Source organism: uncultured Allofournierella sp., assembly GCA_944382705.1.
In the GTDB taxonomy this organism is placed as follows: domain Bacteria; phylum Bacillota; class Clostridia; order Oscillospirales; family Ruminococcaceae; genus Allofournierella.
In genome coordinates, this window is the sequence record CALWNE010000007.1 from 1 (window position 1) to 55586 (window position 55586).

A 55586-nucleotide genomic window follows, 5' to 3' on the forward strand; every position below is an offset into this window, starting at 1 on the left:
GAAAGCAAGAAAGCTTTCATGTACAACGGCCGGTGCCGATGACGCAGAGGTCCCACCTGTTCCCATTCCGAACACAGTAGTTAAGCTCTGTTGTGCCGAAAATACTTGGTTGGAAACGACCTGGGAAAATAGGTAGGTGCCGGCTTTTCTCTTTCTAATAAGCACTTCTAGCTCAGTTGGTAGAGCAGCTGACTCTTAATCAGCGGGCCCAGGGTTCGAGTCCCTGGAAGTGCACCACGAAAGAGCACCCAATCGGGTGCTCTTTTTTCTTTGCCGCTATGATTTTGAAAGATTCAGACTTTTTATAAGAAAACTGATGCGGATTTTGGGTGATTCAACGGATTCTGGGTGCCCTGAAGGTGAGCGCCGCCAGTGGCGGATACAGCGAACTGGAGCGGACTGGGCAGCAGCGCAGAGCAATGGGAGCACACTGTGTGTGCGAAGTGGGTGCGACACGCTGCAACCGGGACAGCGGCTCAGATGCTGAGACCAGAAGCGGCTGAGCTGTAGCTGTAATGGTTTTGCAAAACCAAGATTAAATAATAAACACTTTCAGCTCAGATGAAAACATTGATGCGTTTCCAGAATCTATCAAGGTTATCGAGGAAAGGAAAGCTGCCAGATTTGATGAAAAATCGAAGCAGTAGAAGCGATGCAAAACTAGCTGAATCTACCCTTAAAAGTGGATTAATGAAAGCGAACACCCATTTGGTGTTCGCTTTTTTATATGAAGAAAACCATGCAATGGTTGGGCGGATGAAAAAAGACTTGTGCCGATGATGCAAACATGCAGGGATTTGCGGTTGCTGTTTTGAAAACTTCAGAAACAATGCAACAGTCAGACAGAAAAAGATATTTCCTGTGCTAGGGCTAGAAAATGTAATGGCTGAGAAAATAATAAAGGCAATGAAGAAATCAATAAAGGTGGAGGTAACTGAAGGGAAAGAGAAGTTTGATATGCTTAGGTTTTTTTCACATCTGGGACTGCTTGCTGGGTGACAATCAATTAGAAAATCCGGCAGGATTTATGGCAGTTGAATTTTGTGACAGCTCAAAAATGAATAGAACGCCGCTGAAATAAGAATCACAGCACAGAGGATGTTATACCTATATTACAGGGAGGGAACGCTAAGCTATCAGGAACAAGCAAGAATTTTTTGGGAGCAAAGTAGAGATTCACTTTATGATTTAAAAGATAAAATTGATTTGTTTAAAGAATTGAATCACTGAATGGAAAGGAACACAAGGTCTTCGCTGCTTACCCATAAAGTTGCGGCCAAGACGAGGTGGGTTATTGATTTTTACAGCGGGATTCTTGCTTGCAAACTCTCCAGGATTTTTACAGGAGCATAGACCATAGGCATACAGCCCTTAAAAATAGCCTGTATTACGAATGAACCAGCATTCTAAGGGTAGGAGTCTATTGGCATTAAAAAACCTCACAAAGGGCCACAGAGCCTTTGCAAAGGGGCTGAGTGGTTTCTTGTGGGGGAAGAATGAAAAAAACTCCCCGCTGCCTTTGGCACTTTGGCAGCGGGGAGTTAGAATTTAAAACGGCTAAAATAGTGTTTCGGTGTAAGAGAGGAAAGAAAATAGGCCAAACCCTATAACAAGGGGATGGCCCAAAGGGGAAAACACCTGCACATTTTGCCGGGAGTGCAATGCGCAATCAAACTCTCTGGGGTACCTGGAAGCTGTGCACTGGCTGGCAAAGCAAGGTGGGGCTTCTACACTGGCTAGTTTTGGGAAAGGTTATAGAAACTCCACCAAGCCCAAAATCCAGGGTGTGAGAGTGACTGCCCAGCAGATTAATAGTTTCGACTGGTATACTCGATTTCTGGCGTGCCGCTTTCCTGGTTCAGGACGAGGGCCAGGGCAAAGAAAAATCCGGAAAGGAGATTTGCAAAGTCCATCAATTCATTGGGAACCGAATGGCCCTGCTGGGCATGGCGGTACAAAAGGCGCACAAGGCTTTTGCTTTGTACCCGGAGAATGTGGGCTTCGCAAGCGGCAGTACAGCCCTGAGTAAGAACAAACCGGCGGCAGCGGCCTGCGGCCTGCTGCTCAAGCTGATGGGTGAGGTGAACAAACCAGTCCATCTCCTGGGAGGTGATGGTAAAGCGGGTGCGCAGAGTGGGGTTGGCGTGGTAAATCAGTTCACACACACGCAGCAAAGATTCTTGATAAGGGCTGCCGGGAATCAGGGAGTGGAGCAACCCGGTACGGCTTGCCAGTTCATCGGTAAGCAGCTCAAAATCACAGCGCAGGTCGTTTGTGTCATCGGATAAAAAGGGATAAGCCTCGTAAGGGCTTCTGTACAGGGCAGACATGGGCGTTACCTCCATCGCTGGCTTACGGTTTGCATATAATTGTGTACATCCATTCCGTAAACCTGGTTGAGCAGGGTTAAATCCAGCTGCTGAACGGGGCTTTGGCAAAGTGCCTTTCCTTGTTCCATCAGCAGCAGAGAATCGGCAAAATGCAGGGCTAAATTCAAATCGTGGAGTACACCCACCACACAGCGGTCCGGGCCCTCCAGCCAGCGGCGCAGATGCTGCATTAAATCCAGCTGGTATTTTAAATCCAGGTGGTTTGTGGGTTCATCCAAAAGAATGATGCGGGGGTCCTGGGCAAAAACACGGGCCAGAAATACCCGCTGAAGCTGGCCGCCGGAAAGCTGTGTGATGGTGCGGTGACGCAGTTCCCACAGACCGGTTTGCTCCAGTGCCTGCTTTACCAGAGCGGCGTCCTGGGCGGTTTGGCCCTGAAAAAGCCCCTTGGGGCGGTGTGCGTACCGGCCCATGGCAACGGTTTGCTCCACGGTATAACCGAAGGCAGGGCTGCTTTGCTGGCTGAGGAAGGCAAGGGTACGGGCAGCCTGCCGACGCTCCAGGGATAAGAAATCCTGGCCCAGGGCCAGAACCTGCCCAGAGCAGGGCAACAAACCCGCCGCCGCTTTCAGCAAGGTGCTTTTGCCGCAACCGTTTGAACCCAGAATGCACAGCATTTCACCGGGCTGGACGGAAAAGGAAACATCCTGCACCACCGGCTGGGTGCCATACCCGCAGGTAATGTGATTGGCTTGAAACAGGGGATTGGACACGGGCATTACACCTTCTTTCGGCTGGCAAAATAGATATACAAAAAGAATGGAGCGCCCAGCAGGGCGGTGATGGAACCAATGGGAATTTCGGAGGGAGAAATCAGCGTTCTTGCGGCAAGGTCGCAAAGAACCATAAAGGCTCCGCCAAACAGGGCACATCCGGGAATTAGGAAGCGATGCGCCGGCCCAAACAGCCTTCGCACAATGTGAGGCACCACCAAATCCACAAAGCCGATGATGCCCACAAAGGCCACAGCGGTGCCGGTAAGCATGGCAACCAGCACCACCGACAGCCATTTAATGCGCCGGTGTTCCAGCCCCAGAGCAGCGGCTTGATGGTCGCCAAAGCTGAGCAGGTCCAGTTCGTGGGAATAACGCCACAAAACCAGACAGCAGGCCACCGTAATGGGAACCACTGGGGCCAGCTGGGCCCAGGTTTTCATGGAAAAGCTGCCCAGCTGCCAGGACATAATACGCTGGGTATACTCCGGCGCAGCATTTGCCAGGGTGGACATAAGGGCAGAAAGAAACAGCGATATCACCATACCAATGAGCACAATGGTTTGGTTGGAAAAACCCTGGTCCACACTTTGGGAGATGCTGAGAACCAGCACCATGGTGCCAAGACCGGCAGCCAGGCAGATCAGCGGGAGAAGAAACCAGGAGGAGGTGGTGCTTTCGGTAAGGCCCACCACCATGCAGACGGCCACGGCCAGACCGGCACCAGCGGATACACCCAGACCGTAAGAGGAGGCCAGCGGATTTTGCAGCAGGGACTGCATCACGGTACCGCTCACAGAAAGGGCTGCTCCCACGAAAAAGGCCAGCAGCACCCGGGGCAGGCGGATGTTCCACACAAGGCCAGGGAGCACAGCAGGCATTTCCTGAGGCAGCGGAGTGCCCCACAGTTTGTTGCAGAGTACCGCAATCAGCTGGTCGGGAGCCACTGCCACGCTGCCAATACCGATACCAATAACAAGAGCTGCCAGGGCAATAAGCCCCAGCAGCATCAGTTTACAAGTTTGTTTGCTCATTACTTCACGAACACATCAGGGTAGAGAGCCTGGCCCATCTCCCACAGAGCAATGACGATGTTCTCGTTGGGCAGAGAGGATGCGTTGTTGTCGATCAGGTAGATATCGCCGTTCTTTACAGCAGTTACCTCATTCCAACCGTCACGGTTCTTGATTTCGTCCACAACGCCCTCACCGGGAACATTGGTGAAGATTACATCGGGGTTTGCGTCCACAACAATCTCGGGGTCAACGCTCATCCAGCCGCCTTCACCGTCGGCAGTGGCCAGGATGTTAATGCCGCCTACCAGCTGAATCATCTCGTCCAGGTAGGTGCCGGTGCCAGTGCTGTAAGCGTAGGGAGCGGGAGAGATTTCAAAGTATACGGTTTTCTTTTCGGGTACGCTGGCGGCCAGCTGAGCAATTTCTTCCAGCTGGCTGCGCAGGTTGGCATTCACAGCGTCAGCCTCCTGGGTGCGGCCCATTACTTGGCCAATAAAGGAAATATCCTCGTAAATATCGTCGATGGTAGCGCTGGTGGGAATGCATACAACGCTGATGCCCAGGTCGATGAGGGGCTGGAAGGGATTGGTGCCGTCACGAGAGCTGATGGAGGATACAAATACTACATCGGGGTTGAGGGCGGCCATCTGCTCGGCATCGGGGGTCATCATCTCAAAAGCGGGCAGACCTTCGGTTACACCCTCCAGCTTGGCACTGTGAACATCGGTGGCAATGATGGCGTCACCACAGCCCAGGTCCAGCAGGGTCTGGGTGATGGAGGGAGCCATGGAGATGATGGTGCCTACAGAATCCGGCAGGGTGATGGAAGCACCGCTGCGGTCGGTGGTGGGCTTGGCCTGAACAGCATCCTGCTGGGAAGAGCTGGAAACGCTGGCGGAAGCAGAGGAGGAATCGCCAGCAGAAGTGCTGCCAGAAGCGGGGGAAGAACAGGCTGCAAGACTGAACGCCAAGGTCAGACTCAGCAGAAAAGAAACTACTTTTTTCATAAAAAACAATACTCCTTACAATAAAAATTCTGCGTTTATACCAAACGGGAAACCCGTTTTGGACATAAAAAAACTGCTTTGCCCGGCCGGACAAAACAGCAATACGCAAAGAGCAAACGCCCACAAAAACAGCACCGAATGCCTGAAAATGGCCTCAGTGTGTGGGTGTGCCCTTGCTGCGTTTGGTCCGTCCGCTGCCAGGGGTGCCGATGAAAGACCGGCATACAAGGTTAGGCAGGTCTTCCGGCTTGGGGTACGATTGCGCAGCGGCCGCCTTCCCACACATGGCAGTGCAGTGGCATCTGGCCGGGCGCTTCCCCCTTACGGCGGCGGTCCCGCACGGGTGTTGCACCCGTTTCCCTTTTCACCGGGTGCAGCGCACCCGACACCTGAACCTCGATTTGTTACAAGCAGACTGCGCCAAGCCTGAACATGGCACAGATACCCTAAAAGTATAGCACATAACACAGGATTTAACAAGAAGGGATAAAAAACAAGGATTTTGTTACAGGTTGACGATAAATTCAGTTGAAAATTCTGCAAATAGAAATCCTCCGGGGGTATTATAAATAGGTAAATAAATATAGTGTGGTTTTGCGGGGGGTATATTGTGCAAATACCACAATATATTGTTGTTGCGTCGCTTGCGCAGGGCAGGGTGATTTGTTATAATAAAATCAAAATGTTTTAAAATACAGTGCCATAAATCAGAGCTTTGCTGCCGGGAAAGGGGTTTTGAAATGACACATTGGATGAAAACCTTGCAGAATGCAGCCTGGCTTACCCAGCTGGGAATATCGCTGACGGCGCCGCCTATTTTGTGTGCACTGGGCTGGAACTGGATGGTGGAACACTGGCAGGCACCCGCCTGGGGCATGGTAATTGCCCTGCTAGTGGGGCTGGGGGCTTCGGCCGCTTCGGCCCTGGGTTTTTGGCAGATGATGCAGCGCCGGGCCCGCAAGGAGCAGGCACAGGCGCCCACTGCCTTTAACCGGCACACATGAAAAAACGAAAGGAGAGAAAACAAGAATGAAGCTTTCGCCTGCTGTAAAACAGGAGACCCTGCACATTGCAGAGGGCACCGCTGTGGGTGTGGTTCTTATGCTGGCTGTGTTTGCTTTGCTGCATAAACTTAGCCTTTGGGTGGTGTTCAGCGGTGTGCTGGGCGGCATTTTGGCGGTGCTGAACTTCTTTTTGCTGGGCCTTACTGTCCAAAAGGTGGCCCAGGGTGAAGATGAGGAGCGGGGCCGCAAATGGATGCAGTTTTCGTACAATGTGCGGATGCTGCTGCTGGTGGTGTGGCTGATTGTGGCCATTTCGGTGCCGGCGCTGAACTGGGTAGCAGCCCTGATTCCGCTGCTGATGCCCCGTGTGACCATTGCCCTGATGCAGCTTACCGGGCACTATAAAGCCCAGCAGAGGGAAGATACCCCGCAGCAGTAACAACCTGGATTTTGCAAAACAATTTCATTCAAAAAGGGGGAAGGAACCTACCATGGAAATCAGCATCAATGGTGCTCAAATTTATGGCACCATACCTATCTTTGGGGGGATACCCATCAGTGCCAGCCTGGTGAACGCCTGGGTGGTGATGGCCATTATTACCGGCCTGTGCATCTGGCTGACCCGTGGCCTGAAGGTAGAAAACATTGGCAAACGCCAGGCGGTGGCGGAGCTTTTGGTAACTACCTGCCAAAATTTTGTGAACACCAACATGGGTGAGCACTACCGCCATTTTGCGCCGTTTATTGGCGCACTGTTCAGCCTTTCGGCTTTTTGCAGCCTTACCAGCCTGGTGGGAGCCTTTCCGGCTACGGCGGATCTTTCCACCGAGCTGTCCTGGGCGGTGCTGGTGTTCTGCATGATTACCTACACCAAAATCAAAACCAACGGTGTGGGCGGTTATCTCAAGGGATTTACCACCCCCATTCCCGTGTTTACACCCTTTAACATCATCAGCGAACTGGCAACCCCCATTTCCATGGCGTTCCGTCATTTTGGCAATATTGTGTCCGGCAGTGTAATCAGCACACTGCTGTATGCAGGCCTTTCGGTGCTGAGCCAGGCGGTGTTCGGGTTGCTGCCCGGCGTGCTGGGCGATGTTCTGAGCCAGATTCCGCTGTTTCAGCTGGGTATCCCGGCGGTGCTGTCCGTCTACTTTGATTTGTTCGGCAGCTTTATGCAGGCGTTCATCTTTTGTATGCTTACCATGCTGTATATTGCAAATGCAGCCCAGGCAGACGAAGCCTGACCTTTCTTTTGCCAACACTGGCGGCGTTTTGCAGCTGGTTTGAATCTTCCCGGCTGATCTGGCTGGGAACAACATTTTGATTAAAACAACTAGCAGGAGGATTTAAGTTATGTTGGATAAAGCGATTGTTTTGGCCGGTTGTGCCATTGGTGCAGGTCTTGCTCTGATTTCTGGTGTGGGCCCTGGTATCGGTGAAGGTTATGCAGTTGGCCAGGCCTGTGCTGCCATTGGCCGCCAGCCCGAGTGCAAGGGCGATGTAACCAGCACCATGCTGCTGGGCTGTGCCATTGCCGAGACCACCGGTATCTACGGCTTTGTAACCGGTCTGCTGCTGATCTTTGCAGCACCCCGTATGTTCATTGGCATGCTGTAAGCGGCCCGGAACCCGGAAAGGGGGAGCAAACCGTGGAACAGTTTAAGGATTTGGTGAGCCTGGCACCCTGGGACTTTGTGTTTCAGCTGGGCAACCTGCTGATTTTGACCCTTTTGGTAAAGCACTTTTTGTTTGTGCCGGTGCAGAAGGTGATTGAGCAGCGCCAGCAGCAGAGCAATCAGCTGTTGGAGCAGGCCCGTGAAAGCCAGCAGAAGGCAGACCAGGCCAAGGCAGACTGCGAAAGCCGGCTGGCTGGCGCAGACCGCCGTGCCCAGGAAATTGTGGAGCAGGCCCAGCGTACCGCCCAGGCCCAGGCTCAGGAGCTTGTGCAGAATGCCCGGCAGGAGGCCGTGCGCATGAAGCAGCAGGCCAGCAGCGAGATTGAGCGCCAGCGGATTCAGGCACTCACCAGTGCAAAACAGGAAATCGGCGGCATGGCGGTGGAAATCGCCGGCAAGGTGGTGGAAAAGGAGCTGGATGCCAGCGTTCACCAGCAGCTGATTGACGAATTTATCGAAAAGGTGGGGGATGCCTCATGAGCCGCCAGGCGAAGGCATACGGCGCTGCTTTGTATCAGCTGGCCGCCGAGGAAGGGCTGACCCATCTGCTGTTGGAGCAGCTGGAAGGCGTTGATAAGGTTCTGGCAGAAAACCCGGCCTACATCCGGCTGCTGAACCTGCCCAGCCTGCCCAAAAAGGAGCGCATGGAGCTGGTGCAGCAGGCCTTTGGCCAGCAGGTACACGGCTACCTGCTGAATGTATTGAAGTTAATGACCCAGGCGGCAGCCGTGGACAGCCTGCATGGCTGCTGGCTGGAGTACCGCCGATTGTATGACCAGGAGCAGGGGATTTTGCGGGCAGTGGCTGTTAGCGCTGTACCCATGACCCAGCAGCAGCAACAGGCTTTGACCCAAAAGCTGGAGCAGATGACCGGCAAAACCGTGTATCTGACCAACCGGGTGGAGGAGGACTGCCTGGGCGGTGTGCGGCTGGATTTGGATGGCCGTCAGCTGGATGGCACGGTGCAGGCCCGGCTTGCCCAGCTGCGCAGTTTGCTGGCCCAGCCTGCTTCGTTTTGAGTGAGAAGGTGAAACAATGCAGTTTAAACCGGAAGAATTGACCAAGGTAATTAAAGCCCAGATCAAACACTACGAAAATGCCATTGAACAAAGCGAAACCGGCACCGTAATTCTGGTGGGTGACGGCATCGCCCGGGCTACCGGACTGGACCATTGCATGAGCGGTGAGCTGGTGGAGTTTGAAAACGGCCAGTACGGCATGGCACAGAACCTGGAAGAAAACGCCGTATCCATCGTTATGCTGGGCACGGATGTGGGCATCCGGGAAGGCAGCCTGGTAAAGCGTACCGGCAAGATGGTGAGCGTGCCGGTGGGCGAGCAGCTCATTGGCCGTGTGGTAAACGCAATGGGCCAGCCCATTGATGGCAACGGGCCTATTCAGGCCCAGGAGTGGCGGCCTATCGAAGCCCCTGCTCCCGGCATTTTGCAGCGCAAGAGCGTTTCCGTGCCCTTGCAGACCGGCATTAAGGCCATCGATAGCATGATTCCCATCGGTCGTGGTCAGCGTGAGCTGATTATTGGTGACCGCCAGACCGGCAAAACCACCATCGCCACCGATACCATCCTGAACCAGAAGGGTACCGGGGTGATCTGCATCTATGTGGCCATTGGCCAGAAGCAGAGCACCGTAGCCCATCTGGTGAACACCCTGACCCAGCACGGGGCCATGGACTACACCATCGTGGTGAGTGCCGGCGCCAGCGAGCTGGCTCCCCTCCAGTACATTGCCCCCTATGCGGGCTGCGCCATGGGCGAATACTTTATGGCCCAGGGTAAGGATGTACTGGTGGTGTACGACGATCTTTCCAAGCACGCAGTGGCCTACCGTGCCCTGAGCTTGCTGATTCGCCGTCCGCCGGGACGCGAAGCTTACCCCGGCGATGTATTCTATCTCCACAGCCGTTTGCTGGAGCGTGCAGCCCGTCTGTCCGAAGCACAGGGCGGCGGCAGCCTGACCGCTCTGCCCATTATTGAAACCCAGGCAGGCGATGTTTCGGCTTACATTCCCACCAATGTGATTTCCATCACCGATGGACAAATCTTTTTGGAGAGCGAGCTGTTCCATTCCGGCATTATGCCCGCCGTAAACCCGGGTATCTCGGTAAGCCGTGTAGGCGGTGCAGCCCAGACCAAGGCCATGAAGAAGGTAGCCGGTACCCTCAAGCTGGTTTACAGCCAGTACCGGGAGCTCCAGAGCTTTGCCCAGTTTGGCAGTGACCTGGACGCCGACACCAAGGCCCGCCTTGCACTGGGTGAGCGCATTGTGGCGGTGCTGTGCCAGGATGCAGGCTGCCCTGTTTCCATGGAGCAGCAGGTGTGCATTTTGTATGCAGTAACCAAGGGCTACCTGAATGAGGTGGAGGTCCACCAGGTAAAACGCTACGAGAGCGGTTTGTACCGGTATATGGAGGCCAGCGCTGCTCCGGTTCTGGAGGCTTTGCGCACCACCAAAACCCTGGATGCAGAGACTGAGGAGGCCCTCAAGCAGGCCCTGACCCAGTATACTAAACAATTTTTGAACCAGTAAAAGGAGGGAGCACAGGATGGCAGGTGCATCCATGAAGGACATCAAGCTGCGCATCAAAAGCGTGGAAAGTACCATGCAGATCACCAAAGCCATGGAACTGGTGGCTTCTTCCAAGCTGCGCAGAGCCAGGGAGCGGGTGGAACAGAGCCGTCCCTATTTTTCGGTGCTGTACCAGGCGCTGAGCGATATTTCCGCCTCCAACCTGGAGCTGGCTTCTCCCTACCTGCGGCCCAACGCCAGCCAGCGGGTGTGCTATGTGGTGATTGCAGGTGACCGTGGCCTTGCAGGCGGCTACAATGCCAATGTGTTCCGCTGCCTGGAGGAGGACAGCCAGGGACGGGATATCTGCCTGCTGCCCGTGGGCAAAAAGGCCCTGGAATACGCCCAGCGCACCGGCAAGCCGCTGGTAAGCCAGGCATACGAGCTGGCGGGCTCCATGCAGATGAGCGGCTGCTTTGCGGTGGCCCGGCGGCTGGCCGAGGGTTTTTGCGCCGGCGAGTTTGGGCAGGTGCGGTTGGTGTACACCAACTTTGTTTCCATGCTCAGCCAGCAGCCTGCTGTGCTGGAATTGCTGCCCCTAAAGGCGCAGCGGCCCCAGCCCGGCGGCAAAGCCCGTTCCCTCACCCTGTATGAGCCGGACTGCGAAAGCGTCTACAACGCCATTGTGCCGGAGTATCTGGCAGGGCTGGTGTATGGTGCATTGTGCGAGAGTGTGGCCAGCGAGCTGGGCGCACGCCGTACCACCATGGATGCTGCCAGCAAGAATGCCCAGGAGATGATTGAGGATTTGAGCCTGCATTACAACCGGGCACGACAGGCGGCCATTACTCAGGAAATCACCGAAATCGTGGCAGGTGCCGAGGAATAACCCGGCCCTGTGTAGCTTGATAAAAGGAGAACCATCCATGTCTAAAAACCATGTGGGCACCGTGAGCCAGGTCATCGGCCCGGTGCTGGACATTCAATTTGCCGAAGGGCAGCTGCCGGATTTGCTGAATGCGGTGGAAGTGGGCGAAGGAGAGCACAAGCTGGTGGTGGAAGTGGCCCAGCACATTGGCGACAATGTGGCCCGCTGCATTGCCATGAGCAGCACCGATGGTCTGGTGCGCGGCACCCGTGCAGTGGATACCGGCCGCCCCATTACCGTGCCGGTGGGCGAGGAGTGCCTGGGCCGCATCTTTAACCTGCTGGGTGAGCCGGTGGACGAACAGCCTGCCCCCCAGACGGCGGAGCGCTGGCCCATCCACCGCAACGCCCCTGCCTACGATGAGCAGCAGAACACCACCGAAATTCTGGAAACCGGCATTAAGGTGGTAGACCTGCTGTGCCCCTACGCCAAGGGCGGTAAAATCGGCCTGTTTGGCGGCGCCGGCGTGGGCAAAACCGTGCTGATTATGGAGCTGATTAACAATGTGGCAAAACAGCACGGCGGCCTTTCGGTGTTTACCGGTGTAGGTGAACGCACCCGTGAAGGCAACGACCTGTACAACGAAATGAAGGAGAGCGGCGTTCTGAACAAGACCGCCCTTGTCTATGGTCAGATGAACGAGCCGCCGGGAGCCCGTATGCGGGTTGCCCTGAGTGGTTTGACCATGGCGGAATACTTCCGGGATCAGCAGCATCAGGATGTGCTGCTGTTCATTGACAACATCTTCCGGTTTACCCAGGCAGGCAGCGAGGTATCGGCTCTGCTGGGCCGTATGCCCAGCGCCGTAGGCTACCAGCCCACCCTGGCCACCGAGATGGGTGCTTTGCAGGAGCGTATTACCTCCACCTCCCACGGTTCCATCACCAGCGTGCAGGCTGTGTATGTGCCCGCCGACGACCTGACCGACCCGGCACCGGCCACCACCTTTGCCCACCTGGATGCAACCACGGTTCTGAGCCGTAACATTGCGTCGCTGGGCATCTACCCTGCAGTGGACCCGCTGGATTCCACCAGCCGTATCCTGTCTCCCGAAGTAGTGGGCCAGGAGCATTACCAGGTGGCCCGTCAGGTGCAGCAGGTATTGCAGCGCTACAAGGAATTGCAGGACATCATTGCCATCATGGGTATGGATGAGTTGAGCGAGGAGGACAAGGTGACCGTAAGCCGGGCCCGTAAGATTCAGCGTTTCCTCAGCCAGCCCTTTACCGTGGCCGAGCAGTTCACCGGCATGGAAGGCCGCTATGTGCCCCTGCAGGAGACCATCCGAGGCTTTAAAGAAATTTTGGAAGGCCGCCACGACCAGCTGCCGGAATCTGCGTTTCTGTTTGCCGGCACCATTGACGAGGTGGTGGAAAAGGCAAAACAGGGAGGCGCAGTATGAGTACCTTCCCGCTGCAAATCGTGACCCCAGAGGGGGCTGTGTACGATGGCCAGGCCCAGCGTGTGCTGTGCCGCACCATTGCGGGGGATGTGTGCATTCTGCCCCGCCACTGCGACTATATCACCGCATTGGGCATGGGCGAGGCCCGTGTGACCACAGCCGACGGCACGGTGCGCCGGGCTGCCTGCATTGGCGGTTTGCTCACGGTACGGCAGGGCCAGGTGCGCCTGGTGGCCACCACCTTTGAATGGGCGGAGGACATTGACCGGGAGCGGGCAGAGCGTTCCAGCCAGCGAGCCCACCAGGTGCTGGAGGATGCCCAGGCTTCAGCCCATGACATCGAGCTGGCTCAGGCTCGCCTCAAGCGTGCGCTGGTGCGCAGTTCTGTTGCAAATCGATTGTAATTTCATTGCATCCCCCGGCCCGGCGGCTTGCTGCCAGGGCTGGGGGATGTACTATATCAGAACACGGCTCTTGACAGAGGATAAAATCCGTGGTACAATCAGACGATTTAAGTTGAAATTGCAGGAACAGGAGGACAGGCCCCCATGATGAAGCATAGCATTTGCAACTCCATCCCCGCACTGGCGGGTCTGTTTCCCATTCTTTTTTTACAAGGGCTCATTGTTTGACTTTTCCCGTTGGGGAGAGTCATTTTTTTTGAGTTTTTTTCAGAAAAGGAGGCAGGACTTATGCTTATCAAAAACGCAAAACTCAGCGACGGCACCCAGGTGGATGTGCTGGTTGAGGGAGGCAAGATTGCAGGCATTTTGCAGGATATGCCCGCTCATGGTCACGAGGTGATTGATGCGGCAGGCCGCACGCTGCTGCCCGGCTTCATCGACCTGCATTGCCACTGGCGCACCCCCGGTTTTGAGTACAAGGAGGATATTGCCAGCGGCAGCGCATCCGCAGCGGCAGGCGGCTACACCTTTGTAACCCTGATGCCCAACACCAAGCCGGTGTGCTCCACCGCTCAGCAGGCACACCAGGTAATGGACGAGGCCGAGCGTTTGGGCGTGTGCGGCGCCTTGCAGACTGTTTCCATCACCGAGGGCTTTGACGGAAAAAGCCTGGACCATCTCAAGACCCTGCCGGAGGACCTGCGGTTTATTACCGAGGACGGCAAGGGCGTGCAGAACAACGAGGTGATGGCCAAGGCGTTTGCCATCTGCGCCCAGCGGAATCTGGTACTTATGAGCCATGCAGAGGACATGGAAATCTCCAAGTGGGATTATCGCCTGGCCGAAAATCTGGAAACGGTGCGCAACCTGCACCTGTGCGAGTACTACGGCGCACGGCTGCACCTGTGCCATGTGAGCACCAAGGAGGCTGTGGCCGCCATTGGAGCAGCCAAGCGCCGGGGCGTGCCGGTAACCTGTGAGGTAACCCCCCATCATCTGTGGTTTTCGGATTTGGATTATCGGGTTAACCCGCCCATCCGCAGCCAGGCGGATGTACAGGCCCTGATTGCCGCCATCCAGGACGGCACAGTGGATGCCATCGCCACCGACCACGCACCCCATACCCAAGAGGAAAAGGCAGCCGGTGCTGCTGGCATGATTGGCCTGGAAACCGCTTTTGGCGTGTGCTACACCAAGCTGTGCCGGGAGAATGGGCTGGAGCTGTACTACCTGGAAGCTTTGATGAGCCGGTTCCCTGCGGCCATTCTGGGCCTGGATAACAAGGGAGCCATCCGAGTGGGTGCTGATGCCGACCTGACCTTGGTGGATCTGGACACCCCCTATGTGGTGGACAAGAACGCCATGCACTCCAAGTGCTGCAATACCCCCTTTGATGGAGCTACCCTGTACGGCAGGGTGGACATGACCATCCGGGGCGGCCGTGTAACCTACCGGCGGTAAATCAATCGAATGTTCAATTATGTTGAGATAAAAAGGAGAGCCAAACAATGACTAACATGGATAAACTGTATCACGCCGTTGCCCAGCGGGGCCCTGTATGCGTAGGCCTGGACACCGATTTTTCTTACCTGCCCGAAGGTTTTGCAAAATCCGAACTGACCGCTGGTGAAAATATCCTGCGCTTCAACCAGACCATCGTGGACGCCACCAAGGAAGTGGCTGGCTGCTTTAAGGTACAGATTGCTTACTACGAGACCCTGGGCCTGGATGGCATGATGGCTTACAAAAAGACCCTGGATTACATCAAGGCTGCCGGTATCCCTGTGATTGCCGACATCAAGCGGGGCGACATTGCCAAGACCGCCGAGATGTACGCCAAGGCACACTTCAGCGGCGACTTTGAGGCCGACTACATTACTCTGGCTCCCTACATGGGTCTGGACTCCATCCAGCCCTATATGCCCTTTGTGGAGCAGCAGGGCAAGGGCCTGTTTGTGCTGGTGCGTACCTCCAACCCCGGCGCAAAGGACTTTGAGTACGAAAAGCTGGCCGATGGCCGTCATGTATACGACATGGTGGGCGACAAGCTGAACCAGATGGGCAAGAGCTGCATGGGCGAAACCGGCTACTCCAGCCTGGGCCTGGTAATCGGCGGCACCCACATTGAGGAAGCTGCCGAGATTCGTGCCCGCTACAAAGACAGCTTCTTCCTGATTCCCGGTTACGGTGCACAGGGCGGCACTGCACAGGATATTGCCCAGTACCTGAACCAGGGCAACGGCGGTGTTGTAAACTCCAGCCGCGGCATTCTGCTGGCTTACAAAAAGCAGCCCGGCACCCAGGTGGGCGAAGCTGCTTACAACGAATGTGTAACCATGAAGGAGGCCATCAAACATGCCTGCGATCTGCTGTGATGTAACGGTGCTGGAGCACCTGGCCCTGAACGATACCATCCGCCTGATGACCGTGGGCTGGCCCCACCGGCATCAGGCCCCTAAGGCAGGCCAGTTTTTTATGCTGCGCTGCTGGCCCGCAGACCAGGCTCCCGTTTTGAGCCGCCCCATCAGCGTGCACCGGTACGACGCCACCGCCGGCACCCTGCAATTTTTGTACGAGGTGCGGGGCACCGGCACCAAAAAGCTGGCAGCACTGAACGCTGGCGATACCCTGCAGCTGGTTGGCCCCAGCGGCAATGGGTTTGATGTGGCTGCTGCCCAGGGCAAGCGTGTGGCCCTGGTGGGCGGCGGCATTGGTACTGCCCCCCTGTACCAGCTGGCACTGGAACTGGTTCAGGCCGGTGTAACCCCGGACTACTTCTGTGGTTTCAGGGATGAGCCCTACGGCCTGGAAAAACTGAACGCCGTGTGCGGCAAGGTACAGCTGGCCACCGACAGCGGCCGTTTTGGTTTCCATGGTCTGGTAACCCAGCTGCTGAAGCCCCAGGACTATGACCTGGTGCTCTGCTGCGGCCCCGAACCCATGATGCGGGCGGTGGCTGCCCTGTGTGCGGAGCATGGCGTGCAGTGCATTGTGAGCCTGGAGCGCAAAATGGCCTGCGGCATTGGCGCCTGCCTGGGCTGCACCTGCCACACCACCACCGGCGGCCGCTGCGTATGCAAGGAAGGCCCCGTATTTGACGCACAGGAGGTATTTGCACAATGAGCCAGGTAAGTTTGAAGGTGCCCTTTTTGGGCAAGGAACTGGCAGGCCCGGTGATTGGTGCTTCCGGCACCTTTGGCTTTGGCGCCGAATACCAGAACATTGTGGATTTAAAGATGCTGGGCGGCGTGTCCAGCAAGGGCATTACCCTGGTGCCCAAGTACGGCAACGAGGGCGAGCGTCTGCTGGAAACCCCCAGCGGCCTGATTAACTCCATTGGATTGCAGAATCCCGGCGTGCAGCATTTCATCGACCATGAGCTGCCTGTTATGGAGACCCTGGGCACCACCATCTGGGCCAACTTGGGCGGCGGCTGCATTGAGGACTACGAGCAGGGTGCACAGCTGCTGAATGACACCGCCGTGGATTTTGTGGAGCTGAACATCAGCTGCCCCAATGTGAAGCAGGGCGGCATTGCTTACGGCATTCAGGCTGCCAGCGCAAGCGAGGTGGTAAGCCGGGTGCGTGCGGTGTGCAAAAAGCCTTTGGTGGTTAAGCTCAGCCCCCAGGCTGAGAACATCTGCCAGATGGCGGTTGCCTGCGTGGAAGCAGGTGCCGACGCACTGAGCCTGGTGAATACCTTCCAGGCTTGCGCCATTGATTTGGAAAAGCGCCGTCCGGTGTTCAACAATGTGTTTGCGGGCCTGTCCGGCCCGGCCATTCGCCCCATTGCCCTGCGTATGGTATACCAGGTGTGCGGCGTGGTCAATGTGCCGGTAGTGGGTCTGGGCGGTATTCTCACTGGTGAGGATGCACTGGAGTTCATTATGGCTGGTGCAACTGCCGTACAGGTGGGCACTGCCAACTTTATGGACCCCACTGCCTGCCAGCGTATTACCCAGGAAATTGCAGCCTGGATGGAGCGGCACGGGGTAAACAGCCTGGAGGAAATCCGGGGCTGTGCACGGGTGTAATAACCGGCATTTTAGAACGAATGGCCGGAAGCTGTATAGAACAACAAGGAATGTAAAAAGGAGAAACGACCATGAACAACGCCATTGAGATTTTGAAGGAATGCGAAGCTTTTCTGGAAGGTCACTTTCTGCTGAGCAGCGGCCGCCATTCCAGCGCATACTGCCAGATGGCTTACCTGCAGCAGCATCCCGCTCAGTGCGCCAAGGTGATGGAGCAGGTGGCCGATAAGGTGCGTGCTCTGGGCCTGGATGTGGATGTAATTGTAGGCCCCGCCATGGGCGGCATTGTGTACGCTTACGAGCTGGGCCGCCAGCTGGGCAAGCGTGCTATCTTTACCGAGCGTGTGGACAATGTGATGACCCTCAAGCGCTTTGCCATAAACCCCGGCGAGAAGTGCATCATTGCTGAGGATGTTGTAACCACCGGTATCTCCAGCCTGGAGACCAAGCGTGTCATCGAAGAAGCAGGCGGCGAGTGCCTGGGCATCGTGTGCGTGGTAGACCGCACCAAGGAGGAGGCTCCCAGCCCCATTCCCATCCTGGCCAGCGCTGCCAAGCTGGACCTGCCCAACTACCTGCCTGAGGAATGCCCCATCTGCGCTGAGGGCAAGCTGCCTCTGGTGCATCTGGGCAGCCGCAAGATGAAGGAACAGGCAAAGCAGACCCTGTAAAACACCCCCATAGCAACGGTTTTAGAGAGAGAGGGATGTTCCATTGAAAACATTATTGGTTTTGGCCAACGGTACCGTACTGGAAGGCCAGCACTTTGGTGCTGAGGGTACCCGTGTGGGTGAAGTTGTATTCAACACTGGCATGGTGGGTTACGAAGAAACCCTGACCGACCCCAGCTACTATGGTCAGATTATTACCCAGAGCTACCCCCTGGTGGGCAACTACGGCATCAACGGGGAGGACGCTGAGTCCGACCGGATCTGGGCTTTTGGCTACATTGTGCGGGAGCTGTGCGATGCGCCCAGCAACTTCCGCTGCAAAAAGACTTTGGATGCCTACCTGAAGGAACAGGGCATTATTGGTCTGGCTGGCATTGATACCCGCAGCCTGGTGCGCCTGCTCCGTGAAAGCGGTGTTATGAACGGCGCTCTCACCACCCAGTACGCCAGCGCCGAGGAAGCACTGGCCGACCAGGAGCTGATGGAGGCTATCCGCAGCTACACCGTTACCAAGGCTGTGGCCAGCGTAACCTGCCAGGAGCCCACCGTACTGGGCGAGGGTGGCAAGTACCATGTGGCCCTGTTTGACTTTGGCTGCAAGAATAACATTGAGCGCAGCCTGGTGGCCCGTGACTGCAAGGTGACTGTGATACCTGCCACCACCACCGCCAGCCAGCTGAAGGAGATGAACCTGGACGGCATTATGCTGTCCAACGGCCCTGGCGACCCGGCGGAGAATGTGGAAATCATCCACAACCTGAAAGAGATTGCCCAGCTGGGCCTGCCCATCTTTGGCATCTGCCTGGGCCACCAGCTGATGGCACTGGCTCAGGGCGCACAGACCCAGAAGCTGAAATACGGTCACCGTGGCGTAAACCAGCCTGTAACGGACCTGGCCCATGGCCGTACCTACATCACCAGCCAGAACCACGGCTACGCTGTGGTGGGCGAAAGCCTGGATGCCTCGGTGGGTGTGGTGAGCCATGTGAATGCCAACGACGGTACCGTAGAGGGCATCCGCTACACCAACATGGACTGCTTTACCGTGCAGTTCCATCCCGAAGCTTGCGGCGGCCCCAAGGATACGGACTACCTGTTTGATGAATTTGTGGATATGATGAAAAAGGAGCGGTAAGCCATGCCCAAGGATACAAGCATTAAAAAAGTTTTGGTAATCGGCTCCGGCCCCATCATCATTGGCCAGGCTGCCGAGTTCGACTACTCCGGCACCCAGGCCTGCCGTGCCCTGAAGGCAGAAGGCATTGAGGTAGTGCTGGTGAACTCCAACCCGGCTACCATCATGACCGACCCCAACATTGCCGACCGGGTGTATGTGGAGCCCATGACCCCCGAGGTTATCAAGCGCATCATCCAGAAGGAAAAGCCGGACTCCATTCTGCCCAACCTGGGCGGCCAGACCGGCCTGAACATGGCCATGACCCTGGCCCGGGAAGGCTTTTTGGAGCAGGAGGGCGTGCGGCTGCTGGGCTGTAAGCCCGACACCATCGACCGTGCAGAGGACCGCCAGCTGTTTAAGGACACCATGGAAAAGCTGGGCGAGCCCTGCATCCCCAGTAAGGTGGTAGAAAACCTGGACGACGCTCTGGAGTTTGCTGCGCAAATCGGCTACCCCGTAATCGTGCGTCCCGCCTTCACCATGGGCGGCACCGGCGGCGGCATCTGTGAAGATGAGGCCCAGCTGCGGGAAATTGGTACCAACGGCCTGCGTCTTTCTCCCATCCATCAGGTACTGATTGAAAAGTGCATTGCCGGCTGGAAGGAAATCGAATACGAAGTAATGCGGGACGGAAAGGGCAATGTAATCACCGTCTGCAACATGGAAAACTTCGACCCCGTTGGCGTACACACCGGTGACTCCATCGTAGTGGCTCCCAGTCAGACCCTGTCCGACAAGGAGTATCAGATGCTCCGTTCCAGTGCCCTGCGCATCATCACCGAGCTGGGCATTGAAGGTGGCTGCAACTGCCAGTTTGCCCTCAAGCCCGATAGCTTTGAGTACGCTGTTATCGAAGTAAACCCCCGTGTAAGCCGTTCCTCTGCACTGGCTTCCAAGGCTACCGGTTATCCCATTGCCAAGGTGGCAACCAAAATTGCCATCGGTTACAGCCTGGACGAAATCACCAACGACATCACCGGCCAGACCTGCGCCTGCTTTGAGCCTGCCCTGGACTACTGCGTGGTAAAGTTCCCCAAGTGGCCCTTCGATAAGTTTGTGTATGCAAAGAAGGACCTGGGCACCCAGATGATGGCTACCGGTGAGGTTATGGCCATTGGCCAGAGCTTTGAGGAAGCCCTCATGAAGGCTGTGCGCTCCATCGAGCTGGGTCTGGATACCATGGACCTGCCCGCTTTGGCAGAATGCACCGACGAAGAAATCCGTGCAAAGCTCCATGTGTGCGACAGCGACCGCAGCTTTGTGGTGTTTGAGGCCATCAAGCGCGGCATCAGCTTTGATGAAATTTACGCTGTTACTAAAATCGACCACTGGTTCCTGCACAAGCTGGCAAAGTTGGCCGACACCGAAAAGCGTCTGGCAGCCGGTGAGATGAGCATGGAGCTGTACAAGCTGGCCAAGCGTCAGGGCTTTACCGATAAGGCCATTGCCCGCATCAGCGGCAGCGAGCTGCCTGCCCGTCTGCGTGCTGGCTTTAAGATGGTAGATACCTGCGCTGCCGAGTTTGCAGCCCGCACTCCCTACTTCTACTCCAGCTTTGACGAGGAAAACGAGGCTGCCCGCTTTATTGAGGAGCACCCCACCGACAAAAAGAAGGTGCTGGTGTTCGGCTCCGGCCCCATCCGCATTGGTCAGGGCATCGAGTTCGACTATTGCAGCGTGCACTGCGTGTGGACCCTGAAAAAGTTTGGCTACGAGGCTGTAATTGCCAACAACAACCCCGAAACTGTTTCCACCGACTTCGACACCGGCGACCGTCTGTACTTTGACCCGCTGGACCCCGAAAGCGTGGAGAACATTCTGGAAACCGAAAAGCCCTGGGCCTGCGTGGTGCAGTTTGGCGGCCAGACTGCCATTAAGCTCACCAAGCACCTGACCAAGCTGGGCGTAAAACTGCTGGGCACCCCCGCCGATGCCATTGACGAGGCCGAGGACCGGGAACGCTTTGACGAGCTGCTGGAGCGGTGCGGAATTCCCCGTCCGAAGGGATTGACCGTATTCACCACCGAGCAGGCTCTGGAAGCCGGCAGCCAGCTGGGTTACCCTGTGCTGCTGCGTCCCAGCTATGTGCTGGGTGGTCAGAACATGATCATCGCCTACTGCCCTGAGGATGTGGTGGAGTACATGGGCGTTATTGCCCAGAACACCGACATGGAAAACCCCGTGCTGGTGGACAAGTACCTGATGGGCACCGAGTGCGAAGTGGATGCCATCTGTGACGGCGAGGACTACCTGATTCCCGGCATGATGGAGCATGTGGAGCGTGCAGGTATCCACTCCGGCGACTCCATCAGCGTATATCCCCCCCGTTCCCTCTCTCCCCGAATCAAGCAGATGCTGGTAGAGTACACCGGTCGTCTGGCCCGTGAGCTGAAGGTGGTGGGCCTGGTGAACATCCAGTATGTGGTGTACGACAACCAGGTATATGTCATCGAGGTGAACCCCCGTTCCAGCCGTACCGTGCCCTACATCAGCAAGGTGACCGGCGTACCCATGGTAGAGCTGGCAGTGCGCTGCATGCTGGGCGAGAAGCTCAAGGATATGGAGTGGGGCACCGGCCTGCGGCCCGACGCACCCTATGTGGCTGTTAAGGTGCCTGTGTTCAGCTTTGAAAAGCTGCACGGCGTGGACACCCAGCTGGGACCTGAGATGAAGAGCACCGGCGAGGTGCTGGGCATTGCCCGCAACTTCAGCGATGCTTTGCTGAAGGGTCTGGTGGGTGCCGGTTACAAGTTCAATAAACCCAAGCCCGGCAGCTGCTGCCTGATTACCGTAAAGAATGCCGACAAGCTGGAAATTTTGGACACTGCATGGCAGCTTAAGTCCATGGGTTACAAGCTGTACGGCACCAGCGGCACCGCCAAGGTACTGAACAGCAACATGATTGCCTGCAACACCGTGCGCCGCATTGGCGAGGAAGAACCCAATATTCTGAACCTGCTGGAAAGCGGCCTGGTGGACTATGTGATTTCCACCTCCGACAAGGGCCGTGACCCCGACCTGGACAGCGTAAAGATGCGCCGCAAGGCTGTGGAGCTGAGCGTTCCCTGCCTGACCGCCATCGATACCGCCAAGGTACTGGTGGAGACCCTGCGCAGCGGGGCCAGCCTGGAAGATGTGGAACTGATTGATATCTCCACTCTGTAAGCACTTGCAAAGCAATGCAAAGGACCCTCCCAACTGGGAGGGTCCTTTTTGCTGTGTACGCCCTTTGCAAAAAGGCGGTGGGCTGTGACAGCCCTTTAAAAATGGAGCAATCCATCATATCATTTGCAGGGTGGCTATGCTATAATAAAAACAACAGCACCAGCCAAGTGAAGTTTAAGCAGTTTGTCCCTGGGGACTTTGCTCAAGGCCAGCGGTGCACCAAGGCAACAAGAAATGGAGAAGAAACCAGATGTTATACAGTGAATTGAAGGCCAGCCCGGAGCTTTTGCAGGCCGTGGAGCGCATGGGCTTTACCCAGATGACCGAAGTACAGGAAAAGGCCATTCCCCTGATGATGGCCGGCCATGATGTAACCGCCAAAGCACCCACCGGCACCGGCAAAACCTGTGCCTTTGGCATTCCTTTGATTGAGCGCATCAACAAGGAGGAGGCTGTGCCCCAGGCCGTGGTGCTGGCCCCTACTCGGGAACTGGCCCAGCAGATTGCCCAGGAACTGAAGGAGCTGGCGCACTTTTTGCCCCAGGTGAAAATTGCCTGCCTGTACGGCGGTTCCAACATCCAGCGCCAGGTGGAAAAGCTGAAAAAAGGCTGCCAGATTGTGGTGGCCACCCCCGGCCGCCTGCTGGACCACATCCAGCACAAAACCATGGATGTGCGAAAGGTTAGCACCATTGTGCTGGACGAGGCAGACGAGATGCTGAACATGGGGTTTTATAAGGATGTGCGCAAAATCATCGACCAGATGAAAGCCCGCAAAAACCTGTGTATGTTCAGTGCAACCATCAGCCGTGAGGTAATGGACATCGGCTGGCTGTACCAGCGGGATGCCCAGGAAATCAGCGTGCAGCCTGTGCTGGAAAGCCAGCCCAAAATCCACCAGTACAAGCTGCTGACCACCGGCCGCAATAAGCTGGCCGATGTGGCCCAGATTATTTTGAGCGGCGGCTACAAGCGGGTGATGGTGTTTTGCAACACCAAGTTTACCACCGCAATTTTGACCAACCAGCTGGCACGGCTCAATTTTGTGGTGGATTGCCTGCACGGCGATCTTTCCCAGGGGGAGCGTAATACCATTATGGCAAACTTCCGGGAAGGCAAGCTGGCGGTACTGGTGGCCACCGATATTGCGGCACGGGGCATTGATGTGGATGATGTGGATGCGGTAATCAACTACGATGTACCTGGCGCCAACGAGCACTATACCCATCGCATTGGCCGTACTGGCCGTGCCAAGCGGGAGGGTGTTTCGTACCTGCTGTACACGGCGGAGGAAACAAAACGGGTGGAGGAGCTGCTGCGGCTTACCCGCAACGAAGCTACCCCCGTACACTGGGATGAGGAACACCAAAACCTGGTGGAAGAAGTGGTGGAAAAGAAGGATAAATTCCAGATTCGCAGTTATTTTTAAAAAAGGATGAAAAACGCACCTCTGTCTGGCGGGGAATGGCCAGGCAGGGGGAAGAATGCAAGTGAAAAAGGGGTTATGCACTGTGGAGGAGAAGATTTTCTGGTTTGGAGTTGCGGCACTGGTGTGCATTGTGGTACCTTTTGTGGCGGTGGCTTTGCTGGGATTAAAAAAGCGTTTGCGGATGGATGCTTTTTTGATTGGTGCTGCCGGGTTCTTTTTATGCCAGATTGTACTGCGTATTCCGTTGCTGTCTTTGCTGCAAAGCTCGGTGCGGTTCAGTGTTTGGGCCAATCGTTACCCGATGCTGTATATCCTGCTGGTGGGGGGGCTGAGCGCCGGCCTGTTTGAGGAGACCGCCCGGCTGATTGGGGGAAAGCTGCTGCGCAGACTGCCCGATGGGCTGGATGTGGTAAACTACGGCCTGGGCCACGGCCTGTGTGAAATGCTGGTTCTGGTTGGATTTGGCCACCTGAACAATATGATGGCGTGCTGGGTGATTGCCAACCCGGAGCAGGCCGCTTCGGTGGGGGTAGATGCAGCTACCCTGCAGCTCATGACCCAGCAGATGAACGCCGTAACACCCGGCCTGATTGCCTGGGGGCTGCTGGAGCGGGTGAGCGCTTTAGGCTTTCATCTGGCTGCCACCGGTCTGGTTTTTTGGGGGCTGCGAAAGGGCAGTGCGCTGTTTTATCTGGCCGCAGTGGCAGCCCACACCCTGTTTAATACCGTGGCAGCAATTTTGGCACAGACAAACATTGCGCTGTGCGAGCTGGTTTTGCTGGCAGCCTCCTGCTGTATGCTGTGGCAGCTGATGCGCCACCGAAACAGCTTTGAAGGAAGCACAGAATTTGCACAAAAATCCACCTTTCACAAAGTGTAAAGTATGACTTTTGAAGAGGTAAAAACGCCCATAAAATGGCTTTACAGGCCGGTTTATGGGCGTTTTTGTTGGACTGGATAAACAAAAATAATTGTGTAAATTGTGCGGACCCTAGTGGATGTTGCCGAAGATGTGAAAAACGGTTGCAAACCCGGTTTTTCGTCGTTACAATGGAACTGTATCCGGCAGGGAGCTGTGCTGGAATTTGTTAGCAATGACAAAATCCACCGTTTCTGCCAAGTTGTTTCAACCAGCTTGAGGAGGAGTTTTTTACATGAAAAAGATTCTGAGTGCCGTTTTGGCAATTACCATGGCTTTGGGTCTGGCAGCTTGCGGCGGCAATGCATCCGCAGGTTCTTCGGCTGCAAATGCAGGCAGCACTGGTACTTCCGCAGGGGCTTCCACCACTGGCGGCGTGGCTAAGGAAGATCTCAAAATTGGCGTGGTACATCTGTCTGACCCTGCTGAGGGCACCGGTTACAGCTACACCCACGAGCTGGGCATTCAGGGCATGATGAAAAACTTGCAGCTGAGCGAGGATCAGCTGGTGGAAAAAATCAACATCTCCGACACCGACGCTGCCGCTGTGGAAAATGCCATGACCGAGCTGATTGAGGAAGGCTGCAATATTATCTTTGCCACCAGCTGGGGTTATATGGATACCTGTGAGGCTTTGGCCGAGGAGTATCCCGAGGTATTCTTTAGCCACGGCACCGGCTATAAGTCCAACGGCACTAACTTTAACAACTACTTTGGCCGCATCTACCAGGCCCGTTACCTGAGCGGCATTGCAGCTGGCCTTAAGACCGAGAGCAACAAAATTGGCTATGTGGCTGCCATGGGCAAGGAAAATGGCGAGGTTACCAGCGGCATCAATGCCTTTGCCATGGGTGTTGCCAGCGTAAACCCCGATGCTGAGGTGTTTGTAAAGGTAACCAACAGCTGGTTTGACCCCGAAGGAGAAAAGCAGGCCGCCGAGGCTCTGCTGGCTGCCGGCTGCGATGTAATTGGCCAGCACTGCGATACCGCAGGCCCCCAGCTGGCTGCTGAGGCCAAGGGCGTTTGGGGCATTGGCTATAACAGCGATATGAGCAAGGATGCACCCGACGCAACCCTGACCAGCGTTATGTGGGATTGGAGCGTATACTACACCCAGGCTGTGCAGAACATCATCGACGGCACCTGGGTAGCCGGTACCAAGATGGACAACTACTTTGGCGACATGGCCGACGGCCTTGTGACTCTGTCTGACCTGAACACCGACCTGGTAGCAGAGGGCACTGCCGAAAAGATTGCAGAGGTACAGGCAAAAATCATCTCTGGCGAATGGGATGTATTTGATGGCAAGACCGAAATTGTGGACAATCAGGGCCAGACCCATACCCTGGAAGGTGCCGACTACGGCAGCTGCAACTGGTATGTTTCCAATGTAAAAGAACAGGCCTGAGCATTGAATCGGCCATGAGCGCAAAAAAAAGGCGGTCCTATCTGACCGCCTTTTTTTGATGGAATACCCAAGACGGGCAAAACAGCAAGGAGGAAGTCCATGGCAGGAGGAAAGAGCGCCATCCGGTGCAGCGGCATTACCAAAACCTTTGGAAGCGTTGTGGCCAACGATGGCATTGAACTGGAGGTACGCTACGGCGAGATTCTGGCACTTTTAGGGGAAAACGGAAGCGGCAAAACCACCCTGATGAATATGATCAGTGGTATTTACCACCCGGATAAGGGCCAGATTTATGTGAACGATGCACCGGTGTCCATCAGCTCCCCGATGGATGCCCAGAACCTGGGCATTGGTATGATTCATCAGCACTTCAAGCTGGTGGAGGTATTCACTGCCATGGAGAACATTGTGCTGGGTACCCCCGGCAAGCTGCCTGGCAAAAAACAGCTGCGCCAGAGTGTACAGCAGCTGTGCAGCAGCTATGGCCTGGAAATCGACCCGGAAAAACCGGTGTACGAGATGAGTGTTTCGGAAAAGCAGACGGTGGAAATCCTGAAGGTACTGTACCGGGGAGCCAAAATCCTGATTCTGGACGAGCCCACCGCGGTGCTTACCCCCCAGGAAACCGAAAAACTGTTTGCCATTCTGCGCCAGATGCGCAGCCAGGGCTGTGCGGTGATTATCATTACCCATAAGCTGAACGAGGTTTTGTCCATCAGTGACCGGGTAACCATTCTGCGCAAGGGCAAAACGGTGGAAACCGTAAACACAGAGGGCATGACCGCCGAAGGCTTGACCGAGCGGATGGTGGGCCATGCAGTGAGCCTTTCCATCAATCGGCCCCAGCCCAAGGATGTACACACCGTGCTGAAGGTGGTAAACCTGACGGTGGAAAAGCCCGATGGCAGCAAGGGGCTGGACGATGTGAGCTTTACCATCCGGTCCGGCGAGATTTTGGGCGTTGCAGGCATTGCAGGCAGCGGTCAGAAGGAACTGTGTGAAACCATTGCGGGCTTGCTGCCTGCCAAGGAAGGCGCAGTGCTGTACAAAAAGGAAAATATCCTGAACAAAAGCCCGGAGGCCATCATCGATTTGGGCATTTCCATGAGCTTTGTGCCGGAGGACCGCCTGGGCATGGGCCTGGTAGCCAGCATGGGCATGACCGACAATATGCTGCTGAAAAGCTACCGCAACGGCAAAGGCCCCTTTGTGGACCGTGCCCCCGCCCGGGAGCTGGCCAAAAAGCTGGTGCAAAAGCTTTCCATCGTGACGCCGGGCATTGAGACGCCGGTTCGCTTGATGAGCGGCGGCAATGTGCAGAAGGTACTGCTGGGCCGTGAGATTGAATCTGGCCCCAACCTGCTGATTACCGCTTACCCGGTGCGTGGTTTGGACATTCATTCCAGCTACATGATTTATGATTTGCTCAACCAGCAGAAGGAAAAAGGCGTTGCGGTCATGTTTATTGGCGAGGATTTGGATGTACTGATGGAGCTGTGCGACCGGATTCTGGTGCTGTGCCATGGCAAGGTAACCGGCGTGGTGGATGCCAAGACGGTGACAAAAGAGCAGATTGGTTTGATGATGACCGGCGAGATGACCGAGGAAGAAAAGCTGAAGGAGGAACAGGACCAATGACCGGGAGCGCAAAAGTAAGCAAGGAGCCGCTGCTGCATGTGGTAAAGCATGCAGAACGCAGCACCAAGGAAACGGTTCTGCTGCGGGTGGTGGCAGTGCTGTGCAGCATTCTGGCAGGCGGCCTGTTTGTGTGGGCCATCGGCTACAATCCCATTGCGGTGTATGGCACCATTCTGGAGGGTGCGTTCCGCAGTGAAATGGCCTTGCAGGCCACTATCAAATTTACCATCCCCATGTGCATCTGCGCACTGGCGGTTACCCTGGCTTTTAAGATGAAGTTCTGGAACATCGGCGGTGAGGGCCAGTTGATAATGGGCGCCGTTTTTGCCAGCTATTTTGCTTTGAATTTTTCCCACTGGAACCACTGGGTGCTGGTGGCCGTTATGCTGGTGGCCGGTGCTTTAGGCGGCGGCTTGTGGGGCCTGCTGGCGGCGGCTTTTAAAGTGAAGTGGGGAACCAACGAAACCCTGCTTACCCTGATGCTCAACTACATTGCGCTGCATCTGGTTTCCTACCTACAGGCCGGCCCCTGGCGAGACCCGGCGGCCAATGGTTTTTCCAAGATTGCTCGTTTTGCAAAAAACGCAGCACTGGACAAGGTGCTGGGTGTGCACTTTGGCTGGATTATTATGCTGGTGCTGGTGGCAGTGGTGTGGATTTACCTCACACGCACCAAGCAGGGCTATGAAATTGGCGTGGTGGGCGAAAGCCAGGACACCGCCCGTTATGCCGGTATTCATGTAAAAAAAGTGATTATGCGCACCATGTTTTTGTCCGGCGCTATTGCGGGCATTGCCGGCGTGTGCCAGGTGGCAGGCAGCGACATGACCCTTTCCATGGGTGTGGCCGGCGGTGTTGGCTTTACCGGCATTATCATTGCCTGGCTGTGCCAGCTGAACCCGGCTATGATTCTGGTGGTGTCCTTTTTGTTTGGTGTGCTGGAAAAAGGCTCCAGCGTGGTGCAGTCTGCCTATGGTCTTTCTTCGGACTGTGCCGATGTTCTGCAGGGCATTATCCTGTTCTTTATTTTGGGCAGCGAGTTCTTTGTGCGGTACTCCTTTGTGGGCCGCAGCAAAAAGGGAGGTAAGCACTGATGGAGATGTTCATTAAGTTTTTGGTGGCCGCCATCGGTGCGGGCACACCCCTGCTGTTTGGTACCGTGGGTGAAATCCTGAACGAAAAAGTAGGCCACCTGAACCTGGGCGTGGAAGGCATGATGGCCATTGGTGCCTGCGCAGGGTTTATGGGCGGTTACATGAGCGATAATTTTGCTGTGGCGCTGCTGTGCGCCTTTGCAGCAGGTATGCTGGCGGCTTTGATTTACGCACTGCTCACCGTAACCTTTATGGCAAACCAGAATGTGGCCGGTTTGGCCATGACCATTTTTGGTGTGGGTCTTTCCAACTTTGTGGGTGTGTATATGATTGGCCGCTCTGCCGAAAGCAGCCTGAAACTGCCTGCCAATGTAACGGCACAGATGCGCAGCATTCACATCCCTGTGCTCAGTGACCTGCCTGTGGTGGGCGAGCTGCTGTTCTCTTACAATCCCTTTGTCTACCTGGGAATTGCAGTAGCTGCGGTGGCTGGATTCTACCTGTACCGCACCAAAACCGGCCTGAATGTGCAGGCCATTGGCGAAAACCCCGGCGCAGCGGATGCGGCTTCCATCCCGGTAACCCGCTGGAAGTACATCAACCTGCTGCTGGGCGGCGGCATCTGCGGCCTGGGCGGTGCCTACTGCGGCATGATTATCAACGGCGGCGTGTGGATTTCCAACAGCGTAAATGGCCTTGGCTGGATTGCGGTGGCACTGGTTATCTTTGCTGCCTGGAAGCCCCACATGGCCATTTTGGGCAGCTTTGTGTTTGGTGCCCTGCGGGTGCTTAAATACTACAAGGTTGGCTTTATGGTGGGCCTGCCCGATGCCTTTTTTGATATGCTGCCCTTTTTGATTACGGCACTGGTGCTGATTGTTACCAGTATGCGGGGCAGCAAGGGCGCACATATCCCGGCCTTTTTGGGCAACAATTATTTCCGTGAGGAACGGTAATTGGTCTTTTATACAAATAACAGGCACCCGCAGCGCAAAGGGCAACTACCTGCGCTGCGGGTGCTTTTGCATAAGCCGGAGGCTGGCCCTTTGGCTGTGAATTTTTTTAAAAATGTATAAAATCGGCCCAATCCATCGGACAGTGGCGGGGGTTCGTGCTATAATAAACATACAAACCAGCGGCAGAGCCAGCCCGAACGGCTTGGCCTTAGGGTGCCTGGTGGCTTTTTGCGATAGGGAAAGGGGCGAGTGAAGGATGGTTGTGACAGCAGCACAGATGAAGGAACTGGAACGGCGTGCCAACCAAGCGGGCCTGACCTACCGGGAGATGATGCGCCGGGCAGGCCACGGAGCGGCCCGGGAGATTTTGGCCCAGTGGCCCCATGCCAAAACAGCCGCAGTGGTGTGCGGTAAGGGAAACAATGGAGGCGACGGGCTGGTGGTGGCCCGGCGGCTGGCCCGTGCCGGTATAAAAGTGCGGGTGTATCTGGCCCAGGGCCAGCCGGTTACGCCGGATGCTGTATACAACTGGCACAGAACCCTGAATGCAGGGGTACCGGTGAAGGAACTGGAACACTGCAGCCCAGATGACATTGCTTTTTTGCGCAGTGCAGAGTTGGTGGTGGATGCCCTGTATGGCACCGGGTTCCATGGGCAGATGCAGGAAGTGGGCCGTAAAGCCTGCCACCTGATGAATCACACCGGCGGCAGCGTGGTGGCTCTGGATCTGCCCAGCGGCCTGGAGGCGGACACCGGGAGGGCTGCCCCCGGAGCAGTGCGGGCAGAGCTGACCGTGACCTTTCATGCACCCAAGCCCTGCCACCAGCTGGCCGAGGAATACTGCGGTCGGGTTGCGACTGTGGATTTGGGAATTGGGGCAGTATTGGGGGGTGTGCCATGAGGCGGGTGTTTTTGACCGGCGCAAGGGGATTTGTGGGCAGCCGCCTGGCCCATTTTTATCGGAATCAATGGGATATTGAAGGCCCCAGTCATAGCCAGGTGGAGCTGACCAGCCGGGAACAGGTGGAAAGTGCACTGGCTTACCATCGGGCGCAGCTGGTGATTCATACAGCGGCCCTCTCCAATACAGGGCTTTGCCAGCAGAATCCCCTGGAAAGCTTTAAGGCTAATGTGCAGGCTACCCAGGTGGTGGCCAATGCCTGCAAGAAGGCAGGGGCAAAGCTGGTGTTTTTTAGTTCTGACCAGGTGTATGCAGGGGTGACCCAGCAAGGCCCCATTGCGGAGGAGACGGTACTCCATCCGCCCACGGTGTATGGCCGTCACAAGCTGGAGGCCGAACAGCTGGTGCTGGAGGCCTGCCCGGATGCAGTTTGCCTGCGAGCTACCTGGATGTATGACTGGAACCGGCCGGGACTGAAGGATTCGCCGGGGTTTTGGGGGCTGCTGCAGCAGGTAATGGAGCACAAAGAACCGCTGCCTCAGCTGGCAGTGCGGGAGTACCGGGGCATTACCTGGGTGCAGCCCATTGTGCAGGCCATGGAGACACTAACCCAGCTGCCTGGAGGGGTGTACAATCTGGGGGCGAAAGCACCCCTGAACACCTATGCCAGCGGGTTGATGTGCCTGGAACGGATGGGAGCAGACACCCGGACGCAGGCCTTGCTCAAGCCGGATGAAGAACGCTGGCAGGAGCAGGGACAGCGCAATTTAAGCATGGATACCGGCAAGCTGTACCGGGCTTGCGGGTTGGAGTTTGGCGACACTGTTTCCAGTCTGGAAGAATGCTGGAAAGCCTATCAGGAACAAGAGGGAGGAAGCAAGGTATGACACAAGTAGCAGCCGTGATTTTGACCGATGAGGAAGGAAAAATCCTGATTTGTAAACGGGGCGAGGGCGGAAGCTGCGCCCACCTGTGGGAGATGCCTGGCGGCAAGGTGGAGCAGGGGGAAACGCCGGCCCAGGCAGCCGTGCGGGAATGCAGAGAGGAACTTTCGCTGGATATTACCCTGGGGCCTGTATATGCCCAAACGGAGTACGAATACCCGGAGCGCAAGCTGGGCTTCACCTTTTTTAATGGCCGTGTGACCGGGGGCGAAATGCAGCTGAATGTACATACAGATGCCCGTTGGGTGGCACCCTCGGAGCTAAAAGACTATACCTTCTGCCCGGCGGATGTTGCGCTGGTGGAACGGCTGGCCTGGGAGCGGCAGATTGAGATGCCCACCATGCCGGCCATGGCTGCCCGGTTGATTCGGATGCTCAGCGACCGGGGCTTTGAAGCCTGGGCTGTGGGCGGCTGCGTGCGGGACAGCATTCTGGGCAAGCGGCCCACCGATTGGGATTTGTGCACCAATGCCCTGCCCCAGCAGGTAAAGGAATGCTTTGCAGGAACCTATAAGGTGCTGGAAACCGGCATTCAGCATGGTACGGTTACGGTGCTGGCGGAAAATGAGACCTACGAGGTGACCACCTACCGGCAGGAGGGAGACTACGAGGACCACCGCCGGCCGGATTCGGTAACTTTTGTGGACAGTCTGGAGCAGGATTTGGCCCGGCGGGATTTTACCATCAACGCCATGGCCATGGACCCGGATGGAACCATCATTGACCCCTTTGGAGGACAGGAGGATTTGAAAGCGGGCCGCCTGCGCTGTGTGGGAGAGCCTGGCCGACGCTTTCAGGAGGATGGACTGCGGATTTTGCGGCTGCTGCGGTTTGCAGCTACCCTGGGCTTTACCATTGAGGAAGAAACCTACCAGGCAGCTTTGGAGCAGCGGCATGCCCTGCGCTGGGTGGCAGCAGAGCGCAGTGTGCGGGAGCTTACCGCTTTGCTGTGCGGCAAGGCAGCCAGCAAGGTGGTGGCAGAAAACGGGGAGATTCTTACCTGCTTGATGCCGGAAATTGAGCCAGCACTGGACTTTGTGCAAAAGAGGGAAGAAGGAGAGCAGAATCTGTGGCAGCATGCCGCAGAAACCCTGGAATACAGTGTGAACCTGCCCCAGGTGCGCTGGGCTATGCTGCTGCGGGACCTGGGTAAGCCCTACTGCACCGAAAGCCAGCGGGGTGCGTGCAGCCTGTTTGTGGGCCATGCGGAGGTGAGCGCCCAGCTGGCGGACAGTATTCTGCGCCGCTTAAAGATGGATCGCAAGAGCAGGGAATGCATCTGCCAGCTGATTCGGTTCCATGGGGTGCGGCCTGCTCCCGGCAGGGTAAGCGTGGCCCGCTGGCTCCAGCAGCTGGGGCCGGAGCAGCTTTCCAACCTGGTGGACATCTGGCGGGCTGATATTGACGCCCGCCATGGCAAGGCAGACCAGCTGGAGGAATTTGAAAGCCAGTTGCAGGAGATAAAGGCCCAGGGCGGATGCTGGGCAGTTAATCAGCTGGCTGTAACCGGCGGCAACCTGCTGACCGCCGGACTGGCGCAGCCTGGTCCCTCCACCAGCAATTTGCTGGAATGGCTGCTCCACGAAGTAGTGGAAGGCCGGGTAGAGAACACCAGGGATGCACTGCTGGCCAAGGCCAAAGAATGGCAGCTGTAACGGCTGGGATTCTACTGGTATAACCAGATTTTAACTTAAAAATAAGCCCGGCAGGTGGATTTTCCACAGGCCGGGTCTTTTGTTGTGGAAAAGTAGAGCGCACTGGGCAGGAAAGCCGGGGAATGCCCGCTGCCTTTAAGGGCAAGAGGGAGAAGATGGCTTGAAAATCCCTTACAGCTTTTGTTGCCGGAAGATTGCACCGGCGCAGCAACCGGACGGTGAAACATTAAAAAACGGCCTTGCCCCTGGGAATGAGGGCAAGGCCGTTTTTTGGATGAAACAATAGGTGCAAGGCAGCTAAGGGGAACATTGCTATAACTCGGGGGCGAGTTCCGTCATGTTGGACCAAAAGCGTTTGGGGCAATGGCTGCGGCGCAGGGTGTGGTTCTGCCGCTGGGGAATGGCAATGGCCCGGTAGAACTCCTTCCACATGGATTGCCATGCAAGCTCCTGCTGGGAGGGAGAGGGAAAGACGGGAGCCTGTTCCAGTACGGCGTATTCTGTGCGGTCTGGCTGATGAAGCAGCACCGCACAGTGGGTTTGGTCGTAAATTAAAAAGGATTCACTGGGAAAACGCTGGCAGAAATGCCGCCGCAGCAGGGGCAGAACGGCGTGTTTGGGGGCGATGGTGGCACCCAGAAACTCCCCGTAGTCCTGAAAACGCACAAAGCCTGTAAACAGATGGGCCTCGTGGCTTACCTCCTGCTCCATGGCAAGAACCGGAGCCACCAGTGCATGGCCCGCCATGGAAAAGGCGGCTGGGCCGGTGCTGTAAGCAAAGACCAAAAAACGAAGGAGCAGCAGATCCTTTTGGGGACGGCCGGATAAAAAGGCGGTGGCCACCACCCGGCGGGCTTTGGGGCCCAGCTTTTTAGGCAGGCTTACACTGACCCGGCGGGCCTTTGCAGAGTCGGTGGAGATGTGCTGTTCCGGAAACAGGGTGGTAGCAGGCTCCTGAAAGGTGAGGATGTCAAAGGGCAGCTGGCGGGTTTCAAAGCTATGGAATACACAGCACAAAAACCCCTCAAAACTGCCATCATACCGATAGACTACATCCGCTTCTCGATGCATGAAATGGCCTCCTCTCGCAGAATGGCAGCTGCCAAAACGGGGTTTGTGCCCCCCTGCACCAGCTGGTGGGCTGGCTCCGGCGCAAACAGACTGAGCTGCTGGGCCGAAGCCGAAAAGACCGCAGGGTCCACCAGGGCACTGGCAATGGCTCTGCGGCCAAAGCTTTTGGCCCCGGAAAACCCTTTGCAGCTGATAAAATACTGGGCTCGTTTGAGCACTACGCCCATGCGGCGCAGTTCCTCCAGCCCCAGCTGGCCTTGGCGCCGGGCTTTCACAATGCGCCGGGCACTTTTGGGGCCTACACCGGGAATCCGCAGCAGTTGGGACAGGCTGGCTCGGTTTACATCCATGGGGAATTGGTCCAGATGGCACAGGGCCCAGTTGCATTTGGGGTCCAGAGCAGGGTCAAAGTTTGGGGTGTCATCGGTGAGGATTTCCTCCGCCGTAAAATCGTAGAATCGCAGCAGCCAATCTGCCTGATACAGGCGATGCTCCCGCAGCAGGGGCGGTTTTGTATCCAGCGCAGGAAGGCGGCTGTCCCCGAATACCGGAATATAGGCCGAGTAGAACACCCGTTTCAGGCCGTATTGCTGGTACAGCCCCTGGGTAAGCATGAGAATCTGCCGGTCGGTTTCCGGTGTGGCCCCCACAATCATCTGGGTGCTTTGCCCCGCTGGGGCAAAGCTGGCTGCATGACGGTAGAGGGCCAATTCCTGCCGGCTTTGGGTATGGGTTTGGGCAATCTGCCGCATGGGGGTAAAGATGGAGGTTTTGGATTTATCCGGCGCAAGCTTTTGCAAACTGGCAGAGCTGGGCAGCTCGATGTTTACACTGAGGCGGTCCGCCAAAAGCCCCAGCTGGTGGATGAGTGCTGGGTCTGCACCGGGAATGGCCTTTGCGTGGATGTAGCCCCGAAAACGGTACTGCTGACGCAGCAGCCGGAGGGTTTTAATCATAAGCTCGGTGGTGTGGTTTGGGTCCACCAGTACCGCACTGGATAGAAACAGCCCTTCAATGTAGTTGCGCCGGTAAAACTGGATGGTGAGCTCTGCCAGCTCCTGAGGGGTGAAGGCTGCTCGAGGTACATCGTTGGAGCAGCGGTTGACGCAGTAGGCGCAGTCGTAGGCGCAGATGTTGGTGAGCAGCACCTTCAACAGACTGACACAGCGGCCATCCGCAGAGAAGGTATGGCAGATGCCGGGGGCACTGGTGCTGCCCAAACTGCCGGCTGCACCGCCCCGGCGGGAGCCGCTGGAGGTACAGGCCACATCGTACTTTGCACTGTCGGCAAGGATGGTGAGTTTTTGCATTAAGTCCATAAAAGTGCCCTCGCTGTATAGATAAATTGCCTTGCCAGGCCGATAACCCGCAAAAAAGGCGCAAAAAAGAAAGCCCGGAAACAAGGCGAGCTTGGCCGGGCTTTAACGAACAGACCAAATGAGTGAAAATCAGCGGGTATATCGGTGGCGGTTGTCTGCACCGGGCTGGGTGAAGGTCTCGGTCAGAACAAACCGGCCGTCCTGCTCCTCCAGAATGGCCAGAGAGCAGTTGCCCAGGGGAATGCTCCAAAACTGGTCCAGAGGCAGTGCCAGGGCACAGGTGAGCAGGGCGTGAAGTGCTGCCCCATGGCTGACGGCCAGCACGGTTTGCCCGGCGTGGTGCTGCTGCACGAACTGCACAAAATTGCCGGTGCGCTCCATCAAAGTGGCCAGACTTTCGCCACCGGGAGCCGGTTGATAGCGGGCCGGGTCGTGAAAAAAGGGAGCAAATTCCGGCCCCAGGTCCTGGGCTCGCTGGCCCTCCCAGGGGCCAAAGCAGATTTCCTTGAGCCGCTGCTCCGGCTGAATGCTGTCGCTGGGCCAGCCGCTGGCAATCTGGGCGGTTTCCAGAGTGCGGGAAAGGGGACTTGCATACACAGCATCAAAGCAGACGCCGCCAAGCTGCCCCTTGGCAATGCGGGCCTGGCTGCGGCCGGTATCGTTTAAGGGAATATCGGTTTGGCCTTGCAGCTGCCCGGCCAGGTTCCAGTCGGTTTGGCCGTGGCGCAGCAGGTAAAGACGGGTGGGCTGCATGGGTTGAAACTACCTCCTAAAATCAATACAAGGGCAACCTTACCACTTGGCCTTGGTTTCCACCACTTTGCCGGCTATGTAAAGTTGGTTCAGTTCTTCGCCCTTGAGCACCTTGGGCTCATACGCCGGGTTGAAGGGCTGCAAAATTACAGCGTTGCCCCGCTGAATGTACCGTTTGAGGGTGCCCTCTCCGTCGCCATAGACCATAACGCCCAGGTCTCCGTTTTCCAAAGTGGGCTGACGGTGCACCAGGGCAAGATCCCCGTCCTGAATCCGGGGCTCCATGCTGTCGCCTTTTACCACCAGATAAAAATAGCTGGCGGGGTCCTTCACCCGGGCGTATTCCACGCCATAGTCCTCCTCAAAGGCGAAGCAGTCGTAACCGGCCCGTACAGTGCCAATCACCGGAATGGGGAACTCCTGGTATCCGGCGGGAACGGCAGGTTCTGCCCCTTGGCTTTCCAGCCCTAACAAATCATCGGTGGAGGTGCCCAGCAGTGCCGCCAGCTGCACCAGCATGGCGGGGTCGGGAGAGGAACGGCCGGTTTCCCACTTGCCCACTGCTTGCTGGGTAACTCCCAGCTGCTGAGATAACTTTTTTTGACTGAGCCCTCGCTCTTTGCGCAGCTGGCGCAGGCGTTCTTGAAACATGTGCGGCGGTTCTCCTTTTTATGAGTTTTTTTTATTATACAACTAATTATTGTATTTGTAAATGCAATGAACGAGATTTTACAACAAAAAGTTGTTTAAATGTATTGACAACAACGAAAGGTTGTTATACAATGGCATAAGCGAACAGGGAGCAACTGAAACAGCGTTCCTAAGGAAAGGAAGCGGCGCAAATGAAGGAACAGGTGTGTAATCTGCTGGCACTGGCAAGTGGCCTGCTGTTTGGTTGGGCATTGCTGGGGGTGCTGGTGGGTACCATGAGCATGGCTATGGGGTTTTTGGTGCTGACGGGTCTGGGCTGGTTTACCAAGGTGGTGTATGAGGCAGGCCAGACGGTGTACGAGGAATGGGAGTGCCCACAACCTTGCTGCCGCCAAAAGGAGCTGGAGGAGCCTACCGTGGGCAGGGCAGCCTGAGAACGGTTTATAAGCTGGCATGATGGGGCTGGCGGCAGGGGAGTTTTGAGGGCTGGATTTTGTTTTAAAAAAACTTTTTAAAAACTGTTGACAAATCAAATGCCCTGTGATAATATAAATAACGCACCAAGCAGTGGCGTGCAGGGTGCCCACTATGGAGAGGTGTCCGAGTGGTTTAAGGAGCCGGTCTTGAAAACCGGTGACCCGCAAGGGCCGTGGGTTCGAATCCCACCCTCTCCGCCATCATTTGAATTATTTTGTTCAAAACTTTGCTCTGGAGAAGTACTCAAGAGGTCGAAGAGGCGCCCCTGCTAAGGGCGTAGGTCGGGAAACCGGCGCGAGGGTTCAAATCCCTCCTTCTCCGCCAGAAAACCACCGTTCAACCATTCGGTTTGAACGGTGGTTTTGTTTTTTGTTCAAGTTGCTTTAAACATGCAGCGCAGGCCACAGGCGCAGCGGTTGCCCTTTGGCTGGGCTGTGCCTGCTAGGATGGCAGCGGCATGAATATAAAAAGAACCCCCCAGCAGACTGCGGCCTAAAGCAGTGGTGTGCTGGGGGGGGATTGTTTTAGTACGGTGAAACTCCGGTGGAGGTTGTTAGGCAGCGGGTGTGCTGCTGGACGGCTGCTCTCCAACAGAGGGGGTGGATGTTTTTGGTGCAGAGGTGGCTGCGGGCAGGGTGTTGAATGTAATTTGATAGGTTTGTCCAGTGACAGCTCCAATGCTGTTGATGTAGTTGGTGAGCAGCGTTTCGGCACTTTGCTGGGCCTGTGACAGCAGGGCTGTGTTGCCGGCAGCGTTTTGTTCCAGCTGCTCCTGAGCCAGCCGGAAGGCCAGGGTTTCATCGGCGGCCCGAACCGGGGCAGAATCCTTTGCTACAATGTAGGACTCGGGAGTGAGAGAACTGGAATCCACCCAGCAGGCCTGCACCTGGGCAGGGGGCATGGTTATGGTAACCTGCTGCCCATCCACCGTGATTTCCAGTTTGGAAACATCCACACCCACCGTAACCACACCGCTGTATTCAATCCAAAAATGTTTGTCCTTTTTCCACCACAAAAGGCCTTCTGCATCTTCGGCCTTGTATTTGGCCACATTGTGGTAGTAACAGTCCATAACTGCCAGCTCACAGATGGAGCGCATCTGGGAAACCTGTGGTTCCATTTGGGGAGTGGTGGAAGCAGCTGCCCCGCAGCCGCATAATAGCGCCATAATTGCTGCGGCAGCGGCAATGCAAAACCATTGCTTCATAAAGATTTTCTCCTTTGCTTACACGGTGGGCTGCACCTGAAGGGTGTAGTCCTGGTCCAGCTGCTGAATCAGCGGCTCCATCATGGTTTGCACAAACTTCACCGCATTTTCCTGCGCAAGGGTAAAAATGGCTTTCTGCTGCTGGCTTTCCTGCTTTGCGTCCTCCTCACAGGCTTTGTAGGCCTGCTGGGATACGGTGGAGACATTGGCTTTGTTGTTTAGAAAGATGTACTCCAGCGAAGTAATGTCCACCTCGCACTGGTTGATGGTAACCGGCGGCAGAGTAATGACGATGGTTTTTGTTTCTTCGTTCAGCTCAATCTGCTCTTTGCCAATCTGGGAAAAATCGATGCCTGCCTTTACCGTGGCTTCATAGGATACATAATAGTCGATGGAATCGGGGTCTTTTTCGTTGTATACTGCGGCAATGCCGTTGTAAGCAGACACAAAGGTGGAAAGGCGGCTGGCCCCGATGATGCTTTCCAGGGTGGATTGGGTGATGACCTGAACCGGTTTTGGGGCAGGATGAAAAACACCGGGAATGGCCCTGAACCCTATCAGTGCCAGCCCTGCCAGAACAACTGCCAGGACAAGGAACAGCAGAAATCTGGGCGTGCGGCATCGGGTGCACAGGCCAGAGTTGGTTCTGCGCAATTGCATGGGACATACTCCTTTCAATGCGTATGGGCAGGGCCACAGCTTGGAAAAAAACAGAAAAGTCTGCTTGCCAGGTGTGGGTTAGCAACCAGACAGGCGATAAAGCTGGTTAGCTAAGCTTAGGAAGAATATGGCCTTGCGCCTGCAAATCCAAAAGATGCTGAAAATCTGCCAAAGGCAGGGGGCGATAGTAATAAAAGCCTTGGATGCAGTGGCAGGAGGTGGTTTTGAGGAATTCCACATACTCTTCGGCTTCCACGCCTTCTGCCACAATGGACACATTAAAGGTTTCGGCAATGTGAATCAAATCCTGCAAAAGCATCTGGCGCTGAGGTGTGAGTGTTCCTGTAAAGAACACCCGATCCAATTTGATGCAGTCCACTCCGCCGTTGAGCAGGAACGCAAAGGAGGAGTTGCCCATGCCAAAGTCATCCAGCGAGCAGCGATAACCGTTGTCGTGGCATTTTTTGAGGGCTTCCTGGGCGGCGGGGTTTTCGGTTAAATGAATGTTTTCCAAAAATTCAAACTCGATGTAGGATTTATCCAGCTGGTATTGCTCCACAATGCTGAAGTATTCTTCGCAAAAATCCTGCGCGCCCACCGTGGCCTTGCTGATATTAAAACTCAGGGGTACCCGGGGCTTGCCTTCCTTTAGTCCTTCGCTCAGATAGGCGCAGCAGTTTTGAAAGATGCTGCGGTCCACCACATAAATGTCGGAAAATTCCTGAAGAAGGTCGATGTAGGCACCGATGGGGGTGCTGCCGGCATTGTTCCAGCGCATAAGCACCTCCCCGGCTACAATCTGCTGGGTGCGGGGGTCCACCTTAGGCTGCACATAGATGTCGAACTCCTGGTTATGACGGGCGGAAGTAAGCCGGTGCGCCAAATCCAGCTTGCGCAGCTGTGTTTGGAGCATCTGGTCGTTATAAAGCTCATAGCTGAATGCCCGGCTGTGCAGATAGGGGCAGCTTTTGCGAGCCAAACCGGCTTTGGTAACCAGCGTTTCGAAGGGCTGGTCCATGTCCGGCGGGGCGATGACGCCGAAGGAAAGGTAGAGTTGCTTATGGGCGTGTTCGTCTTGTATGTGATACAAATCCTTCGTCAGCTGAAACAAAAAGCTATCCCGAATGGTATCGTTGGCATTTTCCGGTGTGCAAGAGGGACATTCCACCAGCATGTGGAAGGTATCGCTATAAACTCGCTCCACAATACCTTTATGCTGGATGCTCCTTTCGGCTGTTTGCTTGATGTGTTCCAGCAGTTGGTCGCTTTCCTGACGGCCCAGGCGGGTGCAGAAGTAACGGAAATTTTTGATATTAAATTCTGCAAAGGCATAGCCATGCTTTTGCTGGGCAGTGAGCTGTTGAAAAAACCCCCGAACTGTTTGTGCCGAGGTGTTCATGAAAAAAATCATCCTTCCTGTTGTAACTGGAATTTACAAGTAAAAGCAGCAGCGCTGCAAAAAAGGGGATACAATTATCCATAATAAATTGTAACATAACTTAGCGCAATTTCCAATGTTAGTTGCTGAAATTATAAGAGAATGGAAAAGTGATTGCAGAAATTTTGCGCTGTTTGTGAGTGAAAGGCTTGTTCTTTACGGAATTCGGGAAATTTGCTATACTAGGATACGCACATTTAATAAGTAAGACAGGCCGGAGCGACAGGGCCTGCCGCAAAAGGGAGGGAAGAAGAATGCTGCACATTGCCATTGTGGAGGATGAACAGCAATACAGCCAGCAGCTGCAGGAATATATTCAGCGCTATGCACAGGAACATGAACTGGAATGTTCGGTAAAAGTGTTTGGGGATGGCACACAGGTGCTGGATCAGTACACCGGCGAATTTGACATTATTTTGCTGGATATTGAGATGCCTCAGATGAATGGCATGGAAGCCGCTACCCGCATTCGGCAGATGGACCGGGATGTGGTGCTCATGTTTGTAACAAATATGATTCAGTATGCAATCAACGGTTACGAGGTGGGTGCGCTGGATTTTGTGCTCAAGCCGGTAAACTATTATACATTTTCGATACGCTTTACACGGGCTATTGAACGGGCCAGAGAGCGGGAGTCTGGTCAGGTTCTTTTGAATATGCCCGACAGGGTGCTGCGGATGGACACCCACCAGATTTATTACATTGAAATTCAAAACCGTATGCTCCATTACCATACGGAAATTGGTGAGTTTGTGCTCCGAGGAACCATGCAGGCGGTGGAGAAGGAGCTGGAGCGGTACCACTTTATGCGCTGCAATCATTGGTACCTGGTGAACTTGCGTCATGTAACCGAGATTCGTAAGGATGTGGTGGTGGTTGCCGGCAACGAGCTGGAAATCAGCCGGCGCAACCGCACGGCGTTTTTGACCGCACTTACAAATTATATAGGGGGAAATCACTGAAATGGCAACAACCTATCCAGCTGCCATGGTGGGCGTGATGCTCAGTCTGTGGGGGTTTGCGGCGGCTTTTGCGGCTCCACTGCGAAAAAAGAAACAAGCTTCAAAAAAGATTATAGTTTTTGTTATTGCGGGATTTTTGTGCCAGCTGCTGCTGTTCTGGGCAGAGCGAACCATTGCAGGGTGGATGGACTGGTTGTTCTATCCCCTGGAGCTGCTGCTTGCTGTGGGCTTTTTTGCGATTTTTACCGATATAAGGCCCGAAGCGGTGGCCTATGGCGCTATCTGGACTGTAATCAATCAACAGGGAAGCAAGCAGCTTTGCATGGTGATTCTTTTTTGGCTGAATCAGTGGCAGGTGTCTGCCTTTTGGAGTCAGGCACTGTGCTTGTGCTGCACAGCACTGCACTGCCTGGTGATATGGTGTACATTGGCCCGGTGGATGCCGGATAATGGCCGTTATGATATAGGCCCTCGTCAGATGAGCGCAGCGGTTTTTTCGTTTCTTGTGTTTGAAGGGCTGGTGCTGTATTCACAAACAAGTATGTGGAAAGGCCAGCCCTGGGAAAGCTGGCGCTTGACCTTGATAATGGAAATCTACTGTGCCACCTTGCTGTATTTTCAGCATGAGATGTTCAAAAAAAGTGCTCTGCGCCGGGAAGTGGATATTTTAAACCGGATGCAGGCTCAGCAGCGGGAGCAATATGCCCTTTCCAAAGAAAATATTGCGCTTATCAACCGAAAATGCCACGACCTGAAGCATCAGGTGGCGGCCATGCGGGTGCTTTTTGAGGATGAACGGCGAGAAAATTACCTGGAAGAACTGGAAAGTGCCGTGCGCATTTACGAAGCCATTGCCAAAACCGGCAACGAAGTGCTGGACACCGTTCTGACCGAAAAGAGCCTGTACTGTGAAGCAAACAGCATTACCGCCCATTGTGTGGCGGATGGGCACCTTTTGGATTTTATGGATCCGGTTGATTTGTACACTATTTTTGGAAATGCCCTGGACAATGCCATTGACAGTGTAAAAAAAATCAGCACAGTGCAAAAACGCATCATTGATGTGCTGGTATACCAGGAGAACCAGTTTTTGGTGATTCAGATTATTAACCCTGTGGAAGAACAGCTTTCGTTCGATGAGGAAGGGCTGCCCATTACCACAAAGAGCAACAATGGCTACCATGGATTTGGCTTAAAAAGCATTCGGCACATTGTGCACCGGTATGAAGGCTTTTTGACTGTGAAGGTAGAAAACGGCTGTTTCTGTCTGCGCATTCTGCTGCCCATGAGCCAGCAGAAAAACACAGCGCAGGCAACCTCTGCACAAGCGAAATAAGGCCCAATACCGGAGATTGGTTCATTTGACAGACAGTCTTACAAGGTTTGAAACAATTGTGCAAATAATTGTGCAGATAGTGCAATAAAAATGAGTCATTTTGCTGTGCTAAAGCGAAAAAAGAGCCGGATTAGTGCATATTACACAAAAACAAGGGAATAAATTTGTTAATAGAAAGACCACTTAGGGGTGTTTTCTGACCACTTATGCAAAGCTGCTTGAGGTTTTTGTGAAAGGTTTGTAGAATTTTATACAAGAGGAGCAGCGATATGTAACCTATTTATATAATTGCAGCTCAGATGGAACCAAGGCGAAAGGACAGCCGGTGTTGCTTTCTGTAAAAAGAGGGTATGCACTGACGCTGTTTTTGTGCCCTTTAAGAAAGAGAGGATCGACTTTGAGACGGATCGAATGTATCAACAAGGGCTGGAACTTCTGTGGCCCCAATAAAGAGTGGACCACCGTGAATGTGCCCCATACTTGGAATGCCATTGATGGCCAGGACGGCGGCAACGACTACTGGCGCGGCAGCTGCCAGTACACCAAGGAGTTCGACCTGCCTCAGTTCGACCCTGCAACTCAGGTGGTATACCTGGAGTTCAACGGCGTGAACGCCACTGCCGATGTAACCCTGAACGGTGCAAAAGTGGCACACCACGACGGTGGTTACTCCACCTTCCGTGCGGACATTACCAGCTTTTTGAAGGACAAAAACCTGCTGGAAGTGGTTGTGGACAACGGCGTGAACGACCGTGTTTACCCCCAGAAGGCTGACTTTACTTTTTATGGCGGCATCTACCGTGATGTAAATCTGATGGTAGTAAGCAAGAGCCATTTTGACCTGGATCACTTTGGCGGCCCTGGCCTGAAGGTTACCCCCACTCTGGTGGGCACCACCGGTAAGGTGCAGGTAGAGAGCTACCCCAATGTGAAGGACGCCCAGGTTCAGGTTGTGCTCACCGACCGTGAAGGCAACACCGTTGCCACCGGCACCGGCACCAATGTAACCCTGGATATTGAGAACGCCCACCTGTGGGACGGTGTGAAGGACCCCTATCTGTACCGTGCTACCGTTCAGCTGCTGGAAAACGGCGTGGCTGTGGATGAGGTAACCACCCGCTTCGGCGTGCGCACCTTTAAGGTAGACCCCAAAAAGGGCTTCTTCCTGAATGGCCGCAGCTATCCTCTGCATGGCGTTTCCCGCCATCAGGACCGCAAGGGCATCGGCAATGCACTGACCCGTGCCCACCACGATGAGGATATGGACCTGATTCGGGAGATGGGCGCCAACACCGTGCGTCTGGCCCACTACCAGCACGATCAGTACTTCTATGATCTGTGCGACGAGTACGGCATGGTTGTTTGGGCGGAGATTCCCTACATCTCTGAGCATATGCCCAACGGCCGTGAGAACACCATCAGCCAGATGAAAGAGCTGATTATTCAGAACTACAACCATCCCTGCATTGTGACCTGGGGTATCTCCAACGAGATTACCATCTCCACTAAGGACAACAAGGATATGCTGGAGAACCACCGCATCCTGAATGACCTGTGCCACGAGATGGACCCCACCCGTGTGACCACCCTGGCTTGCTATGCTATGTGCGGCCCCTTCAACCGTTCTGCACATATTTCCGATATTGTGAGCTGGAACCTGTACCTGGGCTGGTATGTGCCCGGTCTGTTCCTGAACGACTGGTGGATTAAGTTTTTCCATACCGTATACCCTAACCGCTGCCTGGGTTACTCCGAGTACGGCTGCGAGGGTATGCCCAACCTGCACTCCTCCAAGCCTCGTCGGGGCGACCACACCGAGGAGTACCAGGCCGTTTACCACGAATTCATGCTTGAGTGCTTCAAGCGTCACCCTTATATGTGGAGCACCCATGTATGGAATATGTTTGACTTTGCTGCCGATGCCCGTGACCAGGGCGGCGAGCCGGGTATGAACCACAAGGGTCTTGTGACCTTTGACCGCAAAACCAAGAAGGACAGCTTCTACATCTACAAGGCATACTGGAGCGAGGTGCCCTTTGTGCACATTGCAGGCAGCCGTTATGTAGACCGTCCCGAAAAGGTGACCACCGTTAAGGTTTACACCAACCAGCCCAAGGTTGCCCTGTATGTGAATGGCAAGCTGCTGGAGGAGAAGACCGGCGATAAGGTGTTTACCTTCAAGGTGGAGCTGAATGGCGAAACCCAGCTGAAAGCCGTTGCAGGTGACTGCACCGACACCGCAAAGCTGCGTTATGTGAGCGAGCCCAATCCCGCTTACAAGCTGCAGAAGAGCAGCAGCACCAGCGCAAACTGGGTATAATGGGGAAGGAACCCTGTTTGCACCATCTGATGCTTGTGCTCTGAGAACAAAAGGAAGACTCTAAAGAAAAGAGGAGGACATCCACAGTATGAAAAAGAATACTAAAAAGGCATTGTGGCGTGGCCTGAGCAGCACTATGTGCTTTACTCTGTGCTTCTCCATGATCCTGGGTACTGTGCTGGAAGCCAATGCGGCTACCATCGACACCTACCTGGGAACCACCAGCGAAGTGTTTACTTCTGAAAACAACGCAGAGAATCCCCTTTACGACAAGTTTACCCCTCCCGCCGAGCTGCTGAACGAGGACGGCACCGGTAACTCCCACGCTCTGATCCAGGCTGCCATTGACCTGGGCCGTGAGGAGGCTGCTGAAGGTGCAGTTCTGCTGAAGAACGAGAACGGCGCTCTGCCCCTGGCCAGCGGTTCCAATGTAACCCTGCTGGGCATCCGCTCTCATGTGCCTCTGATTGGTTCCAGCTTCGGCGTTAAGGCACAGGGCCCCTTCATCAACCTGGAGCAGGCTCTGAGCCAGAATAAGACCGATTTTGCAAACACCATCACCACCACCGTGAACACCAACGCCACCACTCGTGAAGAGGCTACCAGTGTTTCCAAGACCATGGAATCCTGGACTGGCGAGGAGTTCGATTTTGAGGGTGCAGGCTTCAACCTGAACCCCACCATGATTGAGGTTTACGAAGAACTGAACAAGACCTACAATCATGCAAACAACGAAAACCCCGAAGAAAACTACAATCCCGGCGAGCCTTCTGTGGACGAGATTGCTGCTGTGAACGGCGCTTACCAGGACAGCTTCGTTCAGTACGGCGATGCTGCCATCGTTGTGCTGGGCCGTCCCAGCGCAGAGTCCAAGGACTTCCTGCCTGGCGGTATTGTTGAAGGCCTGGGCGCTGAAGAGCCCCTGCAGCTGACCACCAACGAGCTGGCTGCTGTGGAACTGGCTAAGCAGGCCAGCGACAAGGTTATCGTTCTGGTTAACAGCGCAACCGCTATTGAAATCGGTCAGCTGAAGAACGATCCCGATGTTGATGCTATCCTGTGGATTGGTTTCCCCGGCAACTACGGTATGCTGGGCATTGCAGACATCCTGTGCGGCCGTGTAAGCCCCTCCGGCGGTCTGTTTGACATCTTCCCCACCTACAATATGTCTTCCCCTGCTATGCAGAACATGGGCAAGATGTACTACACCAACACTGAGGGCACCATCACCCGTACCGGCGGTGTTCTGGGCTTTACCCCCGGTTCTTATGTAATCGAGGCTGAAGGCCTGTATGTTGGTTACCGTTACTACGAGACCCGCTACTATGACGCAGTGGCTGGCAACGGCAACGCTACCGATCCCACCGGTGCTTATGCTTCTGACACCGAGTGGAACTACGGCAACGAGGTTGCCTACGGCTTTGGTTACGGCCTGAGCTACACCACCTTCTCCTACGAGTTTGACGGCGAGCCCGTATTCGACATCTCTGTAGATGCCGAGACCGGCGCTCCCAGCGCTTACGCTACCTTCAATGTGAAGGTAACCAACACCGGTTCTGTTGCCGGTAAGACCCCCGTGCAGATTTACGGCCAGGCTCCCTACATTGCCGGCGGCGTTGAGAAGTCTGCTATCCAGCTGCTGAACTTCGGCAAGACTGGCCTGCTGGAGCCCGGTGCTTCTGAGGTTGTATCTGTAAAGGTTGACCTGCAGTACATCGCCAGCTACGACGAGAGCCACGAGAACGCAGATGGCACCACCGGTACCTACATCATGGATCCCGGTATGTACTACTTCTCTGTGGGCAACGGCGCTCACGACGCTCTGAACCACATCATGGTTGCTCAGGGCATGGATGCCACCAAGATGGTTGGCACCGGCAATGCCGCTCAGGCATACAGCAAGGAAATCACCGAGGACTTTATCTCCAAGACTCTGTTCTCCGTTTCCAAGACCGGTTACGCTATCTCCAACCAGCTGCCTTACTCCGACTGGAACTACTACCAGCCCGGTGAGGTAACCTACCTGACCCGTACCGATTGGGCAGGCACCTTCCCCAAGACCTATGACGCAATGACCCTGACTAACCAGGAGCTCATTGACAACCTGAACGGCCATACCTACACCTTGCAGACTTCCGACGATACCTCTGAGGTACTGTGGGGCCAGGATAACGGCATCCAGTTCTACGAGATGTACGGTGTAGCTTACGACGATCCGAAGTGGGAGAAGCTGCTGGATCAGCTGACCCTGGAAGAAGCTATGTACATCTTCAGCTTCGGCGGTCCTTCCATCCCTGGCGCAGATTCCATTGGCACTGTTGAGACCTACATGACCGAGAACGCCGGTAACGGTGTGGCTGTGGCTCTGAACGCTTCCAAGGATCCCAACGCTCCCTGGGCTATCCCCAGCTCTGATGTAAACGGCAACTGGCATCCCCAGGTGTTCGGCAACGCTCCCCTGGCTGCCTCCAGCTTTAACCCCGACCTGATGTACAAACTGGGTCAGTTCACTGGCATCGAGTCTCTGTTCACTGGCATCAACATCCTGTGGGGCCCCGGCCTGAACACCCATCGTCATGCTTACAACGGCCGTAACGGCGAGTACTACTCTGAGGATCCCGTTCTGTCCGGTGTAGCTGCTATGGAATTTGCTATCGGCGCTCTGGACTACGGTCTGGTTGCTGCTCCCAAGCACTATGCCTTCAACGACCAGGAATCTGAGCGTGGCGGCGTATCTCCCTACATGACCGAGCAGCGTGCTCGTGAGGTTGAGCTGCGTGCTTACCAGATTGCTTTCGAGGCTACCAAGTACGACACCGAAGAGTACAACGCAGGTATGCGTGGTCTGATGACCTCCTTCTCCAAGATTGGTTCCATCGAGTGCACCAGCAGCTACGGTCTGATGACCGAGATTCTGGCCAACGAGTGGGGCTTCATCGGCTACGCTGTAACCGACATCTACGACGACGTTGACATGTGGGCTGCCGTGCTGAACGCTGGCACCACCTGCTTTGACACCCGTGGTCAGTCCGGCTTCTACAGCACCACCACTCTGAGCAGCTCCAACCTGTTCCAGAAGCAGGTTGACGGCACCAAGCTGAGCGCTAACCTGATTGATGGCGATTTGAACCTGCAGCTGAAGCTGAAGGAAGCTGTTCACAAGAACATCTACGCTTGGACCGAGAGCCATCTGATGAACCGTTACAATGCTACCACCCATGTTGAGCAGACCATGACCTGGTGGCGTGCTTCCTACTACGGTCTGGCTGGCGTATCCGCTGTTGTAATGCTGTTCAGCGCTGGTATGTACGTGATGGCCTCCATGAAGAAAAAGGAGGAAATCTAAGATGAAAAAGCAGGGAATTGCATTTTATCTGAACACCGTTGCTGCTGTTTTGGGTGTGGCTGGTATGGCTCTGGCTATGTACAGCAACTCTATTAGCAGTGACAATGCCTTGCAGAACATGGGCCTGGTGGCTACCGCTGGCATTGTGGCTATTCTGCTGGTAATCGTTTCTATCGTGGCTCCCAACCGTTTTGGCAACCACGACCCCATCAGCGCTGTTTCTGTGCTGGGCGCCATCGCTCTGTACAGCTATGTATTCGGCCAGTGCATCATCCAGCGTGTTATGCTGGTAGCTGGCCTGTTCTCCTTCAACTCTGGCAACACCGCCGGTTGGCAGGTATTCTATGTGACCATCGCCGCTGTGGCCTGCCTGCTGGTAGGCACCCTGTTCCTGATTGTGGGCTCCTTCTGCAAGTCTGTTAAGACTGCAAACGCCTAATTGATGGAACGGGAATGGTTCCGGTCCGCATACGATCGAAACACATGAACGAAGCCTGAAGCACAGACCGTCCTGCTGGAAAGCGGGGCGGTCTGTTGTGAAGGGTCACAAATGAGGAAATTTGCAATGAGCAATCAAACCGCTGCGTCCGGTGCTGTAAACCGGGCAAAAATGTATCAGTTGGTACTGTTTCCGTTTAATAACGGTGCTACCAACGTATACTATATCCTGACCTCCTCTTACATCGCTTACTACGGCGGTGTTCTGGGTCTGGCTCTGGTATTTGCCACCACCATGGTAACTGCAATGCGTATTTTTGACGCATTCACTGACCCTGTGATTGGTGCCATGATTGACAAGACCAACGGCAAGTTCGGTAAGTTCCGTCCCTATATGCTGCTGGGTAACCTGATTATGGCCATTGGCTCCATCTGCCTGTTCTTCTGCACGCAGTTTGTGCCCACTACCATGATGTCTGTGCGGTATATCCTGTATGTGGTGTTCTATGCCATGTTTGTTATTGGTTACACCTTCCAGACCTCTGTTACTCGTTCCGGCCAGACTGTTCTGACCAACGACCCCAAACAGCGGCCGCTGTTCACCGTATTTAACTTGGTGGCCAGCATGATTGGCATGGGTGCAATCCAGCTGCTGGCTCCCATCCTGCGTGCCAATGTGGGTGACTACACCACCCAGGCATTCTTTGATGCCCTGATTCCTCTGGCTCTGATCATCTCCTTTGCACTGACCATTCTGGCTATGATTGGTATTTGGGAGAAGGACCGCCCCGAGTTCTTCGGTATTGCTGGTTCCACTGCCCAGAAGGTGAAAATCAGCGAGTATGTGGCCCTGATTCGCAACAACAAGCCCTTGCAGCGCCTGATGGTTGCTGGTGCTGGCTGTAAGCTGGCTTTGGCCATTGCTACCAACACCGCCGTTCTGTGCATGCTGTATGGCGGCATGATGGGCAACTACGACAGCCTGTACCTGCCCATGATGGTGCTGGGTTATGTATTCAGTGTTCCGTTCTTTATCCTGACCGTGCGCACCTCCCAGAAGAAGGGCCAGAAGGCTTCTCTGATGCGGTATGTGGGCGTGGCTCTGGTGATGTATGTGGGCGTTCTGGCTCTGCTGCTGATGTGGAAGGAAGGCGACCCCGCATTTAACCTGTCTCTGTACGAGATTGTGGACGGCAAGTTCCACCTGACCATCAACCTGTACACCGTGGCCTTCCTGCTGTTCTTTGGCCTGGGTTACGGCGCATACTACGCAACTGCTGATATGTCCATCCCCATGGTTGCTGACTGCTCTGACTACGAGACTTACCGCAGCGGTAACTATGTGCCCGGCGTAATTGGCACCCTGTTCAGCTTGGTTGACAAGCTGGTTTCTTCCTTCAGCTCCACCATCGTGGGTCTGGTAGCTGCCGCCATTGGCTTTACCACCACCCTGCCCGGTGGCGATGATCCCTTCCGTCCTGGCATGAACTGGGCTGTTATCATCCTGTTCTGCGTGGTTCCCATGGTTGCCTGGGCTCTGACCCTGATTGCCATGAAGGGCTACAGCCTGACCGGCGACCGCATGAAGGAAATCCAGGCTGTGAACGCTGTGCGTAAAGATGCTATCAGCAAGGGCATGAGCCTGGAAGAAGCTATGGCTACCTGGACCACCATTGACCAGGTTCCTGAGCAGTTCCGTCATTGATTAAAGTGCTGTACGCTGACCGCTGCTAAGGCGGCATTATTCAGCTGAAAAGGCCCCCTTCCGCATTGTGCGGCAGGGGGCCTTTATTGTGGGCAAAACTGGATGAAACGGTAAAAAAGAGGAGTTAATCGCCAGCGAAACGGCTGGGACTTGTGCCATATTCTGCTTTAAAAGCACGGTAAAAATTGGCATAATCACGAAATCCGCAGGCCTCATATACCCGTGTGGGAGCGTGGCCGGCGGTGAGCATCTGCTTTGCAATCAGCAGCCGTTTGAGGGTAATATATCGATACAGGCTCACCCCCATTACCCGGGCAAATTCGTGGGAGAGATGGTACTTGCTTACAAAAAAGGCATCTGCCAGCTGATCCAGCGAGAGGGCCTCGCTGTAATGCTGGCCAATGTATTCGATGACCTGGTCGGTGAGGGTGGTCCGGGAAGGTTGAGAGGACTCGTTTACCTCTTCTTGTACCAGACGGTTGAGCTGTACCGTAAATTGCAGCAGCAGGGAATGGCAGAGAAGGTCCTGCCCAAAAGATGGATTACGGCTTTCGTTCAAAAGCAAATCCAGGGTGTGGCGCAGGGCACCCTGCTGGCTGCTGGTGGATTTAATGAGGTTTGTGTGGCCGGGATGGCTTACATCAAAACAGCGCAGCAGATTGCAGCTCTGGGTGCTGTATTTATGCAGAAATGCAGGGTCAATCCACAGGACAATGCGCTCGTAGGGGTCCCGGTTGGGGTGGATGATGGGCTGGTGAAGTTCCAGCGGGCTGATGAGCAGCAAATCGCCTGGTTCCAGCCGGCAGGTTTGGCCCTCTACCAGATAGTCCACACTGCCATTTAAAAAGAAGTATACTTCGTAAAAATCATGGTGGTGCAGAGCCACCGGACCGGGGTGTGGGTCCAGGTAATGGAAAATCTCAAATTGGGAATTTTGCATCACCTGACGGTTGTCGAAGGGTTGAAAAGATATGGTCATGAGCTTTTTCTCCTTTGGTATGATTATACAACAAGATTTACAATCTGGATAGCAATTTACGCAATTTTAATTGTAATTTTTAAGGCCTATATTTAAAGGTAAAGAGTATTAAACAGAAAGGATGATACTGTGGAAGGCTTTTTGACAAAGGATTTTTTGCTGGATACCCCGGCAGCCCGGCAGCTGTACCACGAGTATGCTGCAAGCATGCCCATTGTGGACTACCACTGCCACATTGATCCCAAGGATATTTTTGAGGACCGCCGCTTTGAAAATATCACACAGCTGTGGCTGGGAGGCGACCACTATAAGTGGCGTGTAATGCGCTCCAATGGTGTGGAGGAGCGGTTTATTACCGGTGATGCTTCTGATTGGGAGAAGTTTGAGAAGTTTGCCCAGAGCTTGCCCCGTGCCATCGGCAACCCCATGTACCACTGGTGTCATCTGGAGCTGAAGAACTTCTTCGGCTACGAAGGCGTGCTGAACGCTGAGACCGCCAAAGAGGTGTGGGAGCTGTGCAACGACAAGCTGCAGAATGACCCTGCCATGAGCGCCCGCGGCCTGATCACCGGCAGCAATGTATTTATGGTGGGTACCACCGACGATCCTTGCAGCGACCTGGCATGGCACAAGAAGCTGGCTGAGGATACCAGCTTTAAGACCAAGGTTTGCCCCAGCTTCCGTCCTGACCCGGCTCTGAACATCCACAAGCCCGGCTTTGTGGAATACATCAGCCTGCTGGGCAAGACCACCGGCAAGACCCTGGAGACCGTGGAGGATGTTTGCGAGGCTTTGAGCCAGCGCATTGCCTACTTTGATGAGAACGGCTGCCGTGCTGCAGACCATGGCCTGGACTATGTAATGTTCCGCCCTGTAAGCAACCAGGAGGCAACTGCTGCCCTGCGCAAGGCTCTGGCTGGTGAGGCCGTAACCCGTGAGGAAGCCGAGGGCTATCAGACCGCCCTGCTGCTGCACTGCGCCCGTGAATATGCTGAGCGTACCTGGGCCATGCAGCTGCACTTCAGCTGCAAGCGCAACCCCAACAGCCGGATGTTTGCGGCTCTGGGTGCAGACTGCGGTTTTGACTGCATTGCTGTAACCGACAGCTGCAATGCAACCTACGCTTTGATGGATGCCCTGGAGAAGGAGGGCAAGCTGCCCCGCACCATCCTGTACAGCCTGAACCCCGCCGACAACGAGTGGCTGGACACCCTGCTGGGTGCATTCCAGAGCAGCGAGGTGCCCGGTAAAATTCAGCACGGCAGCGCCTGGTGGTTCAACGACAACAAGGTAGGGATGCAGGATCAGCTCATCAGCCTGGCAAACCTGAGCGTTCTGGGCAACTTTATTGGTATGCTGACCGACAGCCGCAGCCTGTTGAGCTACGCTCGTCACGAGTACTTCCGCCGGATTCTGTGCGCCCTCATCGGCCGCTGGATTGAAAACGGCGAGTACCCCGCCGATATGGCCTTTGCAGGCCAGCTGGTACAGGATATCTGTGCCAACAATGCCATCCGGTATTTTGGTCTTTGATTGACATTTTCCAAAATAAAATTCCATAAAGGAGAAACGCAAATGAAACTTTCGTTCCGTTGGTACGGGGAAAGCGATCCCGTTACCCTGCAAAACATTCGCCAGATTCCTGGCATGCGCAGCATCGTTAGCGCCGTTTACGATGTAAAACCCGGCGAGGTATGGCCCGAGGAGAGCCTGGCCAAGATGAAGGAGCAGGTTGAGAGCAACGGCATGCTGTTTGATGTGGTTGAGTCCATTCCTGTTCATGAGGACATCAAGCTGGGCCGTGGCAATGTGGATCAGCTGCTGGAGGTTTACTGCGAGAACATCCGCCGCTGCGCCAAGTACGGCGTGAAGTGCGTAACCTACAACTTCATGCCCGTGTTTGACTGGACCCGTACCCAGCTGAACAAGGTGGCCGACGACGGTTCCACCAGCCTGGTTATGTACTGGGATCAGATGAAGGGCCTGGACCCCTTGAAGGATGACATCCATCTGCCCGGTTGGGACTCCAGCTACAGCCAGGAAGAAGTTCGTGAGCTGATTGCTGCTTACGGCGATCTGGGCGAAGAAGGCCTGTGGGCTAACCTGGAGAAGTTCCTGAAGAAGGTTATTCCCGTGGCTGAGGAATGCGGCGTCGTGATGGCTATCCATCCCGATGATCCCCCGTATCCCATCTTCGGTCTGCCCCGCATCATCACCTGCGAGGCTAACCTGGATCGTTTCCTGAAGCTGGTGGACAGCCCTGCCAACAGCCTGTGCCTGTGCACCGGTTCTCTGGGCTGCGCCCGCACCAACAACATGGTGGAGATGGTACGCAAGTACGCTGCTATGGGCCGCATTGCCTTTATGCACGTCCGCAATGTTAAGATTATGGAAGATGGCAGCTTTGAGGAGCGTGCACATCTGTCCAGCTGCGGCAGCCTGGATATGTACGAAATCGTGAAGGCTCTGGTGGACAACGGCTTTGACGGCTATGTTCGTCCTGACCACGGCCGCATGATCTGGGGCGAGACCGGCAAGCCCGGTTATGGCCTGTACGACCGTGCTTTGGGTGCAACCTACATCAACGGTCTGTTTGAGGCTTGCGAGAAGGCTAAGAACGCATAATTCACCTTACCATACAAGAAAACGAGGCATTTTTCCATGTTGACTCATTGGAACCTTGTGGGTGAGAGGGAGTTTGATCTGATTACCTTTGGGGAAATCATGCTTCGGCTTTCGCCGCCCCGCCATGAACGCATTACCGACAGTGATGTGTTCCACAAGCAGGCGGGCGGTGCAGAGCTGAATGTGGCCGGCGGCGTGGCCCTGTTGGGGCTTCGCACCGGCATCATCTCCCGGCTGCCCCACAATAAACTGGGCACCTATATTAAAAACCGTATCCGTTACACCGGCGTGTCCGATGACTTTTTGATTTACGACGACAGCCCGGATGCCCGCCTGGGTTTGTACTATTATGAGATGGGCGCTGCACCCCGCAAGCCCACCATTGTGTACGACCGTAAAATGGCCAGTATCACCCGTATCAAGCTGGAGGAGATTCCCCAGGAAGTGTACGGCAGCGCCCGGATGTTCCATGTGAGCGGTATCAGCCTGGCTTTGTGCGAAAATATGCGCAATGTGGCCATTGAGCTGATTCGCCGCTTTAAAGAGGCCGGAGCAATCATCTCTTTTGATGTGAATTACCGTGCTAATCTGTGGACCGAGGAAGAAGCCCGTGCTACCATTGAACAGATTCTGCCCATGGTGGATGTGCTGTTCGCTTCGGAAGAAACCAGCCGCCGTATGTTCCAGAAAACCGGCGATCTGAAGGATATTCTGAAAAGCTATACGGTGGATTATGGCGTGAAGGTGGTAGCTGCTACCCAGCGTACAGTCATTAGTCCCCGGGAGCACAACTTTACCAGCTTGATATACAGCGCCGAGAAGGATGCTTTTTATACCGAGCATCCCTACCAGAACATTGATGTGATTGACCGAATTGGTTCCGGCGATGCCTATGTGGCCGGTGTGCTGTTTGGTCTGCTGAAGTACGGCGATGAAGAAATTGCCATGCAGTTTGGCAACGCTACTTCCAGCACAAAGAGCACCGTGCCCGGCGATCTGCCTTCTTCGGATTTGGTGGAGATTCAGAGAATCATTCGGGAACATTCTGCCAACGGGCCCGTCAGCGAGATGGACCGTTGAGTGGAAGGGAACATTGAAAGGAAGCGTTTGAAATGAACGAAGTACTGCAAAAGATTTATGACATCGGCATTGTGCCGGTGATTGCCATTGAGGATGCGGACAAGGCCGTGCCTCTGGCCAAGGCTCTGGTGGCTGGCGGTCTGCCCGCTGCCGAGGTAA

General features: G+C 55.1%; 49 protein-coding genes, 3 tRNA genes, 1 rRNA gene, 1 pseudogene and 1 riboswitch. Of the genes and pseudogenes, 42 read left to right on the forward strand and 12 right to left on the reverse strand.

Annotated elements, in window-relative coordinates:
• The first annotated feature begins 28 nt into the window (after window positions 1-28).
• From rrf to ACH2EM_RS00575, 3 genes are all read left to right on the forward strand, one after another.
• Window positions 29-145 (forward strand): 5S ribosomal RNA (rrf, locus tag ACH2EM_RS00565).
• 16 nt (window positions 146-161) lie between these two features.
• Window positions 162-237: transfer RNA gene (locus tag ACH2EM_RS00570), tRNA-Lys, on the forward strand.
• Between the two features lie 92 nt (window positions 238-329).
• The gene (locus tag ACH2EM_RS00575) at window positions 330-503 is read left to right on the forward strand and encodes a hypothetical protein (RefSeq protein ID WP_395150081.1); all 174 of its coding nucleotides are present in this window, start codon (window positions 330-332) and stop codon (window positions 501-503) included.
• 1305 nt (window positions 504-1808) lie between these two features.
• Here ACH2EM_RS00575 and ACH2EM_RS00580 read toward each other — a convergent pair.
• From ACH2EM_RS00580 to ACH2EM_RS00595, 4 genes are read right to left on the reverse strand one after another with little or no spacing between them, the layout of a single operon-like run.
• Window positions 1809-2330 carry an ATP:cob(I)alamin adenosyltransferase gene (locus ACH2EM_RS00580; RefSeq protein ID WP_395150082.1) on the reverse strand — a complete coding sequence of 174 codons (522 nt, stop codon included), beginning with the start codon at window positions 2328-2330 and terminating at the stop codon, window positions 1809-1811.
• A 5-nt stretch (window positions 2331-2335) separates the two neighbouring features.
• Window positions 2336-3103 (reverse strand): ABC transporter ATP-binding protein, encoded by a 768-nt coding sequence (locus ACH2EM_RS00585; protein ID WP_395150083.1) that lies wholly within the window; start codon window positions 3101-3103, stop codon window positions 2336-2338.
• 5 nt (window positions 3104-3108) lie between these two features.
• Window positions 3109-4137: a FecCD family ABC transporter permease gene (locus ACH2EM_RS00590; protein WP_395150084.1), complete on the reverse strand. Its 1029-nt coding sequence runs from the start codon at window positions 4135-4137 to the stop codon at window positions 3109-3111.
• Window positions 4137-5126, reverse strand: a complete 990-nt coding sequence (locus tag ACH2EM_RS00595; protein ID WP_395150085.1) for an ABC transporter substrate-binding protein — start codon at window positions 5124-5126, stop codon at window positions 4137-4139. The genes ACH2EM_RS00590 and ACH2EM_RS00595 overlap by 1 nt, the downstream gene beginning before the upstream one ends.
• A gap of 215 nt (window positions 5127-5341) precedes the next feature.
• Window positions 5342-5534, reverse strand: a riboswitch (cobalamin riboswitch).
• A gap of 332 nt (window positions 5535-5866) precedes the next feature.
• Between ACH2EM_RS00595 and ACH2EM_RS00600 the strand changes: the two genes are divergently transcribed.
• The 26 genes from ACH2EM_RS00600 (at window position 5867) to ACH2EM_RS00725 (ending at window position 33060) form a co-directional block, all read left to right on the forward strand.
• Window positions 5867-6130, forward strand: a complete 264-nt coding sequence (locus tag ACH2EM_RS00600) for an AtpZ/AtpI family protein (RefSeq protein ID WP_395150086.1) — start codon at window positions 5867-5869, stop codon at window positions 6128-6130.
• A gap of 25 nt (window positions 6131-6155) precedes the next feature.
• Window positions 6156-6569, forward strand: a complete 414-nt coding sequence (locus tag ACH2EM_RS00605) for an ATP synthase subunit I (protein WP_395150087.1) — start codon at window positions 6156-6158, stop codon at window positions 6567-6569.
• Window positions 6570-6621: 52 nt separating this feature from the next.
• Window positions 6622-7377 carry a F0F1 ATP synthase subunit A gene (locus ACH2EM_RS00610; RefSeq protein ID WP_395150088.1) on the forward strand — a complete coding sequence of 252 codons (756 nt, stop codon included), beginning with the start codon at window positions 6622-6624 and terminating at the stop codon, window positions 7375-7377.
• A 109-nt stretch (window positions 7378-7486) separates the two neighbouring features.
• Window positions 7487-7750, forward strand: a complete 264-nt coding sequence (atpE, locus tag ACH2EM_RS00615) for an ATP synthase F0 subunit C (RefSeq protein WP_395150089.1) — start codon at window positions 7487-7489, stop codon at window positions 7748-7750.
• Between the two features lie 32 nt (window positions 7751-7782).
• Window positions 7783-8289 carry a F0F1 ATP synthase subunit B gene (atpF, locus tag ACH2EM_RS00620; RefSeq protein WP_395150090.1) on the forward strand — a complete coding sequence of 169 codons (507 nt, stop codon included), beginning with the start codon at window positions 7783-7785 and terminating at the stop codon, window positions 8287-8289.
• A complete protein-coding gene (atpH, locus tag ACH2EM_RS00625) occupies window positions 8286-8828 on the forward strand; it encodes an ATP synthase F1 subunit delta (protein WP_395150091.1) in 543 nt (180 codons plus the stop codon). The genes atpF and atpH overlap by 4 nt, the downstream gene beginning before the upstream one ends.
• 16 nt (window positions 8829-8844) lie before the next feature.
• On the forward strand, window positions 8845-10356 hold the full coding sequence (atpA, locus tag ACH2EM_RS00630; protein WP_395150092.1) for a F0F1 ATP synthase subunit alpha: 1512 nt from the start codon (window positions 8845-8847) through the stop codon (window positions 10354-10356).
• A 16-nt stretch (window positions 10357-10372) separates the two neighbouring features.
• Window positions 10373-11224: an ATP synthase F1 subunit gamma gene (gene atpG, locus ACH2EM_RS00635; protein WP_395150093.1), complete on the forward strand. Its 852-nt coding sequence runs from the start codon at window positions 10373-10375 to the stop codon at window positions 11222-11224.
• 37 nt (window positions 11225-11261) lie between these two features.
• Window positions 11262-12665 (forward strand): F0F1 ATP synthase subunit beta, encoded by a 1404-nt coding sequence (gene atpD / locus ACH2EM_RS00640; protein ID WP_395150094.1) that lies wholly within the window; start codon window positions 11262-11264, stop codon window positions 12663-12665.
• On the forward strand, window positions 12662-13069 hold the full coding sequence (atpC, locus tag ACH2EM_RS00645) for an ATP synthase F1 subunit epsilon (RefSeq protein ID WP_395150095.1): 408 nt from the start codon (window positions 12662-12664) through the stop codon (window positions 13067-13069). Before atpD ends, atpC begins: the two co-directional genes overlap by 4 nt.
• 288 nt (window positions 13070-13357) lie before the next feature.
• Window positions 13358-14530: a dihydroorotase family protein gene (locus ACH2EM_RS00650; protein WP_395150096.1), complete on the forward strand. Its 1173-nt coding sequence runs from the start codon at window positions 13358-13360 to the stop codon at window positions 14528-14530.
• A 47-nt stretch (window positions 14531-14577) separates the two neighbouring features.
• Window positions 14578-15444, forward strand: a complete 867-nt coding sequence (pyrF, locus tag ACH2EM_RS00655; protein ID WP_395150097.1) for an orotidine-5'-phosphate decarboxylase — start codon at window positions 14578-14580, stop codon at window positions 15442-15444.
• Entirely contained in the window at window positions 15425-16192 is a 768-nt protein-coding gene (locus ACH2EM_RS00660) for a dihydroorotate dehydrogenase electron transfer subunit (RefSeq protein ID WP_395150098.1), read from the forward strand. The genes pyrF and ACH2EM_RS00660 overlap by 20 nt, the downstream gene beginning before the upstream one ends.
• A complete protein-coding gene (locus ACH2EM_RS00665; protein ID WP_395150099.1) occupies window positions 16189-17103 on the forward strand; it encodes a dihydroorotate dehydrogenase in 915 nt (304 codons plus the stop codon). Before ACH2EM_RS00660 ends, ACH2EM_RS00665 begins: the two co-directional genes overlap by 4 nt.
• A gap of 71 nt (window positions 17104-17174) precedes the next feature.
• The gene (pyrE, locus tag ACH2EM_RS00670; protein ID WP_395150100.1) at window positions 17175-17774 is read left to right on the forward strand and encodes an orotate phosphoribosyltransferase; all 600 of its coding nucleotides are present in this window, start codon (window positions 17175-17177) and stop codon (window positions 17772-17774) included.
• A gap of 43 nt (window positions 17775-17817) precedes the next feature.
• The gene (locus tag ACH2EM_RS00675) at window positions 17818-18909 is read left to right on the forward strand and encodes a carbamoyl phosphate synthase small subunit (RefSeq protein WP_395150102.1); all 1092 of its coding nucleotides are present in this window, start codon (window positions 17818-17820) and stop codon (window positions 18907-18909) included.
• A 3-nt stretch (window positions 18910-18912) separates the two neighbouring features.
• Complete coding sequence (gene carB / locus ACH2EM_RS00680) at window positions 18913-22116, forward strand: carbamoyl-phosphate synthase large subunit (protein ID WP_395150104.1); 3204 nt, start codon at window positions 18913-18915, stop codon at window positions 22114-22116.
• A gap of 250 nt (window positions 22117-22366) precedes the next feature.
• Complete coding sequence (locus ACH2EM_RS00685) at window positions 22367-23545, forward strand: DEAD/DEAH box helicase (protein ID WP_395150106.1); 1179 nt, start codon at window positions 22367-22369, stop codon at window positions 23543-23545.
• Window positions 23546-23627: 82 nt separating this feature from the next.
• A complete protein-coding gene (locus tag ACH2EM_RS00690) occupies window positions 23628-24425 on the forward strand; it encodes a YhfC family glutamic-type intramembrane protease (protein WP_395150108.1) in 798 nt (265 codons plus the stop codon).
• Between the two features lie 274 nt (window positions 24426-24699).
• Entirely contained in the window at window positions 24700-25872 is a 1173-nt protein-coding gene (locus ACH2EM_RS00695; protein ID WP_395150109.1) for a BMP family ABC transporter substrate-binding protein, read from the forward strand.
• A 99-nt stretch (window positions 25873-25971) separates the two neighbouring features.
• On the forward strand, window positions 25972-27510 hold the full coding sequence (locus ACH2EM_RS00700; protein WP_395150110.1) for an ABC transporter ATP-binding protein: 1539 nt from the start codon (window positions 25972-25974) through the stop codon (window positions 27508-27510).
• Window positions 27507-28604 carry an ABC transporter permease gene (locus tag ACH2EM_RS00705; protein WP_395150111.1) on the forward strand — a complete coding sequence of 366 codons (1098 nt, stop codon included), beginning with the start codon at window positions 27507-27509 and terminating at the stop codon, window positions 28602-28604. The genes ACH2EM_RS00700 and ACH2EM_RS00705 overlap by 4 nt, the downstream gene beginning before the upstream one ends.
• Window positions 28604-29560, forward strand: coding sequence for an ABC transporter permease (locus ACH2EM_RS00710; RefSeq protein WP_395150112.1), 957 nt, complete (start codon window positions 28604-28606; stop codon window positions 29558-29560). Before ACH2EM_RS00705 ends, ACH2EM_RS00710 begins: the two co-directional genes overlap by 1 nt.
• 256 nt (window positions 29561-29816) lie before the next feature.
• Window positions 29817-30461 carry an NAD(P)H-hydrate epimerase gene (locus tag ACH2EM_RS00715; protein ID WP_395150113.1) on the forward strand — a complete coding sequence of 215 codons (645 nt, stop codon included), beginning with the start codon at window positions 29817-29819 and terminating at the stop codon, window positions 30459-30461.
• Window positions 30458-31348: an SDR family oxidoreductase gene (locus tag ACH2EM_RS00720; protein WP_395150114.1), complete on the forward strand. Its 891-nt coding sequence runs from the start codon at window positions 30458-30460 to the stop codon at window positions 31346-31348. Before ACH2EM_RS00715 ends, ACH2EM_RS00720 begins: the two co-directional genes overlap by 4 nt.
• Entirely contained in the window at window positions 31345-33060 is a 1716-nt protein-coding gene (locus ACH2EM_RS00725; RefSeq protein WP_395150115.1) for a CCA tRNA nucleotidyltransferase, read from the forward strand. The genes ACH2EM_RS00720 and ACH2EM_RS00725 overlap by 4 nt, the downstream gene beginning before the upstream one ends.
• 312 nt (window positions 33061-33372) lie before the next feature.
• On the opposite strand, the gene ACH2EM_RS00730 is transcribed toward ACH2EM_RS00725, so the two are convergent.
• The 4 genes from ACH2EM_RS00730 to ACH2EM_RS00745 form a co-directional block, all read right to left on the reverse strand.
• The gene (locus tag ACH2EM_RS00730; RefSeq protein WP_395150116.1) at window positions 33373-34131 is read right to left on the reverse strand and encodes a TIGR03915 family putative DNA repair protein; all 759 of its coding nucleotides are present in this window, start codon (window positions 34129-34131) and stop codon (window positions 33373-33375) included.
• Window positions 34110-35450: a putative DNA modification/repair radical SAM protein gene (locus ACH2EM_RS00735; RefSeq protein ID WP_395150117.1), complete on the reverse strand. Its 1341-nt coding sequence runs from the start codon at window positions 35448-35450 to the stop codon at window positions 34110-34112. The genes ACH2EM_RS00730 and ACH2EM_RS00735 overlap by 22 nt, the downstream gene beginning before the upstream one ends.
• A 129-nt stretch (window positions 35451-35579) precedes the next feature.
• Window positions 35580-36203 carry a histidine phosphatase family protein gene (locus tag ACH2EM_RS00740; RefSeq protein WP_395150118.1) on the reverse strand — a complete coding sequence of 208 codons (624 nt, stop codon included), beginning with the start codon at window positions 36201-36203 and terminating at the stop codon, window positions 35580-35582.
• Window positions 36204-36242: 39 nt separating this feature from the next.
• Complete coding sequence (locus ACH2EM_RS00745; RefSeq protein WP_395150119.1) at window positions 36243-36854, reverse strand: LexA family protein; 612 nt, start codon at window positions 36852-36854, stop codon at window positions 36243-36245.
• 191 nt (window positions 36855-37045) lie between these two features.
• On the opposite strand from ACH2EM_RS00745, the gene ACH2EM_RS00750 reads away from it, so the two are divergent.
• The 3 genes from ACH2EM_RS00750 to ACH2EM_RS00760 all read left to right on the forward strand — a co-directional run bounded on the left by ACH2EM_RS00750 (window position 37046) and on the right by ACH2EM_RS00760 (window position 37655).
• On the forward strand, window positions 37046-37288 hold the full coding sequence (locus ACH2EM_RS00750) for a hypothetical protein (RefSeq protein ID WP_395150120.1): 243 nt from the start codon (window positions 37046-37048) through the stop codon (window positions 37286-37288).
• Between the two features lie 156 nt (window positions 37289-37444).
• Window positions 37445-37531 (forward strand) — tRNA-Ser (locus tag ACH2EM_RS00755).
• A 33-nt stretch (window positions 37532-37564) separates the two neighbouring features.
• Window positions 37565-37655, forward strand: a tRNA-Ser gene (locus ACH2EM_RS00760).
• Between the two features lie 229 nt (window positions 37656-37884).
• Here ACH2EM_RS00760 and ACH2EM_RS00765 read toward each other — a convergent pair.
• From ACH2EM_RS00765 to ACH2EM_RS00775, 3 genes are all read right to left on the reverse strand, one after another.
• Window positions 37885-38538, reverse strand: coding sequence for a DUF4230 domain-containing protein (locus ACH2EM_RS00765; RefSeq protein WP_395150121.1), 654 nt, complete (start codon window positions 38536-38538; stop codon window positions 37885-37887).
• 18 nt (window positions 38539-38556) lie between these two features.
• Complete coding sequence (locus tag ACH2EM_RS00770) at window positions 38557-39198, reverse strand: DUF4230 domain-containing protein (protein ID WP_395150122.1); 642 nt, start codon at window positions 39196-39198, stop codon at window positions 38557-38559.
• A 106-nt stretch (window positions 39199-39304) separates the two neighbouring features.
• A complete protein-coding gene (locus ACH2EM_RS00775) occupies window positions 39305-40597 on the reverse strand; it encodes an EAL domain-containing protein (RefSeq protein ID WP_395150123.1) in 1293 nt (430 codons plus the stop codon).
• Window positions 40598-40890: 293 nt separating this feature from the next.
• Between ACH2EM_RS00775 and ACH2EM_RS00780 the strand changes: the two genes are divergently transcribed.
• The 6 genes from ACH2EM_RS00780 (at window position 40891) to ACH2EM_RS00805 (ending at window position 50743) form a co-directional block, all read left to right on the forward strand.
• The gene (locus ACH2EM_RS00780) at window positions 40891-41598 is read left to right on the forward strand and encodes a LytR/AlgR family response regulator transcription factor (protein WP_395150124.1); all 708 of its coding nucleotides are present in this window, start codon (window positions 40891-40893) and stop codon (window positions 41596-41598) included.
• 1 nt (window position 41599) lies between these two features.
• A complete protein-coding gene (locus tag ACH2EM_RS00785; protein WP_395150125.1) occupies window positions 41600-42934 on the forward strand; it encodes a GHKL domain-containing protein in 1335 nt (444 codons plus the stop codon).
• Between the two features lie 397 nt (window positions 42935-43331).
• Window positions 43332-45254, forward strand: a complete 1923-nt coding sequence (locus ACH2EM_RS00790) for a glycoside hydrolase family 2 protein (protein WP_395150126.1) — start codon at window positions 43332-43334, stop codon at window positions 45252-45254.
• Window positions 45255-45342: 88 nt separating this feature from the next.
• The gene (locus ACH2EM_RS00795) at window positions 45343-48600 is read left to right on the forward strand and encodes a glycoside hydrolase family 3 C-terminal domain-containing protein (RefSeq protein ID WP_395150127.1); all 3258 of its coding nucleotides are present in this window, start codon (window positions 45343-45345) and stop codon (window positions 48598-48600) included.
• A gap of 1 nt (window position 48601) precedes the next feature.
• Window positions 48602-49039 carry a hypothetical protein gene (locus ACH2EM_RS00800; RefSeq protein ID WP_395150129.1) on the forward strand — a complete coding sequence of 146 codons (438 nt, stop codon included), beginning with the start codon at window positions 48602-48604 and terminating at the stop codon, window positions 49037-49039.
• Between the two features lie 126 nt (window positions 49040-49165).
• Window positions 49166-50743: an MFS transporter gene (locus ACH2EM_RS00805; protein WP_395150130.1), complete on the forward strand. Its 1578-nt coding sequence runs from the start codon at window positions 49166-49168 to the stop codon at window positions 50741-50743.
• Window positions 50744-50867: 124 nt separating this feature from the next.
• Here the strand turns inward: ACH2EM_RS00805 and ACH2EM_RS00810 are convergent, their stop codons facing one another.
• On the reverse strand, window positions 50868-51722 hold the full coding sequence (locus ACH2EM_RS00810; RefSeq protein ID WP_395150131.1) for an AraC family transcriptional regulator: 855 nt from the start codon (window positions 51720-51722) through the stop codon (window positions 50868-50870).
• A 129-nt stretch (window positions 51723-51851) separates the two neighbouring features.
• Here ACH2EM_RS00810 and uxaC point away from each other — a divergent pair, with 129 nt between their 5' ends.
• The 4 genes and pseudogenes from uxaC to ACH2EM_RS00830 form a co-directional block, all read left to right on the forward strand.
• Window positions 51852-53255, forward strand: coding sequence for a glucuronate isomerase (uxaC, locus tag ACH2EM_RS00815; RefSeq protein ID WP_395150132.1), 1404 nt, complete (start codon window positions 51852-51854; stop codon window positions 53253-53255).
• A gap of 42 nt (window positions 53256-53297) precedes the next feature.
• A complete protein-coding gene (gene uxuA / locus ACH2EM_RS00820) occupies window positions 53298-54347 on the forward strand; it encodes a mannonate dehydratase (protein ID WP_395150133.1) in 1050 nt (349 codons plus the stop codon).
• Window positions 54348-54383: 36 nt separating this feature from the next.
• Window positions 54384-55427 carry a sugar kinase gene (locus tag ACH2EM_RS00825; protein WP_395150134.1) on the forward strand — a complete coding sequence of 348 codons (1044 nt, stop codon included), beginning with the start codon at window positions 54384-54386 and terminating at the stop codon, window positions 55425-55427.
• 32 nt (window positions 55428-55459) lie between these two features.
• Window positions 55460-55586, forward strand: a pseudogene (locus ACH2EM_RS00830) (keto-hydroxyglutarate-aldolase/keto-deoxy-phosphogluconate aldolase); the annotation flags it as partial.

Excerpts from the sequence above, each read along its gene's own strand:
- ACH2EM_RS00590 (WP_395150084.1), bottom strand. The coding sequence starts at position 4,137 with ATGAGCAAACAAACTTGTAAACTGATGCTGCTGGGGCTTATTGCCCTG.
- ACH2EM_RS00745 (WP_395150119.1), bottom strand. The coding sequence starts at position 36,854 with ATGTTTCAAGAACGCCTGCGCCAGCTGCGCAAAGAGCGAGGGCTCAGT.
- atpG (WP_395150093.1), top strand. The coding sequence starts at position 10,373 with ATGGCAGGTGCATCCATGAAGGACATCAAGCTGCGCATCAAAAGCGTG.
- pyrE (WP_395150100.1), top strand. The coding sequence starts at position 17,175 with ATGAACAACGCCATTGAGATTTTGAAGGAATGCGAAGCTTTTCTGGAA.
- ACH2EM_RS00795 (WP_395150127.1), top strand. The coding sequence starts at position 45,343 with ATGAAAAAGAATACTAAAAAGGCATTGTGGCGTGGCCTGAGCAGCACT.
- ACH2EM_RS00700 (WP_395150110.1), top strand. The coding sequence starts at position 25,972 with ATGGCAGGAGGAAAGAGCGCCATCCGGTGCAGCGGCATTACCAAAACC.
- ACH2EM_RS00730 (WP_395150116.1), bottom strand. The coding sequence starts at position 34,131 with ATGCATCGAGAAGCGGATGTAGTCTATCGGTATGATGGCAGTTTTGAG.
- ACH2EM_RS00705 (WP_395150111.1), top strand. The coding sequence starts at position 27,507 with ATGACCGGGAGCGCAAAAGTAAGCAAGGAGCCGCTGCTGCATGTGGTA.
- ACH2EM_RS00695 (WP_395150109.1), top strand. The coding sequence starts at position 24,700 with ATGAAAAAGATTCTGAGTGCCGTTTTGGCAATTACCATGGCTTTGGGT.
- ACH2EM_RS00660 (WP_395150098.1), top strand. The coding sequence starts at position 15,425 with ATGCCTGCGATCTGCTGTGATGTAACGGTGCTGGAGCACCTGGCCCTG.
- ACH2EM_RS00825 (WP_395150134.1), top strand. The coding sequence starts at position 54,384 with ATGTTGACTCATTGGAACCTTGTGGGTGAGAGGGAGTTTGATCTGATT.
- ACH2EM_RS00805 (WP_395150130.1), top strand. The coding sequence starts at position 49,166 with ATGAGCAATCAAACCGCTGCGTCCGGTGCTGTAAACCGGGCAAAAATG.
- ACH2EM_RS00780 (WP_395150124.1), top strand. The coding sequence starts at position 40,891 with ATGCTGCACATTGCCATTGTGGAGGATGAACAGCAATACAGCCAGCAG.
- atpA (WP_395150092.1), top strand. The coding sequence starts at position 8,845 with ATGCAGTTTAAACCGGAAGAATTGACCAAGGTAATTAAAGCCCAGATC.
- ACH2EM_RS00750 (WP_395150120.1), top strand. The coding sequence starts at position 37,046 with ATGAAGGAACAGGTGTGTAATCTGCTGGCACTGGCAAGTGGCCTGCTG.
- ACH2EM_RS00770 (WP_395150122.1), bottom strand. The coding sequence starts at position 39,198 with ATGCAATTGCGCAGAACCAACTCTGGCCTGTGCACCCGATGCCGCACG.
- atpE (WP_395150089.1), top strand. The coding sequence starts at position 7,487 with ATGTTGGATAAAGCGATTGTTTTGGCCGGTTGTGCCATTGGTGCAGGT.
- ACH2EM_RS00810 (WP_395150131.1), bottom strand. The coding sequence starts at position 51,722 with ATGACCATATCTTTTCAACCCTTCGACAACCGTCAGGTGATGCAAAAT.
- ACH2EM_RS00735 (WP_395150117.1), bottom strand. The coding sequence starts at position 35,450 with ATGGACTTAATGCAAAAACTCACCATCCTTGCCGACAGTGCAAAGTAC.
- ACH2EM_RS00720 (WP_395150114.1), top strand. The coding sequence starts at position 30,458 with ATGAGGCGGGTGTTTTTGACCGGCGCAAGGGGATTTGTGGGCAGCCGC.
- ACH2EM_RS00725 (WP_395150115.1), top strand. The coding sequence starts at position 31,345 with ATGACACAAGTAGCAGCCGTGATTTTGACCGATGAGGAAGGAAAAATC.
- ACH2EM_RS00800 (WP_395150129.1), top strand. The coding sequence starts at position 48,602 with ATGAAAAAGCAGGGAATTGCATTTTATCTGAACACCGTTGCTGCTGTT.
- ACH2EM_RS00765 (WP_395150121.1), bottom strand. The coding sequence starts at position 38,538 with ATGAAGCAATGGTTTTGCATTGCCGCTGCCGCAGCAATTATGGCGCTA.
- ACH2EM_RS00715 (WP_395150113.1), top strand. The coding sequence starts at position 29,817 with ATGGTTGTGACAGCAGCACAGATGAAGGAACTGGAACGGCGTGCCAAC.
- ACH2EM_RS00605 (WP_395150087.1), top strand. The coding sequence starts at position 6,156 with ATGAAGCTTTCGCCTGCTGTAAAACAGGAGACCCTGCACATTGCAGAG.
- ACH2EM_RS00665 (WP_395150099.1), top strand. The coding sequence starts at position 16,189 with ATGAGCCAGGTAAGTTTGAAGGTGCCCTTTTTGGGCAAGGAACTGGCA.
- ACH2EM_RS00740 (WP_395150118.1), bottom strand. The coding sequence starts at position 36,203 with ATGCAGCCCACCCGTCTTTACCTGCTGCGCCACGGCCAAACCGACTGG.
- ACH2EM_RS00710 (WP_395150112.1), top strand. The coding sequence starts at position 28,604 with ATGGAGATGTTCATTAAGTTTTTGGTGGCCGCCATCGGTGCGGGCACA.
- pyrF (WP_395150097.1), top strand. The coding sequence starts at position 14,578 with ATGACTAACATGGATAAACTGTATCACGCCGTTGCCCAGCGGGGCCCT.
- ACH2EM_RS00775 (WP_395150123.1), bottom strand. The coding sequence starts at position 40,597 with ATGAACACCTCGGCACAAACAGTTCGGGGGTTTTTTCAACAGCTCACT.
- uxuA (WP_395150133.1), top strand. The coding sequence starts at position 53,298 with ATGAAACTTTCGTTCCGTTGGTACGGGGAAAGCGATCCCGTTACCCTG.
- carB (WP_395150104.1), top strand. The coding sequence starts at position 18,913 with ATGCCCAAGGATACAAGCATTAAAAAAGTTTTGGTAATCGGCTCCGGC.
- ACH2EM_RS00650 (WP_395150096.1), top strand. The coding sequence starts at position 13,358 with ATGCTTATCAAAAACGCAAAACTCAGCGACGGCACCCAGGTGGATGTG.
- ACH2EM_RS00595 (WP_395150085.1), bottom strand. The coding sequence starts at position 5,126 with ATGAAAAAAGTAGTTTCTTTTCTGCTGAGTCTGACCTTGGCGTTCAGT.
- ACH2EM_RS00580 (WP_395150082.1), bottom strand. The coding sequence starts at position 2,330 with ATGTCTGCCCTGTACAGAAGCCCTTACGAGGCTTATCCCTTTTTATCC.
- ACH2EM_RS00600 (WP_395150086.1), top strand. The coding sequence starts at position 5,867 with ATGACACATTGGATGAAAACCTTGCAGAATGCAGCCTGGCTTACCCAG.
- ACH2EM_RS00785 (WP_395150125.1), top strand. The coding sequence starts at position 41,600 with ATGGCAACAACCTATCCAGCTGCCATGGTGGGCGTGATGCTCAGTCTG.
- atpH (WP_395150091.1), top strand. The coding sequence starts at position 8,286 with ATGAGCCGCCAGGCGAAGGCATACGGCGCTGCTTTGTATCAGCTGGCC.
- atpD (WP_395150094.1), top strand. The coding sequence starts at position 11,262 with ATGTCTAAAAACCATGTGGGCACCGTGAGCCAGGTCATCGGCCCGGTG.
- ACH2EM_RS00610 (WP_395150088.1), top strand. The coding sequence starts at position 6,622 with ATGGAAATCAGCATCAATGGTGCTCAAATTTATGGCACCATACCTATC.
- ACH2EM_RS00685 (WP_395150106.1), top strand. The coding sequence starts at position 22,367 with ATGTTATACAGTGAATTGAAGGCCAGCCCGGAGCTTTTGCAGGCCGTG.
- atpC (WP_395150095.1), top strand. The coding sequence starts at position 12,662 with ATGAGTACCTTCCCGCTGCAAATCGTGACCCCAGAGGGGGCTGTGTAC.